General features: G+C 38.1%; 55 protein-coding genes (1 of these 55 running past the window's edge). 43 read left to right on the plus strand and 12 right to left on the minus strand.

Annotated features, from left to right (window positions below; genetic code table 11):
- Positions 1-251 precede the first annotated feature (251 nt).
- The 3 genes from GMD78_RS14675 to GMD78_RS14685 form a co-directional block, all read right to left on the minus strand.
- Positions 252-1,016 carry a DUF817 domain-containing protein gene (locus GMD78_RS14675; protein ID WP_155669799.1) on the minus strand — a complete coding sequence of 255 codons (765 nt, stop codon included), beginning with the start codon at positions 1,014-1,016 and terminating at the stop codon, positions 252-254.
- 109 nt (positions 1,017-1,125) lie between these two features.
- A complete protein-coding gene (locus tag GMD78_RS14680) occupies positions 1,126-1,347 on the minus strand; it encodes a helix-turn-helix domain-containing protein (protein WP_155669593.1) in 222 nt (73 codons plus the stop codon).
- A 10-nt stretch (positions 1,348-1,357) separates the two neighbouring features.
- Positions 1,358-1,840, minus strand: coding sequence for a DUF2975 domain-containing protein (locus tag GMD78_RS14685; protein WP_155669595.1), 483 nt, complete (start codon positions 1,838-1,840; stop codon positions 1,358-1,360).
- Positions 1,841-2,213: 373 nt separating this feature from the next.
- On the opposite strand from GMD78_RS14685, the gene GMD78_RS14690 reads away from it, so the two are divergent.
- Positions 2,214-3,611 (plus strand): L-cystine transporter, encoded by a 1,398-nt coding sequence (locus tag GMD78_RS14690; protein ID WP_155669596.1) that lies wholly within the window; start codon positions 2,214-2,216, stop codon positions 3,609-3,611.
- A gap of 54 nt (positions 3,612-3,665) precedes the next feature.
- Here the strand turns inward: GMD78_RS14690 and GMD78_RS14695 are convergent, their stop codons facing one another.
- Positions 3,666-3,914, minus strand: coding sequence for a hypothetical protein (locus tag GMD78_RS14695; protein ID WP_155669598.1), 249 nt, complete (start codon positions 3,912-3,914; stop codon positions 3,666-3,668).
- A 146-nt stretch (positions 3,915-4,060) separates the two neighbouring features.
- Entirely contained in the window at positions 4,061-5,860 is a 1,800-nt protein-coding gene (locus tag GMD78_RS14700) for a DNA ligase D (protein WP_155669600.1), read from the minus strand.
- Between the two features lie 105 nt (positions 5,861-5,965).
- Between GMD78_RS14700 and ku the strand changes: the two genes are divergently transcribed.
- Together ku and GMD78_RS14710 are read left to right on the plus strand one after the other, a co-directional pair.
- Complete coding sequence (gene ku / locus GMD78_RS14705) at positions 5,966-6,808, plus strand: non-homologous end joining protein Ku (RefSeq protein WP_155669602.1); 843 nt, start codon at positions 5,966-5,968, stop codon at positions 6,806-6,808.
- 293 nt (positions 6,809-7,101) lie between these two features.
- Positions 7,102-8,097, plus strand: a complete 996-nt coding sequence (locus GMD78_RS14710; protein ID WP_155669604.1) for an acyltransferase family protein — start codon at positions 7,102-7,104, stop codon at positions 8,095-8,097.
- 368 nt (positions 8,098-8,465) lie between these two features.
- Here GMD78_RS14710 and GMD78_RS14715 read toward each other — a convergent pair whose 3' ends face one another.
- On the minus strand, positions 8,466-9,815 hold the full coding sequence (locus GMD78_RS14715; RefSeq protein WP_155669606.1) for a YjiH family protein: 1,350 nt from the start codon (positions 9,813-9,815) through the stop codon (positions 8,466-8,468).
- Between the two features lie 318 nt (positions 9,816-10,133).
- Between GMD78_RS14715 and GMD78_RS21415 the strand changes: the two genes are divergently transcribed.
- From GMD78_RS21415 to GMD78_RS14725, 3 genes are all read left to right on the plus strand, one after another.
- Positions 10,134-10,271, plus strand: a complete 138-nt coding sequence (locus tag GMD78_RS21415; RefSeq protein WP_196493836.1) for a hypothetical protein — start codon at positions 10,134-10,136, stop codon at positions 10,269-10,271.
- Positions 10,272-10,504: 233 nt separating this feature from the next.
- Positions 10,505-10,792 (plus strand): YwdI family protein, encoded by a 288-nt coding sequence (locus tag GMD78_RS14720; protein WP_155669608.1) that lies wholly within the window; start codon positions 10,505-10,507, stop codon positions 10,790-10,792.
- A gap of 16 nt (positions 10,793-10,808) precedes the next feature.
- The gene (locus tag GMD78_RS14725) at positions 10,809-11,177 is read left to right on the plus strand and encodes a DUF423 domain-containing protein (protein ID WP_155669610.1); all 369 of its coding nucleotides are present in this window, start codon (positions 10,809-10,811) and stop codon (positions 11,175-11,177) included.
- On the opposite strand, the gene GMD78_RS14730 is transcribed toward GMD78_RS14725, so the two are convergent.
- The 4 genes from GMD78_RS14730 to hemQ form a co-directional block, all read right to left on the minus strand.
- Positions 11,172-11,423: a hypothetical protein gene (locus GMD78_RS14730; RefSeq protein ID WP_155669612.1), complete on the minus strand. Its 252-nt coding sequence runs from the start codon at positions 11,421-11,423 to the stop codon at positions 11,172-11,174. The genes GMD78_RS14725 and GMD78_RS14730 overlap by 6 nt on opposite strands.
- A 136-nt stretch (positions 11,424-11,559) precedes the next feature.
- On the minus strand, positions 11,560-12,066 hold the full coding sequence (gerQ, locus tag GMD78_RS14735; protein WP_155669614.1) for a spore coat protein GerQ: 507 nt from the start codon (positions 12,064-12,066) through the stop codon (positions 11,560-11,562).
- A 76-nt stretch (positions 12,067-12,142) separates the two neighbouring features.
- A complete protein-coding gene (locus tag GMD78_RS14740; RefSeq protein WP_343042346.1) occupies positions 12,143-12,565 on the minus strand; it encodes a cell wall hydrolase in 423 nt (140 codons plus the stop codon).
- A 902-nt stretch (positions 12,566-13,467) separates the two neighbouring features.
- Complete coding sequence (gene hemQ, locus GMD78_RS14745) at positions 13,468-14,217, minus strand: hydrogen peroxide-dependent heme synthase (protein ID WP_155669618.1); 750 nt, start codon at positions 14,215-14,217, stop codon at positions 13,468-13,470.
- Positions 14,218-14,495: 278 nt separating this feature from the next.
- On the opposite strand from hemQ, the gene pta reads away from it, so the two are divergent.
- From pta to GMD78_RS14760, 3 genes are all read left to right on the plus strand, one after another.
- Entirely contained in the window at positions 14,496-15,467 is a 972-nt protein-coding gene (gene pta / locus GMD78_RS14750) for a phosphate acetyltransferase (RefSeq protein ID WP_155669620.1), read from the plus strand.
- Positions 15,468-15,678: 211 nt separating this feature from the next.
- Positions 15,679-16,203, plus strand: a complete 525-nt coding sequence (locus GMD78_RS14755; RefSeq protein ID WP_155669622.1) for an RNA polymerase sigma factor — start codon at positions 15,679-15,681, stop codon at positions 16,201-16,203.
- Entirely contained in the window at positions 16,190-16,837 is a 648-nt protein-coding gene (locus GMD78_RS14760) for a hypothetical protein (RefSeq protein ID WP_155669624.1), read from the plus strand. Before GMD78_RS14755 ends, GMD78_RS14760 begins: the two co-directional genes overlap by 14 nt.
- A gap of 68 nt (positions 16,838-16,905) precedes the next feature.
- Here GMD78_RS14760 and GMD78_RS14765 read toward each other — a convergent pair whose 3' ends face one another.
- On the minus strand, positions 16,906-17,769 hold the full coding sequence (locus GMD78_RS14765; protein WP_155669626.1) for a lipoate--protein ligase family protein: 864 nt from the start codon (positions 17,767-17,769) through the stop codon (positions 16,906-16,908).
- Between the two features lie 99 nt (positions 17,770-17,868).
- On the opposite strand from GMD78_RS14765, the gene GMD78_RS14770 reads away from it, so the two are divergent.
- The 4 genes from GMD78_RS14770 (at position 17,869) to GMD78_RS14785 (ending at position 20,950) form a co-directional block, all read left to right on the plus strand.
- Positions 17,869-19,185 carry an HD domain-containing protein gene (locus GMD78_RS14770; RefSeq protein WP_155669628.1) on the plus strand — a complete coding sequence of 439 codons (1,317 nt, stop codon included), beginning with the start codon at positions 17,869-17,871 and terminating at the stop codon, positions 19,183-19,185.
- Positions 19,175-19,681, plus strand: a complete 507-nt coding sequence (locus GMD78_RS14775) for a YwgA family protein (protein WP_155669630.1) — start codon at positions 19,175-19,177, stop codon at positions 19,679-19,681. Before GMD78_RS14770 ends, GMD78_RS14775 begins: the two co-directional genes overlap by 11 nt.
- A 144-nt stretch (positions 19,682-19,825) precedes the next feature.
- Entirely contained in the window at positions 19,826-20,350 is a 525-nt protein-coding gene (locus GMD78_RS14780; RefSeq protein WP_155669631.1) for a YwhD family protein, read from the plus strand.
- 282 nt (positions 20,351-20,632) lie between these two features.
- Entirely contained in the window at positions 20,633-20,950 is a 318-nt protein-coding gene (locus tag GMD78_RS14785; RefSeq protein ID WP_196493837.1) for a hypothetical protein, read from the plus strand.
- A gap of 5 nt (positions 20,951-20,955) precedes the next feature.
- Here GMD78_RS14785 and GMD78_RS14790 read toward each other — a convergent pair whose 3' ends face one another.
- A complete protein-coding gene (locus tag GMD78_RS14790; protein WP_155669635.1) occupies positions 20,956-23,016 on the minus strand; it encodes a transglycosylase domain-containing protein in 2,061 nt (686 codons plus the stop codon).
- A gap of 201 nt (positions 23,017-23,217) precedes the next feature.
- Here GMD78_RS14790 and GMD78_RS14795 point away from each other — a divergent pair, with 201 nt between their 5' ends.
- From GMD78_RS14795 to rpiB, 30 genes are all read left to right on the plus strand, one after another.
- Positions 23,218-23,649, plus strand: a complete 432-nt coding sequence (locus GMD78_RS14795) for a YwiB family protein (protein WP_155669637.1) — start codon at positions 23,218-23,220, stop codon at positions 23,647-23,649.
- A complete protein-coding gene (gene argS / locus GMD78_RS14800) occupies positions 23,646-25,316 on the plus strand; it encodes an arginine--tRNA ligase (RefSeq protein ID WP_155669639.1) in 1,671 nt (556 codons plus the stop codon). Before GMD78_RS14795 ends, argS begins: the two co-directional genes overlap by 4 nt.
- A 284-nt stretch (positions 25,317-25,600) precedes the next feature.
- Complete coding sequence (locus GMD78_RS14805) at positions 25,601-27,706, plus strand: (Fe-S)-binding protein (RefSeq protein WP_155669641.1); 2,106 nt, start codon at positions 25,601-25,603, stop codon at positions 27,704-27,706.
- A gap of 278 nt (positions 27,707-27,984) precedes the next feature.
- Positions 27,985-29,169, plus strand: coding sequence for an acetyl-CoA C-acetyltransferase (locus tag GMD78_RS14810; protein ID WP_155669644.1), 1,185 nt, complete (start codon positions 27,985-27,987; stop codon positions 29,167-29,169).
- Positions 29,170-29,308: 139 nt separating this feature from the next.
- A complete protein-coding gene (locus tag GMD78_RS14815; RefSeq protein ID WP_155669646.1) occupies positions 29,309-30,160 on the plus strand; it encodes a 3-hydroxybutyryl-CoA dehydrogenase in 852 nt (283 codons plus the stop codon).
- Positions 30,161-30,370: 210 nt separating this feature from the next.
- Entirely contained in the window at positions 30,371-31,507 is a 1,137-nt protein-coding gene (locus GMD78_RS14820; protein ID WP_155669648.1) for an acyl-CoA dehydrogenase, read from the plus strand.
- A gap of 15 nt (positions 31,508-31,522) precedes the next feature.
- The gene (locus tag GMD78_RS14825) at positions 31,523-32,662 is read left to right on the plus strand and encodes an acyl-CoA dehydrogenase (protein WP_155669650.1); all 1,140 of its coding nucleotides are present in this window, start codon (positions 31,523-31,525) and stop codon (positions 32,660-32,662) included.
- An 18-nt stretch (positions 32,663-32,680) separates the two neighbouring features.
- Complete coding sequence (gene meaB / locus GMD78_RS14830; RefSeq protein ID WP_155669652.1) at positions 32,681-33,628, plus strand: methylmalonyl Co-A mutase-associated GTPase MeaB; 948 nt, start codon at positions 32,681-32,683, stop codon at positions 33,626-33,628.
- Positions 33,618-34,235 carry a TetR/AcrR family transcriptional regulator gene (locus GMD78_RS14835; RefSeq protein WP_155669654.1) on the plus strand — a complete coding sequence of 206 codons (618 nt, stop codon included), beginning with the start codon at positions 33,618-33,620 and terminating at the stop codon, positions 34,233-34,235. Before meaB ends, GMD78_RS14835 begins: the two co-directional genes overlap by 11 nt.
- Before the next feature lie 30 nt (positions 34,236-34,265).
- Positions 34,266-37,508: a fused isobutyryl-CoA mutase/GTPase IcmF gene (gene icmF, locus GMD78_RS14840; RefSeq protein ID WP_155669656.1), complete on the plus strand. Its 3,243-nt coding sequence runs from the start codon at positions 34,266-34,268 to the stop codon at positions 37,506-37,508.
- A 588-nt stretch (positions 37,509-38,096) separates the two neighbouring features.
- Positions 38,097-38,636 carry a DNA-directed RNA polymerase subunit delta gene (gene rpoE, locus GMD78_RS14845; protein WP_343042347.1) on the plus strand — a complete coding sequence of 180 codons (540 nt, stop codon included), beginning with the start codon at positions 38,097-38,099 and terminating at the stop codon, positions 38,634-38,636.
- Between the two features lie 246 nt (positions 38,637-38,882).
- Positions 38,883-40,490 (plus strand): CTP synthase, encoded by a 1,608-nt coding sequence (pyrG, locus tag GMD78_RS14850; protein ID WP_343042349.1) that lies wholly within the window; start codon positions 38,883-38,885, stop codon positions 40,488-40,490.
- A gap of 265 nt (positions 40,491-40,755) precedes the next feature.
- Complete coding sequence (locus tag GMD78_RS14855; RefSeq protein ID WP_155669660.1) at positions 40,756-41,115, plus strand: response regulator; 360 nt, start codon at positions 40,756-40,758, stop codon at positions 41,113-41,115.
- Positions 41,116-41,254: 139 nt separating this feature from the next.
- Positions 41,255-42,109, plus strand: coding sequence for a class II fructose-1,6-bisphosphate aldolase (gene fba, locus GMD78_RS14860; protein ID WP_155669662.1), 855 nt, complete (start codon positions 41,255-41,257; stop codon positions 42,107-42,109).
- Between the two features lie 28 nt (positions 42,110-42,137).
- Positions 42,138-42,782 (plus strand): fructose-6-phosphate aldolase, encoded by a 645-nt coding sequence (fsa, locus tag GMD78_RS14865; RefSeq protein ID WP_155669664.1) that lies wholly within the window; start codon positions 42,138-42,140, stop codon positions 42,780-42,782.
- 470 nt (positions 42,783-43,252) lie between these two features.
- Positions 43,253-44,542, plus strand: a complete 1,290-nt coding sequence (locus GMD78_RS14870; RefSeq protein ID WP_155669666.1) for a UDP-N-acetylglucosamine 1-carboxyvinyltransferase — start codon at positions 43,253-43,255, stop codon at positions 44,540-44,542.
- A gap of 80 nt (positions 44,543-44,622) precedes the next feature.
- Positions 44,623-45,591, plus strand: coding sequence for a class II fructose-bisphosphatase (glpX, locus tag GMD78_RS14875; protein WP_155669668.1), 969 nt, complete (start codon positions 44,623-44,625; stop codon positions 45,589-45,591).
- A gap of 389 nt (positions 45,592-45,980) precedes the next feature.
- Positions 45,981-47,261: a transcription termination factor Rho gene (rho, locus tag GMD78_RS14880; RefSeq protein ID WP_155669670.1), complete on the plus strand. Its 1,281-nt coding sequence runs from the start codon at positions 45,981-45,983 to the stop codon at positions 47,259-47,261.
- A gap of 159 nt (positions 47,262-47,420) precedes the next feature.
- Positions 47,421-47,666: a type B 50S ribosomal protein L31 gene (locus GMD78_RS14885; RefSeq protein WP_155669672.1), complete on the plus strand. Its 246-nt coding sequence runs from the start codon at positions 47,421-47,423 to the stop codon at positions 47,664-47,666.
- Between the two features lie 288 nt (positions 47,667-47,954).
- The gene (locus tag GMD78_RS14890; RefSeq protein WP_155669675.1) at positions 47,955-48,581 is read left to right on the plus strand and encodes a thymidine kinase; all 627 of its coding nucleotides are present in this window, start codon (positions 47,955-47,957) and stop codon (positions 48,579-48,581) included.
- 286 nt (positions 48,582-48,867) lie between these two features.
- Positions 48,868-49,851 carry a nuclease-related domain-containing protein gene (locus GMD78_RS14895; protein WP_155669677.1) on the plus strand — a complete coding sequence of 328 codons (984 nt, stop codon included), beginning with the start codon at positions 48,868-48,870 and terminating at the stop codon, positions 49,849-49,851.
- 240 nt (positions 49,852-50,091) lie between these two features.
- Entirely contained in the window at positions 50,092-51,162 is a 1,071-nt protein-coding gene (prfA, locus tag GMD78_RS14905; protein ID WP_155669681.1) for a peptide chain release factor 1, read from the plus strand.
- 13 nt (positions 51,163-51,175) lie between these two features.
- Positions 51,176-52,036: a peptide chain release factor N(5)-glutamine methyltransferase gene (gene prmC / locus GMD78_RS14910; RefSeq protein WP_246187670.1), complete on the plus strand. Its 861-nt coding sequence runs from the start codon at positions 51,176-51,178 to the stop codon at positions 52,034-52,036.
- A 124-nt stretch (positions 52,037-52,160) separates the two neighbouring features.
- Positions 52,161-52,763, plus strand: a complete 603-nt coding sequence (gene spoIIR / locus GMD78_RS14915; protein WP_155669803.1) for a stage II sporulation protein R — start codon at positions 52,161-52,163, stop codon at positions 52,761-52,763.
- 81 nt (positions 52,764-52,844) lie between these two features.
- A complete protein-coding gene (locus GMD78_RS14920; protein WP_155669685.1) occupies positions 52,845-53,249 on the plus strand; it encodes a GNAT family N-acetyltransferase in 405 nt (134 codons plus the stop codon).
- A 260-nt stretch (positions 53,250-53,509) separates the two neighbouring features.
- The gene (locus tag GMD78_RS14925; protein ID WP_155669687.1) at positions 53,510-54,538 is read left to right on the plus strand and encodes an L-threonylcarbamoyladenylate synthase; all 1,029 of its coding nucleotides are present in this window, start codon (positions 53,510-53,512) and stop codon (positions 54,536-54,538) included.
- A gap of 69 nt (positions 54,539-54,607) precedes the next feature.
- Positions 54,608-55,162 (plus strand): manganese efflux pump MntP, encoded by a 555-nt coding sequence (locus GMD78_RS14930; protein ID WP_155669689.1) that lies wholly within the window; start codon positions 54,608-54,610, stop codon positions 55,160-55,162.
- A 349-nt stretch (positions 55,163-55,511) separates the two neighbouring features.
- On the plus strand, positions 55,512-56,114 hold the full coding sequence (locus GMD78_RS14935; protein WP_155669691.1) for a low molecular weight protein arginine phosphatase: 603 nt from the start codon (positions 55,512-55,514) through the stop codon (positions 56,112-56,114).
- A 21-nt stretch (positions 56,115-56,135) separates the two neighbouring features.
- Positions 56,136-57,431, plus strand: coding sequence for a methyl-accepting chemotaxis protein (locus GMD78_RS14940; RefSeq protein ID WP_155669693.1), 1,296 nt, complete (start codon positions 56,136-56,138; stop codon positions 57,429-57,431).
- Between the two features lie 44 nt (positions 57,432-57,475).
- Positions 57,476-57,671: the start of a ribose 5-phosphate isomerase B gene (gene rpiB, locus GMD78_RS14945; protein ID WP_155669695.1), read on the plus strand. 245 nt of this gene lie beyond the right edge of the window; 196 of the gene's 441 nt are visible here — the first part of the coding sequence; it begins with the start codon at positions 57,476-57,478; the stop codon falls past the right edge of the window.

Genomic DNA, 57,671 nt, shown 5'->3' on the forward strand with positions numbered 1-57,671 from the left:
GAGTCTCCGCCTTCGTTAGTATTAAGAAATCGCTTTACTGCTTCAATTTTTTCTCTTGAAGAAAATTTAGCCATAAAAAACTACACCTCCAATTGTTATTTGTGTCTAACAATTGGGGTGCAGTTCATAAGGAATTCGACTTTTTTGGGTTGGAATTTTCCTATCGTGTAGTGTTGAATAAGATATATTGGAAAAAAACTCTCAAAATTTCACATATAAGGTCTTTATATATAAAAAAATTTACTAGTAATCTACTGGTATTTACCCTTAACCTGCTTTAACGTCGCTACGATAAGGAAGCTAACAATCACTAATAACAGCCATGAACTCACCTTTCCTAAATGAACGAGACTCCATGCATCGGTTTGGTTTGGATACTCCCAAGCACCAAAGAACGTTGCGATATTTTCTGCTATCCATATAAAAAATCCAATGAGCACAAAAGAAAGTGCGAGAGGCATACGGTAATGAGTTCCATCAACCTCGTATCTGACCCATGCTTTCCAAAAGACGATTATGACAAGTCCGGATAAGCCCCAACGAACGTCAATCCAATAATGGTGGGTAAAAAAATTCAAATAAATCGCCGCTGCTAAAGGTACAACGATCCAAAAAGGCGGCCACTTAATCAGTTCAACCTTCAATCTCCTCCACGCCTGACAAAGATAACTTGCTACACTTGCATACATAAATCCGCTATACAAAGGCACTCCAAATATTTTGAGATATCCTTCTTCTGGATAAGACCAGGAGCCCATATGTACCTTGAAAATTTCAAGCGCGAGTCCAATAATATGGAATAATGTGATCACCTTTAATTCGTCCCGTGTTTCAAGTCCTGCACGCACCATCCACCACTGCATCAGAAGGCAAATGATAAGCAGCCAGTCATACCGTGGTAGGAAGGGAAGGGGGATGATTTGAGTTAAAGCCAGTGAGGCAAAAATAACGACAGGAAACAAACATGATAGAGCCTGCTCCCAACCAAAACGAACGAGTTGTTTCAGTGCTCTCATGATTTGTGCCTCGATCTTCTGAATGGTTAAATGCATGAGTAGCTCCCCTTTTGGAATTTGATTCATTGAAAAGGAAAAAGAAATCCTGCTTTTGTAAAAATCCTACTTATTAAACCTGGGTGTCTTCATCACTTCGGTATTCTAAAATATCTCCGGGTTGACACTCTAAAGCCTTACAAATCGACTCTAAAGTTGATAATCGAATGGCTTTTGCCTTTCCATTTTTCAATATAGAAAGGTTAGCCATTGTTATTCCGACCCTCTCCGAAAGTTCTGTTACGCTCATTTTCCGTTTAGCTAGCATTACATCAATATTTATTATAATTGCCATGTTATTCACCTCAGACCGTTAAATCATTTTCTGATTTTATATCAATTGCTTCTTTTAACAGTTTTTGAAGAACAGCAGCAAAGACTGCAATTACCAATGAGGCAAACATAACTACTAATCCAATTAATATGATACCTGGGGCATCGTCTACCTCTGCGACAAAATAAAAGAGTGGCATACCTACCACATACAAACTACTGATCGTAATTGCACTGTGTTTTATCTTTTTTAAAGCTGTTACAGATAATTCTGAGAAAGCTTTGTTCTTGTCGATATAGCTTAAAAGTTTAAAAGCTTGATAGAGAGCAAAGTAAAAAGGTATCGCTGTTACATAAAAATAGATAAAAACGAGATATTTTATATAAGCAATAGCTGGGAAAAGTTCTGCTACAAAATTCGCTATCTCAGGCACCAAAAAGATGCACAAAGCAAGAATTGGAATTCCAATAAGGATCACAGCTATCTTTAAGAAGAGTGTTGATACTTGATTCATAAAAAGCACCTCACATAATTATTGTCAAATTGAATGTAACACATAATTTATCGTTTTACAATAAATTTTTATTCATTTTCAATATTAAATGCAGTAGAAAAACGCTCTGTACAAAGAAAAGCAATTGAAATAATATACGATTAATTTGTAAAGAACTGCCGTGTGAATTTATATGCGAAATATAATATGTGCCTCCTAATCTATAAGGTTTATCATTTATCTAGTTATCTACAAATCTAACTGCTTGACAGTTCGTTACATGAATTGTATCTTATTAAAGTCATACTATTTATATCGGAATTATACACATAAAGTAGTGAGCGATAAAATACTAGTTGCATATACTAAAAAAAATCAATAGGAGGTACACAAAATGGATATCATTTATATTTTACTTAATATTGCTGCTATGCTAGCAATTATTGGACTATTAATCTACATGCAAAGAAAGCATGTTTCTTTTTCTAAACGTGTATTTACAGGTTTAGGATTAGGGGTATTACTTGGTGGAATCTTGCAGTGGATTTACGGTAGTGGTTCTGAAGTGTTAGCAACTACAACCGACTGGTACAGTATTGTCGGTCGAGGCTATATTAATTTTCTAATGATGATTGTAATTCCACTTGTTCTAGTTTCGATTATTCAATCGATTATTAATCTAGAAAAGTCTGCTGAACTTGGGAAAATGTCAGCATGGATCATAGGAATTCTTATTTCAACAACGATGGTCGCAGCATTAATTGGAATTGGTGTTGCATCTGTATTTGATTTAAGTGCAGAACAAATTGAAGCGGGGCAAGCAGAAACAGACCGTGGAACGATGCTTGAATCTACATTGGATGATGTAGTAGAAGGGCAATCTACACCACAGAAAATTCTTAACTTCATTCCATCAAATATATTCTTTGACATGACGGGGCAACGTTCTACTTCTGTTATTGCAGTAGTAATCTTCTCCATCATTGTGGGGATAGCTGTATTAGGATTACGTAGAAAAAATCCAGAACAAGCAGAAATGTTCACGAAAATGATCAATGCGATTTATGCCGTTGTAATGCGTATCGTAACATTAATTCTACGCTTAACTCCATACGGTATTTTAGCGTTAATGGCAACAACCGTGGCAAATACGAACTTTGCTGGTATTATTGAGCTTGGTAAATTTGTAATAGCATCCTATGTCGCACTAATTATCATGTTCATTCTTCACTTGGTTCTAGTCGGTGTATTTGGTTTGAACCCAATGAGATACTTGAGAAAAGTAATCCCTGTCCTAGGATTTGCTTTCACATCACGCTCAAGTGCTGGAACAATACCATTAAATATTTCAGCACAGAAAAATGCTCTTGGAGTTGATCAAGGAATTGCTAATATGTCAGCATCATTTGGTGCGACCATGGGACAAAACGGATGTGCTGGAATTTACCCAGCAATGCTTGCGGTAATGATCGCACCTACAGTTGGCATGAACCCACTAGATCCGTGGTTTATCCTTCAATTAGTGCTAATAATTGGTATTAGTTCATTTGGAATTGCTGGTGTTGGTGGTGGAGCAACATTCGCTGCCCTTATCGTACTTTCATCAATGAACATGCCTGTAGCATTAGCTGGTCTATTAATCTCAATCGAAGCATTTATCGATATGGGACGTACGGCACTAAACGTAAATGGTGCAATGGTGTCTGGTACACTAACCTCACGTATTTTAGGAAAACTAAACCTAAAAACATTTAACGATAAAACTGCAATTGATGACAGCAACTCACTATAATAAAAGAGCAGCTGCCCCTGATAGGGGTGGCTGTTTTTGGTTATTGGCTTTTTATCAGCAGGAGTAGCGATTCGAGAATAAAATGAAATATTCGCGTACAACAACATCGGACATATGTGCGCAAACATTGGACACAAGTGAGCGAACATCGGACACAAGTGGGCAAACATCGGACACAAGCGCGCAAACATCGGACACAAGTGAGCGAACATCGGACACAAGTGAGCGAACATCGGACACAAGTGAGCGAACATCGGACACAAGTGAGCAAATATCGGACACAAGTGAGCGAACATCGGACACAAGTGAGGAACATCGGACACAAGTGAGCGAACATCGAACGCATCCACCCAAACATCAGACACACGCACCCAAACATCGGACACACCCATAAACTGTACTAACGACAGCTGTTTCGTGAGGAAGCTCAACTCTGGATCCTGACAACCCTACTTCACCAACCCCAACACTTTACTCAAATCCTGTTTCTCAGCAACCTCAAAATAATCACGAAAAGGACAACCGAGTGATTGCACACGCTCCAGTCCATTTTTTATAGTAAACTGCTCTGGTCGTAAATCCTCTGTTACCTCTTCCCAAAACAGTGGCATAGAAATAGTTCCTTCCGCTGTTTTTCGCGGGGAGTAGGGAGCAATAATTGTTTTATCCTTTCCATGCTGAACATAATCAATGTACAATCGTCCGTTTCGTTTATTTTTCATCCGTTCTGTGGTAAACCATTCTGGACCCTGTTGTTCAACTGTCCATGCAATGGCTTGGGTAAATACCGCTGTTTCATCATAAGACATGCTTCCCTCGGGTATTGGTATATGAACTTGTAACCCTTTATTACCTGAGGTTTTAACAAAAGAAATTAGACCCAAATCATCAAGCAAATGTTTGATTAATTTTGCAGCATGGATTGCCCATTCAAATTTGCTTCGGTCGGGTGGATCTAAGTCAAAGACAATCTCATTTGGCATAGTACTACCGACACGCTGGAATGGGATGTGATACTCAATTGCCCCATGATTAGCAAACCAAACAAGCGTATCTAGAGAATCGCAAACAATTAATTTTTCCTCTCCTTCACCAACTCCTTTTATAAAACTTGGTGCATAGCTGGGTAAATGTTTTTGGAAAAATGATTCTTCCTTTACACCATCAGGACAGCGAATTAATGTTAGGGAGCGTTCTTTTAAAAATGGAAGCATGTACGGAGAGATTTCTCGCATGTAAACAAGTAGATCTCCTTTGGTTAATCCATAATCAGGCCAATATATTTTGTCTATTTTGCTAACCTCAAAAGTAGTTGGAAGCATAGCCATATCTACTTCAAATTGTTGCAGCGTGCATTCTTGTGGAGAAAGCTGCGGGAGAATCGAACCGAATTCAGGCTCCCGTAGTTCTCCGCGATAAATATCAAGGGTATGAATGGCTGCACAGACTGCTGGAGGTAAATGGTAACTTTCTCCACGCTTTTCACCGTTTGTTAAAAATAACTGTTTTACGGTTTGAAAGTCCTCTGAGTCTAACCCGTGCTTACATTTTCCAACCTCAATCAGATCATTTCCGCGAAATACGTGGATAGTGAAATACTCATTTTTACTGTCGTATTCCGTTAGAATTCCTTTAAACGTTCGCCAGTTTTTAATTTTGTACCAGTCACGATGTGTTTTTCCAGATTCATACGTTCCCTTTTTCCTCTTTGCGATTATTCCTTCCCCTTTATAAGTAAATACCATGTTCCATAATTCATTTGGATCTTGATACGCATGTATGTATCGAATCCGTTCTTTTATTCCAGTATGATGGAATAGCTCTACTAACTGTTTTTTCCTATTTTCAAAGTTGTCTTTTTCCAAACTCAATCCCTTAAGTTGTAACATATCAAAAGCTAAAAACGTTGCAGGTCGCTTTTCCGATGTTGATTGAATTGCTTCAGTATTTTTTAATCGTCCACGTTTTTGAATTTGTGAAAAATTAGCTTGAAATTTATTGTTTAAGACAACTAGCTCACCATCAAGTATTAATGGTAGTTGCTCACGTAGTTCAGGTGTTATTTCTCTACAGTAATGAACGATTTCGGGGAAATTTGGTGTTAAATTCTTTTTGTTTTTGCTGATCAACTGAACATTGCCATCTGGATTCCAGGTTAATATACACCGGAAACCATCATACTTTACCTCGTATAACCAATCATCTCCAGTTGGGATATCCGTGCTAGCAATGGGCTTCATTACATCCATAGGTAAAACTCCCTTCTCTCTTATGTTGGCTATTAGGAAAGAAAAATAATCAAACAGGATAATAATATTCATTTACGACAAACTAGAAAAAAGGAGGGATTTTTCATGCATACGATGTGGAAAGGAACCATTAGCTTTGGCCTTGTAAATATCCCGGTGAAGCTGCATGCTGCTACAGAAAACAAAGATGTTTCATTAAGGCAGCTACATAAAGAATGCCAATCACCGATTAAATATGAAAAAGTTTGTCCTGTTTGTGACCGTGAAATTGAAAAGGATGAGATCGTTAAGGCATATGAATATGCAAAAAATAAGTTTGTTGTTTTAGATGATGAGGACCTCGCAGAATTAAAAAAAGAACAGGAAGATCGCTCAGTTGAAATTGTCGACTTTGTAAAATTAGAAGAAATTGACCCTATATATTTTGAAAAAAGCTATTATTTATCTCCAAATGAAGGTGGAGGTAAAGCATATGGGTTACTCCGTGCAGCATTAAAGGATACTGGAAAAATAGGGGTAGCTAAAATGATGATTCGTTCCAAGGAACAGCTTGCTATCATTCGTATTTACGAAAATACATTAGTGGTGGAGACCATTCATTATCCAGACGAAGTCCGTAATGTACAAGATGTACCTAATGTGCCAGAGGAAATGGAAATTGCAGATAAAGAATTAGACACAGCTAAAATGCTTATTGATCAATTAACGACGGAGTTTGACCCAGAAAAATATAAAGACGAGTATCGAACAGCCCTACTGGACTTAATTGAAGAGAAAAAAGGAAAAGATCAAACAACAACTGCAAAAGAAAAGCCAAAACCAGATAATGTAACCGACTTAATGGACGCGCTACAAGCGTCATTAGATCGTGCCAAAAAGGACAAACCAAAACCAACGCAACCGAAACGAAAAACAAAAACAACAGCGAAAAAGAAGAAGGCTCAATAACTAAAAATCCTGATAGGGTAACCCTTATTAGGATTTTTAGTTTGAAAAAGGTGGTTATTTCCATTCTACGATTGAGAATTCCCCATGAATTTTCCTTATATGAAGAAGATTTACCAAATGTATAACCACAATTTTCAATATCTTTTCTTAAATTACATGTAAATATCGATTTTTGCAGTCTACTTACAATGCATTTACAAGCTCTTTAAATCACTCTAAATAGTGATTATTCCTGATAAAATACGGGTAAAACTCATTATCAGCATAACTTTGACTACAAAAGGGTGAAGAATATGGAGAGAAGTGCTTATTTCGATAACGCCAAATTAATGTTAATTTTTCTAGTTGTATTCGGGCATGTTATTCAACCGTTTACCATTGATTCAACTGGTGTAAACACGCTGTATATGTGGATCTATACGTTCCATATGCCAGCATTTATTTTCTTAGCTGGTTTTTTTGCTAAGGGTGCTGGAAATAAAGATTATTTATTTAAATTGACGAGGAAATTGTTGCTACCGTATCTCATTTTTCAGCTGATTTATTCATCCTATTATTATTATATTGGAAAACCAGGCTGGTTAACGGATTTATCTCATCCGCATTGGTCACTATGGTTTTTATTTAGTCTTTTCTGTTGGCATATCCTTCTTTATTGGTTCAAAAAAATACCAGCAGTAGCTAGCGTTGTGTTAGCTATTACTATAGGGTTAGTAGTGGGGTACTTTCCTGAGATTGGTCATCAATTTAGCTTATCTCGGACCTTTGTCTTCTTCCCATTTTTCTTGCTTGGATATTTAGTAACTAGTGATCATGTGATGTGGCTGAAACATAGAAGTGTAAAAGTCGCATCTGTAATTATAATGGCAATTGTGGCAGTAGCAATATATGTTGCGCCAGAGTTCAATTCGGGATGGCTACTTGCTTCGAAATCATATGGAGATTTAGGTATGCCTGAATACGGGGGCTTAGCTCGTTTACTAGTATATGCCACATCAGCAATCATGGCAGTTAGTGTCTTAACATGGGTACCAACGCAACACTACAGATTTACCAAACTAGGTACTCGTACATTGTATGTCTATTTACTGCATGGATTTTTCATTCAATACTTCCGCCAAGCAGAGTTGTTCTATGTAAATAATGTATTAGATCTATTTGGTCTTGCGGTTATTTCAGCAGTAATAGTGCTTGTACTATCAAGTCGACCTATTCAAGGAATTAGCCAACCATTCATCGAGGGGAAAGCATCCATTCTTAAAAAATATGTTGCTAGTAGGGAAGGGTAAAAAGTTATAAAAAATCCCTTTAAAATGAAACTATTACACGTTTAATTCGTATACTTTATAGTACCCCCCTTAATTAATATAGAAGAATGTAAAAGCAAATCACCTATGGGAAGGTGGTTTGTTTTTTCATGCCTGCGTGATGCAGCTAATATTTTGTAAAAGTTTTCTATGGTGATAATCACAAAAGGGTATCCTGGTTGGATACCCTCGTGTAGCATTTTTTGACTTTATAGAATTGTTTAACGACCTCTAGGATGGAATATCAACCTTCAGTCCAGGGAATCGGCTTTCAAATCGAAATATAAGACCTCAGCTCCATACACAGCCTAGATCGAATATTACAATCCTTAGCTCAACTCAATAATTCATCAAAACAACAAATGTGCAATAAACACGATAATTGGCAATGTAATTAACGTCCGTAGTAAAAAGATAATTAATAAATCTTTAAATGAAACGGGAACTTTTGAACCAAGTAATAGTCCACCTACTTCTGACATGTAAATGAGCTGTGTAACTGAAAGTGCTGCAATAATAAAGCGTGTAATTTCCGCTTCAATTGGTGCAGCAAGTATTGCTGGTAAGAACATATCAGCAAATCCAATTAGAATGGTTTGTGAAGCTTCTTCAGCAAATGGAACTTGCATTAGTTCAAGTAGTGGAATAAACGGCATACCTAACCATTGGAACACAGGTGTATTCTCTGCGATCATTAGGGCGATTAAACCAAATGCCATTACGACTGGTGCAACTCCCATCCACATATCTAATACATTTTGTCCGCCTTCTTTAACGAATTTATAAATACTAGTTTCTTTTCTGCTTCGCTTAATTGCTTTTGCATAACCAAAGGTAAATGTATTATGACCTTCTGGAATTTCCTCTTCGATTCCTGTTGCTTTTTCATTTACATAGGTGTCTGCTTTCCGAGATAACGGTGGGATCCTCGGCATGATTAGCGCAGCGATCAATCCGGCTATCAGCACTGTTAAGTAGAATGGAAGAAACATGTGCTCTAGTTCAACTTCGGAAATAACAACTAATGTAAATGTGATGGAAACGACAGAAAAGGTAGTCCCAATTACCGCAGCTTCTCTTTTTGTGTAGTAACCTTCTTCATATTGCTTACTTGTCAGTAAAACCCCAATTGTTCCATCTCCAATCCAAGATGCTAAGGAATCAATTGATGAACGACCGGGTAGTTTAAATAATGGGCGCATAATTTTCGTCATTAATGTGCCAAATAACTCTAGTAACCCAAAGTTCATTAACAACGGTAAAAATAATCCTGCAAATAAAAATACAGCAAATAGTACATGCAATAAATCATCAAGTAGTAATTGTCCAGTGTCTTCACCATGAACTGCTTCAGGTCCTAATTGAAAATAAACCATAATAGCAAATATTGCTGCTAGAATTCTAGTTCCTGTCCAAAACCAGCTAGTGTAGAACAGTTTTTGGAAAAAAGGTGTCTTATCAAATAAATTTGGTCCGATTAATTTTGTCATAACCGTTAACACCGCAGTAATTGTAATAATTACCATCATAATGAGGGATAATTGATTTGCTAATAATTCCTCAATCCAGTTTGCAAGAATTGCAATTGGAATCGTGTATCCATCCTCTGTTTGTACAGGTGTAATAAATAGTAATATTCCAAGTAAAGATGGAAGAATAAACTTTAAATGATCTCCTAAAGAATAACTTTCCTTTTCCATGTAATCCCACCTTAAATCTTAATTAAGTACCTTAGATATAAACTGTTAATAATTATAGTCTAATCCAACTTTAAATTATAAAACAGTGTATATATATGTGTCAAAGTTTATAAATATGTAAATACCATCACCAGGTATTTTATATATTATCAGAAAATAAGAAAAAAACAATACGAAAGTTGTCGAAAGCATAAATATAAAGAAAGAAATTTGTTATTTTTAAATATTTTAAGTTTATTGTATTGATTACATAGATAAATGTATGTACAATATGGAACATAGGGGATAGTATTTGGGTGTAGGGGAGGAATATAGCGTATGAAGAACTTTTTGCAATTTTGTAGAGAGACAGAAATAAAACTTGGACGGAAGCTGCAAGAAGATGAAATAAAATTTATGCAATGGGTTTTTGAACGCTATATAGAAGAAGAGAAAAACAACAAATGCATAAGCTAGCATACAATACTATTAAAGGATAGCTTATTTGTTGTGTCTAGATTTGCGTACATAAAACCACTGCTTTATGTCCTACTATCATTAAATGGGAACGGAATACGAGAAAAGTAACTAGAAGCCTAGGCAATCGCCTATTTGGCTTTTTTTAGTATGCGAGTAATTCGTATTAGATTTCTTTCATTTGAAAAAATGATATACTAATACAAGTTAATTTTTATAAGGGAGTTGTCAGCATGGCAATAGCTGATGAAACAATCATCCAAAAAATGATCGATGAATTACAGAAAGCAAAACAAGAGAAGAGTCATACGAAGATGCTAAATCATATCGAGCATGTTCGTTTGCTATCTGATCTATTTGTAACAACAGACTATGAACCAACTAAAAAGGTACAAAAAGAAGAGATTAGTGAAGCGGAAATGAAAGCAATGCTTGGGGAATCAAAAAAGCAGCCGTCTTATCGTAAAACAACTGATTTAGATGAAGATGACGCAAACGGAAATTCAATTTTTGATTTTTAAATAAGGAGAGGTAAGTATGAAGCTATTTCTAATACTTGGAGCAATCAATGGATTTTTAGCAGTTGCTCTAGGTGCATTTGGTGCACATGGCTTAGAAGGTAGAATATCTGAAAAGGCTTTGAATACATGGGAAAAAGCAGTAAACTATCAAATGTTCCACACGATGGCATTATTAGTAACAGGGCTATTAATTTCTAAGATTGAAAATGTTAGCGTAATGTGGGCAGGCTGGATCTTTTTCATTGGGATTATCTTGTTCTCCGGTAGCCTTTATATTTATTCCGTATCCGGGATAAAAACATTTGCCATGATTACGCCATTAGGTGGAGTGGCTTTTCTAATTGGTTGGGTATTAGTTGGGTATGCTGTCGTTAAATACTTATAAATAGATCATAAAAAAGGTTGCTAATAAAAATACAGCAACAGCTCGAACGAATTGTTTGGTTGCATGTGTTTGTTTAAAGGTATTTAGTGCAATTAGTCCATCACATACTAAACTAACAGCGATTAAATACAAACTTAATACAATTAAAATGAGTAAACCTTGAATAAAAGCTATTATCGCTAAAATAATGGCAAGCCCGATGGTTGCTAATTCGGCAATAATGAATTTTTCATAAGGATGTCGCATATAATCGCCCCACATTATAGGAAAATAGATGATGAGGATGGTACAAGATGTACCATCCTCTTTTTAAGATAAGATTTCTTAAACTGCATAAGTACAAGCCATAAAAGTCTTGGTGAAAGCTATAGTAACGTACTACTTATCTAGGTGAATAGGTAGCAAATTGATTTGTTGTGGCACCATAAGGGTATTCATAATTGATCTCTTCATCGAACGTGATGTAATCAAGATAAACCATTAATAGCAAGTAACGTCTTTCTGTTTGTGGATCGCTGAGTATAATATGATCTCTACCTGCTGCCTCAATAACACCTCTAAATTTCTTCGCATTCCATTCCTTGTTTTGTTCAAATGTCATATAGACTGTAGCTGTTTTTCCACGGTTTAACCGTAAGATGTTTTCAATATACGATTGTTCAATAGGCAACATTCCAGGTACCTCTGGTAGCTGTTGTTGCTGTGGGACTTGCTGTGGGACTTGCTGTGGCTGTTGAAATTGCTGTTGTTGGGGCTGCTGTTGCTGTGGATATTGAAACTGTCTGTAATTATATGCTGGATAGAAAGCTGGAGATGATTGTGGAAAATAATAGTATGGATATGGAGTGTTGGTATGTTGTTGTTGATTCTTTTCTTGACTTTCACTCATATATAAAACCTCCTAAAAAATTTTTGAATAGGTATGGTTCACAGGTACTTATTCAAATTAGTAACCTGTTGAACGGTTAATAAACACTTGGGCAATCAGATGAAGTAGGTGAGTAGAAGCAATGTAATTTGTATTTTCCAACATTCCACTGGTTAAACCATTGTGCTGGACAGCTTCCTTCTGGCCTGAAAAACCATAATGAATTTTCGGCTGGACTAAAACGCTCACCTTTGATAACTTTTCTAGCTAATTGTTTCTCCGTTTCACGTGCACCTTGATAAAAGTAGCCTTTCTGAGTTGCTTCAAATCCACCTGGACTTTGGAAAACCATGTCATTCATGTTTCGGATATCCTTAAAATCTAAGCAATCTGCTCGGACTCGATTTACGCCAACATTACCAACCAATAGCATCCCTTGCTTCCCTTCGCCTTCAGCTTCTGCTCGAAGAAGGCGTGCTAGTAAATCAACGTCTTTTTCTGTATATGGAATAACACCCACGTATGACACCTCAATTCTGTATATCTTGATGCAAAGTTTACTCAGGTTATATGTATGCAAACATGGGCAAATAGATGACAGGTTTTTGGGAATTAGTATAGAGGATGTTTTTACTAGTTTGATAACATTATATTGTATGAGGTAGAAGGGTGGAATATGAAGAAAATCTTATTCGTTATCACAATAATAGTTAGGAAATAGGAGAGGGGGCTATAGGATGATGATTCCATGCTCGAAAAACAAGAAACGGTAATTTCTCAGGGTTATGAGAGCCCAAATGCATCCCGAAAAGTGAAAAACGGTAACTCATCGAGCTAATGAGAGCCCAAATGCATCTCGAAAGATGACAAACGGTAACTCATCGATCTAATGAGAGCCCAAATGCATCCCGAAAAGCGAAAAACGGTAACTCATCGGGCTAATGAGAGCCCAAATGCATCCCGAAAAGCGAAAAACGGTAACTCATCGCCGCTATGAGAGCCCAAATGCATCCCGAAAAGAGAGAAACGGTAACTCATCGGGCTAATGAGAGCCCAAATGCATCCCTAAAAGCGAAAAACGGTAACTCATCGGGTTAATGAGAGCCCAAATGCATCCCGAAAGATGACAAATGGTAACTCATCGGGTTAATGAGAGCCCAAATGCATCCCGAAAGATGACAAACGGTAACTCATCGGGCTAATGAGAGCCCAAATGCATCCCGAAAAGTGACAAACGGTAACTCATCGGGCTAATGAGAGCCCAAATTCATCCCGAAAGATGACAAATGGTAACTCATCGCCGATTCTTACTTTAACAATGAGAGAATAAAAAACAGGCTGTCGAAGGTTTTTCGACAACCTGAGACCAAATCAGTATAAAGTCTAATTTATCATACATTAAAAGAGGTATTGCAGTTTCAATTAAGCGTGTAAGAAAGAAGCGATATCCTCTTTCTTAAGAAGGTTTCCGACAAAGAAATCTCCAAATTCGCCGTATTTAGAGCTTACTTCATCAAAACGCATTTCGTAAACAATTTTTTTGAATTGTAGTGGGTCATGAGCGAATAAGGTAACTCCCCATTCCCAATTATCAAGACCAATCGAACCTGTAATAAACTGCTTCACTTTACCTGCATATTTACGACCTGTCATACTGTGTTCATACAATAGCTTTCCTCGTACATCCTTTTCTAGAGTATACCAGTTTTCCTCTCCTTGGCGACGTCTGTCCATTGGGTAAAAACAAATATGTTCCCATTTCGGTAGGATAGGCTTTAAGCGTGCTTGTGTTTCTGGTAAAGTTTCTGGATCAACCCCATCTTTTGCAGGGCGGTATTTAGATAGTTCGATAATGGACACGTAAGAATGAGCTGGAATTAAGAACTCAGCGAATTTTGATTTGTTGAATTCTGTCTCTAATTCATTAAGCTCGTCCATAGTTGGGCGTAAGAACATGAACATTAAGTCTGCTTTTTGACCAACAACTTTATACATTGCATGACTACCATTTTTAGCCTCTTCAACTGCATCCCATTTTGTAACAAGCTTTTCAAAACTCTTGATTGCCTCTTCTCGCTCTGCTTCAGGGGCTAATTTCCAAGAAGTCCAATCAATTGTACGTAAATCATGGAGGCTATACCAACCATCCATTGTTTCGACAGCTTCTACCATTATGTATCTCTCCTTCATTAATTAATACGATTATGCTTTTACTATATCACAATAAGGGAAACTTAATCACGGAGGAGGTCTTGTACGTGATTTTGCTAAAACGCTGATATATCAATGTTTTACCGCAAGCATGAATGACAATGTCATCAATTTGTCAAAATATGTGAAGGGTCATTTCTTTGATTGTTGTTAAAAATATACTATTATCAGTAATGGACATGGCTAAATTTCCATAAGTTGATACATATTATGGACATGGAATAATTGGAGGTATTAAAATGAGTAACTTATTTGACGAATTAACAGCTAAGATTAAAGGTTCGGATAAAACCATTGTTTTTCCAGAGGGATTAGACGAGCGTATTTTAACAGCAGCGAGTAAGTTAAGTGCAGCAGGAATTCTAACACCGATTTTAGTTGGTGATCAGCAAAAAATTGAAAATAAGGCAAATGAATTAAATGTCGACATATCTAATTGTAAGGTGATAGAAACTAATCAATATGAGAAAATGGATGAGATGGTGGCGGCATTTGTAGAACGTCGTAAAGGAAAAGCAACGGAAGAGGATGCACGGAAAATCCTATTAGATGAAAACTATTTCGGAACCATGCTTGTTTATATGAATGAGGCGGAAGGTTTGGTAAGTGGGGCGGCTCACTCTACCGCTGATACGGTTCGCCCAGCACTGCAAATTATTAAAACAAAAGAAGGTATCAAAAAAACATCAGGTGTATTCATTATGGTGCGCGAAGATGAAAAGTATGTATTTGCAGACTGTGCAATCAACATTGCACCAGATAGCAATGATTTAGCAGAAATTGCTGTAGAATCTGCTGTAACAGGGAAATTATTTGGAGTAGATCCACGAGTTGCGATGCTGAGCTTTTCTACAAAAGGATCAGCGAAGTCAGAGGAAACGGAAAAGGTTGAACAAGCACTACAAATTGCGAAAGAAAAGAATCCTTCACTTGTCATTGACGGAGAATTTCAATTCGATGCAGCGTTTGTTCCAAGTGTTGCAGAGAAAAAAGCACCTGATTCTGTAATTAAAGGGGATGCGAATGTGTTTATTTTCCCTAGCTTAGAAGCAGGAAACATTGGCTATAAAATTGCTCAACGTCTTGGTGGCTTTGAAGCAGTTGGCCCAATTTTACAAGGCTTAAATAAACCAGTAAATGATTTATCTCGTGGCTGTAGCTCAGAAGATGTTTATAATTTAGCATTGATTACAGCTGCACAGGCAGAATAGAAATCTTACCTGAAAAAAGCTTGCGGTGAAATAAACTGCAAGCTTTTTTTCGTCTGCGGATAGGAAAGTATAATCGTTTGGCAGTAGTCAATTCACTTATTATTTTATGTACCTAACTAACAGAGTGTTTTTAAGAAAAATTAAGTGTAACTTTTTCTCCATTCATCCGTTGGTAAAGTACAAAAAAACAAATATGAAATGAGGTGCTGTATTGTATCGATACGATATACAACAACAAATTAATGATTGGTATCATTCTTATAGTAATGATATATACAAATATATTTTTTTAATGATTGGTGATCATGATCAATCGTTGGATATTGTCCAGGATACCTTCCTGCGTGCTTACAACCGGTATAACTCCTTTCAGGGTGGGAATCCGAAAAGCTGGTTATTCCGGATAGCGAGAAATTTAACAATTGATTATATCAGAAAGAAAAAACCTATAGCTTATTTTTTGGATTCACCTCTATCTATTACAGCAGCAGATGAAACTCCAGAACAATTAATGGTGTTAAATGAAACGGAACAGGAGCTATACATAGCACTTAGTAACATCAAGCGTACATATCGAGATGTTATTATCCTAAGAAAGATTAAGGAATTTTCAATAGCTGAAACCGCAGTTGTACTTAATTGGACAGAGAATAAAGTGAAAGTCAATCTCTTTAGAGGGATGAAAGCTTTGAAAAAGGAATTGCAAAAGGAGGGATATGTTCATGAATCGATTTGATGATAATAACAATCTTGACGTTAGATTTAAATCTATGAATCAAAAGCTAAGCATGACGAAAGAGGAACAGAACGATATGTTACATGAAATTAATCAGAAAATAAGAATATCAAAATCAACTACTAAAAAAAGGTCAATTCCATGGAAGTTTTATGTTACTTCAGCGGTTATGGCAGTTATATTCATGATATTTATTACTCCGCTGTTTAATGATACAGTAAAAAATCCAGGAAGTGGCGAGAATCTAAATGAAACACATTCTTCATTACAAAACTCGCCCCAGGATCGTGTAACGATCGAAGTAATAAACGATACAGAAATTGATATTTATGGCCTTGAACTAGAGATCTATCAAAGTGAAGTTTTGAAAGTAACACAAGGAGCTTCAAATGCAGATGGATCGACAGTAGAAAAAGGGGAATCAATTGCGTTTGAGTTTCTCGAAACAGATTTTCACTTAGTTGGGGAAATCGATGTAGAGGTTGTTATCGTAGAACCGATAGAAATGGGTGGTGAAAGAATACCAATAGATAAATTTACACTTAATCTATCTAATGAAAGGGAATATTTGTTTGAAATTAATGGTGAATCAGCCTCGAACTTGGATGTAACGATTGTCGACGAAAATCAGTGATTAATGAACATTTTTTGTATGTTTAAACGCATGGATGATTATGTTCCATGCGTTTTAACTTTATAGATTTAGTTAGAACTCTTAACAATACGTTCAATCTGCTCATTTCGTTTTACCATTTGTTCATACCGCTTTTCAAAGACTGCAATCTCTTGCTCAGTGAAAGGTTGTTGATTGATTTGTTCGCTTAGGTCACTAATTGCTGCATATGCTCTTTCTTTCATTTTGTTAACTGTCATTTTTCTTCCCAATAACTCAGATAATGATCCCATCACATTTGGATTCACATTTGGGTACGTGAACTTTGTCTCTTCTCCTTTTTTGCTGATATCATAAAATTTCCGAATAAGACTTGCTCGTTCGAAGCTATTTCCTTCTACATCTAAGTAGATTTGAATGGCTGCTCCATCTTTAATCCGTCTCTGAGAAATACCAGCAAATTTTTTCCCATGAATGCTTAAGTCATAATCTCCAGGACAGTAGGATTCGACAATTTCATAAGCTTTGATATCATTCGTCAGATCACGTAACATATATTGAATGAAGTTTACCATTGCTTCATAGCATTCATGGATGGAAAGGTCCTTTACGCCGGGAAGTATTAATGAAAGGTTTAATACACCGTCGTCCAATGCAACAGCAAGTCCACCAGAATTGCGTACGACAACATGGTAACCTGCATTAGATAATAGCTCTACCCCGTCCTCAATATAAGGAAGGCGGGCATCCGGGATTCCTAACACAATGGTTTTGGGGTGAACCCATAATCTAACAGTGGGAGGAGAATCTCCGTTGCTGACAGAAGTTGCCAGGGAATCATCGATCGCAAATGATGTTAATGCAGTATTCGACACATCCTGAAAAAAATTTTCTTCTGAATGGTCAATGTATCTAAATGTCGTATGGTGTATGATTTCTTGCCAGTTCTTCATGACAACTCCTCCTGAAAAGTTCCGAATTACGTCTTTTTTCCCTAATGTATCTATTATATAATATAACAAAATCGTCGAAAAGAAACGGGATGAAAATGAATGGCATACAAAGATGAACAACTGAATGAAGAGAAAGTGTTTAAAGACCCAGTTCACCGCTATATTCATGTTCGAGATCGAGTGATATGGGATTTAATTGCAACACCAGAATTTCAACGGCTACGCAGAATTAAACAACTTGGAACAACGAACTTAACGTTCCATGGTGCCGAGCATAGCCGCTTTAATCATTCCCTAGGCGTCTATGAAATTGTACGCCGTATCATTTATAACTTTAAAGATCGTAAACATTGGAATAATGACCAACGCTTACTATGTATGTGTGCTGCATTATTACACGATTTAGGACATGGTCCATTTTCTCATTCCTTTGAAAAGGTATTTAAACTAGACCATGAGCATTATACCCAGCAAATCATTTTAGGAGATACATATGTTCATAAAATATTAGAACGTGTACGTCCCGGTTTTGCTCAAGATGTTGCCGATGTTATTGGGAAAACTTACTCAGATAAGTTGGTAGTTAGCTTGATCTCTAGCCAAATTGATGCCGACCGTATGGATTATTTGCAACGAGATGCCTATTTTACAGGTGTAAGCTATGGACATTTTGATATGGAAAGAATTCTACGTGTGATGCGCCCAACGGAGGATCAGGTTGTTATTAAGTCCTCTGGAATGCATGCAGTAGAAGATTATATTATGAGTCGTTATCAAATGTACTGGCAAGTATACTTCCACCCAGTAACACGCAGTGCAGAGGTTATTTTATCAAAAATTTTACACCGTGCTAAGGAATTATATGAGAATAACTATGAATTTAAATTGAAGCCAACACATTTCCTTTCCTTTTTCTCAGGGGAAGTGTCTTTGGAGGAATATTTAAAATTAGATGAGGGTATTGTCCACTACTATTTCCAATTGTGGCAGGAAGAAGATGACGAGATAATTAGTGACCTTTGTGAACGATTTATTAACCGACGTCTCTTTAAATATGTTGAATTTAATCCGAATAAACAAATGAACGAGTGGATGAAGCTTCATAAATTATTTTTAGAAATAGGTATCGATCCGGAGTACTATTTAGTTGTTGATTCATCCTCAGATTTGCCATATGATTTTTATCGTCCAGGAGAAGAGGAAGAAAGATTACCGATTCATTTATTAATGCCAGATGGAAGCTTAAAGGAACTTTCTAGACATTCAGATATTGTGGAATCTATTTCGGGCAAAAAGCGTACCGATCATAAATTATATTTTCCCAAAGACATCCTAGATAAAATCGCAGATCAAGACAAAGCAAAAGAGATAAAAGAAATACTCTATGGTCAAGGAGATGTATTTGATGTTAAATAATCATGCCAAATTAATGCAATTCTTTTTAGAGGCAAAAGAAGTGACTGGAAGAAAAAAATTGCAAAAAATGATTTATATTTTACAGTCTTTAGGGATGCCATTTGAAGAAAAATATCAGTTTCACTTTTATGGTCCATATTCAGAGGAGCTTTCTCTTAGAATTGAGGAGCTTTGCAATTTAGGTTTCGTCCAAGAGAAAAAGGAAGAGAAAAGCAATTATTATCAATATCATTATCAAATTACCAATGATGGACTTGAATTCCTAAATCAATTTGCCTTGGACATGCCTAACTATAAAGCACAAGTAACGAAGCTAAATGGAAAAAGTGCTCGCTTTTTGGAGCTAGTATCTACCATGCTATATTTCCATGATCTATCTCGAGCGGAAGTAGAGGAAAAAATTCAAACGGTTAAACCGAAGCAAAACTATAGCGAAGAAGAAATTGCTGAAGCATGGACATTTATAGATGAGCTAAAGCAAGGGTTATTACAGTAAATCATCTACGGATAGTGAAAACGTGAAATTGCCTTTCGAACTATGCTACAATGGATAGCAGTAGTAAAAGCATAAGCGTCTATATGTGATGGTGCACTAGTTGCTGGACGCTAAAGTTGGAGTATAAGAGAAGGAGGATCACGTATGAGTTCAGATCAATCTTCAGAAAAAAAGAAGAATAATTCATTTACAATTATAAAAGACGATTCCAATGATGGACATGGTGGTTATGGAGTTGGAGCGATTAGCTTGGAGAACATGTCATCTGTAATCGTCGACCCGAACGAAAATAAAGCTTATGTTGATATGGGTGCGATGCATGCAAGAAGTGATGTAGAACGCCGTGTGAAATTTTTACCGGATAAGGACGCTGTTCCTAATGGAAAGCTATACTGGATCGTTTGGGTTAATGTAAACCGCAATAAAAATGGTCAGCCATACTATGCTGGGGTTGCAGGAAGCGAAATTCGTGTAGACCGCGAAATTAAACGTGCCTACAAATCAATGCCAGAGCATGTAACACATATGGAAAAATCGCTAAAAGGTAAAATTATTGTAGATCACATGGATGATCATTCAAAGCGATTGCTTCGTGATTTTCTAGTCGATTTTAATCCAGAGTTTTGGGAAAACTCAACAGATGAATTAAAAAATGCGCTTCCTGAATAAACACGATAGTGTAGGTTGTCCGCGGAGTTTACAGGCTGGTAAACAATGGTAATGTTGGGATTAAAAACTTTGAACATTTTGTGACTGAATGATGAATATTTAGCAGAAATGTTGTACTTTTGTTTGGAAGTTTGTAAAATATGTATACATGGGCTTACTCATGTATTACTAGGACAAAAAAGCAGCCGACTCAAACGTAAGACGGACCTTACGAGTGAGTTGGCTGCTTTTGTTTTTGGTAAATTTTGTTGGGGGAGGCGCGTAAACCTAGGGATCGAACGTGTGAGTTGTAACATCAGACACATGAGGGAAACTATCGGACACTGGCGTGACAACATCGGACACAAACGCGCGAACATCGGACACAAACGCGCGAACATCGGACACAAGAGCGCAAACATCGGACACAAGAGCGCGAACATCGGACCCAAGCGCGAGAACATCGGACACAAGCGCGCAAACATCGGACACAAGCGCGCGAATATCGGACACAAATCCCCAATCATCGGACACTCCCGAACATCGGACACACAAACCCAAGCATCAGCCACAAACGCCCAAACATCCCCCCGCAGCTTCCCAACTTCAACTCCCTATTAACTCAACTAATCAAAAAACACCTCAAACCACTTCTCAAAGACACCTTTATCATCACTTTCTTCAACCTCTTCTTCACCCAGTCCGTCATCACCTTCATGGAAATGCTCTAGACAGTGGTTTTCAGGCTCGGTTCCTTTTTCAAAAAACATGACTGTACTAGCATCACAGTAGGGGGTTGCACGTAAGCCGGTTTCAGGATCTACTGGTACGGCAACGAGTCCTGCAGGTGCATCAAAGTGTTCCTCGGGCATTTCCTTGTGCACTTCTTCCATAAATCCTGCCCAAACTTTTTTGGAATAGGCTCTTTCCTGGGGATTGTCAATGGAACGATTGTCATCATAGCCTGTCCAAACTCCGGCAACGAGGTTTGGGCTGTATCCAATCATCCAGCTATCTGGATTAGTAGATCCTGTTTTTCCGGCATATGTTCTTGTCAGATGATCCGATATAGATGAACCAGTCACGGCGGTATACCCATTTAGTTCTTGATCAAAGGTCCCTGTTAACAATTGGGTTAGGATAAATGCTTTTTTGGGATCAAGAACGAGTTTGTTGTTTGAATGATCTCGTTCATAAATCGTATTTCCTTCCCGGTCAACAATTTTTTCTATTGTATAACTATTAATTTGTTTACCACCATTTGCTAGCATGCCATAGCCGGTAATCATTTCTTTCATTGTGACAGCACCCGTGCCAAGAGCTAACGAAGGCACATTTGGTAAATCACTATGGATACCGAATTGTTTTGCTGTATCTATCAATGTATTTGTGCCAATATACATATTTGTTCTTACGGCATAGACATTATCCGATAATGCAATAGCTTGTGCTAGTGTAATTGGTTCATAGGCATAATAGTCATTAAAGTTACTTGGTTGATAGACGTTTCCATCTTCGAGTTCAAATGCTGTTGGTTTACTCATGAGCATGGTGCTAGCTGTGTAGCCATGCTGGAGGGCAGCGTAGTATAAAAAAGGTTTAAAGGTAGACCCGGGCATTCGCCTTGCTTGAATCGTTCGATTAAAAGGACTTTTCTCATAGTCACGTCCACCAACCATAGCCCGAATTGCACCAGTCGTTGGATCAATGGCTAGCGATCCAACCTCGATGTCACTACTATCTGGAATTGCTGTTGCAATACTTTCTTCTAATGCTTGCTGTGCATCTATATGTAAGGTCGTATGAATTTGATATCCACCAGAGCGGATCGACTCCATGTCAATCTGCAATAGATTTGCCGCCTCATTTAATACTGTGTCCTGAAAATATGGTCCAATATTATTTTGGTTTGCTAAGCGAGTCTTTGTGTACTCTAAATTTTCACGTTTTGCTAAATAATATTCTTCTTCCGAAATTATATTTTCATGAAACATTGCTGATAGTATTTGCTGTTGTCTATTCGTTGCTCTTTCTTCATCGTTTAAAGGGGAATAATATGTTGGACCTTTTGGAACTCCAACAAGCATGGCAATTTCTGCAAGTGTTAATGAATCAGCAGATTTATTGAAAAAGTATTTACTAGCAGTTTCAATCCCGTAGGCACCATGACCGTAATAGACAGTGTTTAAGTAGCCTTCTAAAATCTCCTCCTTTGAATAAAATAACTCTAGTCGGATGGCATAAAAGGCTTCTTTTAGTTTTCGATTCCATGTTTTTTCATGGGATAGAAATAAATTTCTTGCGTATTGCTGCGTGAGGGTGCTTGCCCCTTCTTTTAAGGAGAATGTTTTTATATCTGAAATAATTGCACCAAAAATTCGTTTTATATCAAATCCATGATGCTTGAAAAAGCGTTGGTCTTCTGTAAGTAGAGTAGCATCGATTAATTCGGCTGGGATTTTTTCTAAACCCACCCAGTAGCGATTTTCTAATCCATGCTCCTCTCCAATAACGTCACCAGAATCACTGTAATAGATGGTATTTTGCTCATTTGTTAAATTTGGCGGTCCCATTAGATAGGCAACCACATATATTCCTGCTACAAAAATGATACCAATTGCTACTATACTTAAAGCGAGTTTTACTAATAATGCTGATACCTTTTTTGAAAGAAATGATTTTCCCATCGCGAAGTCTCCAATTTTGTAGAAATTTGTAGGATATTATATATATCCATTATGGGAAAACTGATAGGAAATTAAACTTATTCTAGCTGTCTTCTATATCGTAAATTCGAAAAAAATAAAGAAACTGACATGCAATGATTGATAAATGCCCTTATTTATCGCTATAATAGTAAATTATATAAGAATTAAAGAGGCGATATCATGGGTCGACAAGTAATGGTAGAACTAAGGACTACCATTGATGATAATGGACATAAAGAGCACAATACCTCAAAGCAAAAAGGAATGCTGCATCAAAAGCAAAACATGGATGTGCTCACGTTTGAAGAGAAAACCGAAGATCAGCAAATGATTAAAAATTTGATTACGATTCAACAAGAGAAGGTTAGTATCAAACGGTCTGGAGCGGTTTCTATGCATCAACAATTTCATGCCAATCAAACAACAGAAAATGTTTTTAAGCATCCGCATGGAAATATTCATATGGAAACTTTTACGGACAATATTAGTTACCACTCAACAGATAATGCAAGATCTGGTCAATTAACAATTGATTATAAAGTAAAATTAAATGGACAAGCTGAACGGAAACATGAATTAATGTTGACGTTCAATGAGGAGGATACACAATGAACGTTTTGGCACAAACCGAAAGCACATTAAAAGAACAGATAGGTGCCGCAGTTTTACATGCAGAATTAGCAACACAAGAAGAATTACCTGAAATTATTTTAGAAAAGCCAAAGGATAAAGCGCACGGCGATTTTGCAACAAATATAGCGATGCAATTAGCTCGAATTGCAAAAAAAGCACCTAGACAAATTGCTGAGGATATTGTTGCAAATCTTGATCAATCAAAAGCTTCCATTGAAAAAGTAGAAATTGCAGGTCCTGGATTCATAAACTTTTTCATGAAAAATGACTTCCTAACAGATTTGATCCCAACGATCCTTAAGGCAGATAAAAACTATGGGAAAACGGACTTCGGTAAAGGGGAAAAAGTCCAAGTAGAGTTTGTATCCGTAAACCCAACTGGAGACCTACACCTAGGGCATGCGCGTGGTGCGGCATTTGGGGACGTTTTATGTAATGTGCTTGCCACAGCTGGTTATGAGGTGGAGCGAGAGTATTACATAAATGATGCTGGAAACCAAATTGATAATTTGGCATTGTCGGTAAACGCTCGTTATTTACAAGCACTTGGAAAAGATGCTGAGATGCCAGAAGATGGTTACCATGGAGAAGACATCGTTGAGATTGGGAAATCATTAGCTGAAGAACACGGAGATACATGGGCAACTAGGGATGAAGAGGAACGTCTTTCTTTCTTTAAGGAATATGGATTGAAGTATGAATTAGGTAAAATTGAAGCTGATTTAAAAGATTTCCGCGTAGAATTCGATAATTGGTTCTCTGAAAGAAGTCTATATAAACATGACGAAATTACCGACGTACTAGAAAAATTAAAAGCTGGTAAGTATGTTTATGAGCAAGACGGCGCTACTTGGTTCCGTTCAACAGATTTTGGTGACGATAAAGACCGCGTCTTAGTGAAAAACGATGGTGCTTATACGTATTTAACGCCAGATATTGCTTACCACCAAAATAAATTAAACCGTGGCTTCAATAAATTAATTAATGTATGGGGAGCAGACCATCATGGTTATATCCCACGTATGAAAGCTGCGATCCAAGCACTAGGATATGATGCGGATACATTAGAAGTGAAGATTATTCAGATGGTAAATCTGTTTGATAAAGGTGAAAAATTACGGATGAGTAAACGGACAGGGAATGCTGTATCACTAAGAGAGTTAATGGACGAGGTTGGCATTGATGCAGTTCGTTATTTCTTTGTAGCCCGTTCCAATGATTCACAACTTGATTTTGATGTGGAGCTTGCTCGTTCCGAATCTAATGACAATCCTGTTTATTATGTGCAATATGCACATGCGCGCATTTGCACGATGCTAAAACAGGCTGAAGCAAAGGGAATAGATATTAATCAAACATTTGATCAACGTCTATTAACAGCAGAAAAAGAGCTAGATCTATTGAAGAAACTAGGCGAATTCCCGCAAATGATTGCAGAAGCAGCAGAAAAACATACACCACATAAGGTGACACAATATGTATTTGATTTAGCATCATTATTACACAGCTTCTACAATGCAGAGAAAGTGTTAGATGTGGATAACCAAGAATTAACCAGTGCACGTATTGCATTAATGAAAGCTGTTCGCATCACATTAGCAAATGGACTTAACTTAATGGGTGTTACCGCACCAGAGAAAATGTAATCAACAACCCTCACTTTTATGAAAGTGGGGGTTTTTTCTATTATTTGGCTGTGATGGTAATAGGATTACCATCACAACAAAAAACAGGTTGACTGAATGATCATTCATAATTTATAGTAGTATATAATAACATCAATAAGAAGGGGGACAACTAGGGTGGTAGGAAAGCATAATACTTTTCTATCTTTAATGGGGCAAACAACATAAAAAAATTTCGAAAAAATTTTTCTGAAAAGTGAAATCGTTATCATTATTCGTTATAATACACATGAGGGGGATGGCTGATGGATAATCTTTTGGTAATAAATGCAGTGGCCTTTGTTGCGATAACTGTATATGCATTATATTTATTTGCCAAAGTTGTAGCAACTAGAGTAGCTTATATTAAGCTTGGAAAAAAGTCCGAATTTGATAAGGATATAAAAGAACGGATTAATCGAATTATAACGATTGTATTTGGACAGTCGAAGCTTTTAAAGGATAAGAAATCTGGAACAATCCACGTCATGATGTTCTATGGCTTTATATTAGTTCAGTTTGGTGCCATTGATATGATTGTGAAAGGATTATCTCCAGGTAGCCACTTACCGTTTGGAATTTTCTACCCTGGATTTACATTCTTCCAGGAAATTGTTACGTTAACGATATTAGTAGCTGTAATTTGGGCATTCTACCGTCGTTATATTGAGAAATTAGTCCGCCTCAAGCGTGGATTTAAAGCAGGATTAGTACTGATCTTTATCGGCACATTGATGCTATCTGTGTTATTTGGAAATGGTATGGCATTAATCTGGCACGGAGAAGATTTCACATGGACAGAACCAGTTGCTAGTTTAATAGCTAGTGCATTTGCTTGGTTGCCAGAAACTGCAGCAATTACACTATTTTATATTGCATGGTGGGTACATACAATTACCTTACTAACGTTCCTAGTTTATGTACCGCAATCCAAACATGCCCACTTAATTGCAGCACCAATCAATGTTTTTTTTAGTAAACGTGTACCAGGAAAACTGAAAAAAATAGAATTTGAGATCGATGAAGAAGAAAATGAAGAAGAAATTTCATTTGGTGTCGGAAAAGTAGAAGACTTTGAGCAGATCCAAATGATAGATTTCTACGCATGTGTAGAATGTGGTCGTTGTACCGATGTTTGCCCAGCATCAGGAACAGGTAAGATGCTTTCACCAATGGATTTAATGGTAAAAATCCGTGACCACTTAACTGAAAAGGGTGCAGCTGTAACTGGTAAATCAGCATGGGTTCCAGCGTATGCCTTTTCAAATACGCAAGGGAATCTAGCAAGCTCCGGACAAAATGAAGCTGCAGCTACTGTGCAAAGTATGAGCCTAATTGGTGATGTCATCACAGAAGAAGAAATTAATGCATGTACAACGTGTCGTAATTGTGAAGATGCTTGTCCAGTTATGAACGAGCATGTTGATAAAATCATTGACCTTCGTCGTTATCTTGTAATGACGGAAGGGAAAATGGATTCCGACATTCAACGCGCAGTAATGAATATTGAACGTCAAGGTAACCCTTGGGGATTATCGAAAAAAGATCGTATCAAATGGCGCGAGTTGGATGAAACAGCATATATACCAACTGTTAAAGAGCTGAAAAAAGAAGGAAAAGATTTTGAATATCTATTCTGGGTAAGCTCTATGGGTTCATTCGATAGCCGTAGTCAAAAAATTGCTCTTGCATTTGCTAAATTAATGAACCAAGCAGGAATTAGCTTTGCAATCCTAGGAAATAAAGAAGCGAACTCAGGTGACACAGCGCGCCGTATCGGGAATGAATTTTTATTCCAAGAAATCGCTGAGAAGAATATTAAAGAATTTACGAAAAATGATGTGAAGAAAATCGTTACGATTGATCCACATGCCTATAATATATTCAAAAATGAATATCCTGATTTTGGCTTTGAAGCAGAGGTTTATCACCATACACAAATGCTGTACGATCTCGTAATGAATGGTAAACTGAAAGCTCAACGTGCAATTAATGAAAAATTAACCTATCATGATTCTTGTTATCTAGGAAGGTATAACGGAGTTTATGATCCACCGAGAGAGATTTTACGTTCTATTCCAGGACTAGAGCTCGTAGAAATGGATCGTAACCGTGAAAATGGCATGTGCTGTGGTGCCGGTGGTGGTCTGATGTGGACGGAGGAAACAACAGGTAACCGCATTAACGTTGCTCGTACAGAACAGGCACTTGCTGTTGAACCTACGATGATTTCAAGTGCATGTCCATATTGCTTAACCATGTTAAGTGATGGAACAAAAGCGAAAGAAGTAGAGGAAGACATTAGTACATTGGATGTTGCTGAAATTCTAGCATTATCCGTATTAGTGGAAGAGGAAGAAAAAACGGCTTAATGTTAACGAGGGGTTCTACAAAAGAAAGAACCCCTTTTATCTCGCATATAACGGGCAGTAAGACCCCCACTTCAAGACTTTGAAGTGAAGAAGGATAAGTGGGGGATCAACTGCTCGTAAATGTCCGATTGGTTCAACTAACATTCAGTGGGGGATGAAGAAAACCCCCGCTGAATGAAGTTTCACTTTATTAAACATATAGATTGAGCGAGCGTTCAATCGAAAAAAGAAAGCGTCATCATGACTTTGCATAAAAAATAGGAGAGGAGAATTTTTTTATGAGAAAAACAGTTATTATTTCTGGAGCAAGAACCCCTTTTGGCAAATTTGGCGGAGCATTAGCATCCTTTACGGCTTCCCAGCTAGGAGGAAAAGCTATTCGTGAAGCTCTTGAACGTGCTGGTTTAGAGAGCTCTGAGATTGACGAAGTAATTATGGGAACTGTTCTGCAAGGTGGTCAAGGTCAACTCCCTTCACGTCAAGCAGCTCGTGAAGCAGGAATTCCATGGGAAGTTAAAACAGAAACCATTAACAAAGTATGTGCGTCTGGTCTCCGAAGCGTCACTCTAGCAGACCAGCTGATTCGTCTTGGAGAAGAAGACGTAATTGTTGCTGGCGGGATGGAAAGCATGTCGAATGCACCATATATTTTACCAGATGCCCGTTGGGGAAATCGTATGGGCGATAAAAGTGTGAAAGACCTTATGATTCACGACGGCTTAACTTGTTCATTCACTGGTGTTCATATGGGTAACTATGGAAACTCAACAGCAGAAGAGTTTGGACTAACACGACAAGCACAAGATGAATGGTCCTATCGCAGTCATCAACGTGCAGTCGAAGCTATTGAGGCTGGCAAATTTACCGAAGAAATTGTACCAGTAGAAGTACCACAGCGTAAGGGGGATCCAGTAGTGGTGGATTCTGATGAAGCTCCACGTAAAGATACAAGTGTGGAACGCTTAGCGAAATTGCGTCCAGCCTTTGATCCAAATGGAACAATCACAGCAGGAAATGCACCTGGCGTAAACGATGGGGCATGCGCATTTGTTGTGATGTCAGATGAAAAAGCAGAAGCACTTGGTAAAACGCCAATGGCTACAGTGTTAGGGCATGCAGAAGTTGCTGTGGAAGCAAAAAACTTCCCGCAAACACCTGGTCTAGTTATTAATAAGTTACTAGAAAAAACAGGCTATACAAAAGAAGACATCGACCTCTATGAAATTAACGAGGCATTCGCAGCAGTTTCCCTTGCAAGTGGAAAAATTGCAGATATTGATCCAGAAAAAATTAATGTTAATGGTGGAGCAGTAGCGCTTGGACATCCAATCGGAGCAAGTGGTGCTCGCATTATTTTAACCCTAATCCATGAATTAAAACGCCGTGGCGGTGGACTAGGAATTGCTGCTATCTGTAGTGGTGGAGGTCAAGGAGACGCAATTTTAATTGAAGTCCCTAAATAAGGATGTGGATATGGCGTTGAGGTGAGGATTTTGTGGAAGGTGAATGGGTTGAAGGTCGATAACGCTCGAAACAAAGATTGATAATCTAACATCTCAAGCGCATCGACACCAACTAACTACAATACGAGGAGGCTACCTAATGTCAATTAAAAAAGTAATGGTAATAGGCGCTGGCCAAATGGGGTCAGGAATTGCGCAAGTTTGTGCGCAGGCAGGATTTGATGTTCTATTAAATGATATGAATGAAGTAGCGATTGATAAAGGTTTAGCAAACATAGAAAAACTTTTGACCCGTGCAGTGGATAAAGAACGAATCACAGCAGAAGAAAAGGAAAATACATTAAATAATTTAACAAAATCCACTCAGTTACAAGATGCCAAATCTTGTGATCTAGTAATTGAAGCGGTAATAGAGAACATGGATGTAAAAACAAAGGTATTCCAACAGTTAGATGAGATTACACCTAAGCATGCCATCCTAGCATCCAATACATCTTCCCTACCAATAACGGAAATTGCCGCGGTTACAAAACGCCCGGACCAAGTTATTGGTATGCACTTTATGAACCCTGTTCCGGTTATGAAACTAGTGGAAATTATTCGCGGATTACAGACTAGTGATGAAACCTATCAAGCTATTGAAAATATGACAAACGAATTACGTAAAACTCCAGTAGAAGTGAATGATTTTCCAGGGTTTGTTTCCAACCGAATTCTTATGCCAATGATAAATGAAGCAATCTACACCGTATATGAAGGTGTTGCCACACCAGAGGATGTTGATACCGTAATGAAACTCGGCATGAACCACCCGATGGGACCATTAACATTAGCTGATTTTATCGGACTAGACACATGTCTATATATTATGGAAGTACTATACGAAGGATTTGGTGACAGCAAATATCGCCCATGCCCATTACTACGTAAATACGTAAAAGCAGGCTGGCTAGGTAAGAAATCAGGTCGAGGTTTTTACGAATATAACTAAGTCTCGTGAATAAAACCTTGAGCAACAGGTGCAGAAAGTTGATCGACAAGCACAAAAACTTGATCCATAAAGCAGAAACTTGATCGACAAGCGCCAAAACTTGAGCGACACACACCAGCAACAAGCACACTAACCAAAAACAAGCGCACCAACCCAAGCAACAAACGCACCAACCAAAACCTACATACCAACAAGAAAGGGGGTTCTCCTATGAACCTACATTTCTCAGAGGAACAAGAGATGATGCGTAAAATGGTTCGCGATTTTGCTCAAAATGAGGTTGCGAAGGAAATTCCGCGGATGGAAGCGGAGGACCGTTTTCCAACAGAAATCATTAAAAAAATGGGTGAGCTGGGACTAATGGGAATTCCGATCTCAGAAGAGTATGGTGGAGCGGGTATGGATTACTCCTCCTACATTATTGCGATCCATGAGCTAGCCAAAGTAAGCGCAACATTAGGTGTTATTTTATCTGTGCATACATCTGTTGGTACCAATCCAATTTTGTATTTTGGAACAGAAGAACAAAAGAAGCATTATCTACCGAAGCTAGCAACTGGTGAATATTTAGGGGCGTTTGCTTTAACAGAGTCTAATGCTGGTTCTGATGCAAAAAGTATGAAAACAACAGCGAAAAAAGATGGGGATCATTATATTTTAAATGGCTCCAAAATCTTCATTACAAATGGTGGCTATGCGGATACGTATGTTACGTTTGCTCGTACAGGTAAGAACCCGAATGATATTAGTGCTTTCATCATTGAAAAAGATACACCAGGATTTGTCATTGGTAAGAAAGAAAAGAAAATGGGCCTTCATGGTTCCAGTACGGTTCAAATAAACTTTGATCAGTGTAAAGTACCGAAAGAGCAGCTCCTCGGCAAGGAAGGCGATGGTTTTAGAATTGCCATGGCTAACCTTAATGTTGGGCGCATTGGTATTGCGGCACAGTCATTAGGGATAGCTGAAGCGGCACTAGAAGCTGCAGCCTCCTATGCGAAGGAACGGGAGCAGTTTGGTAAGCCAATTGCACATAATCAAGGAATTTCTTTTAAGCTTGCAGATATGGCAACAGAAGTTGAGGCTGCCAAACTATTAGTCTATCAATCTGCATCAATGGTTCAACGAAACATCCCATGTGGCAAGGAAGCTTCGATGGCGAAAATGTATGCTTCGAGAACGGCCATGAGGACAGCTATTGAGGCTGTTCAAGTATATGGCGGTTATGGGTATACCGAGGATTATCCAGTTGAGCGATATTTCCGTGATGCTAAGATAACAGAAATCTATGAGGGAACAAATGAAATTCAACATATTGTAATAGCCAAACACTTACTTAGGGACTAAAAGGAGGAGCTAATAATGAATTTTCAATTAACAGAAGAACAAGAAATGCTACGTAAAATGGTTCGCGATTTTGCAACGAAGGAAGTAGAACCAACAGCCTCAGAGCGTGATGAAGAGGAGCGATTTGATCGTGCGATTTTTGATAAAATGGCGGAACTTGGTTTAACAGGTATTCCATGGCCAGAGGAATATGGTGGGATTGGATCTGATTATGTCAGCTATGTCATTGCAGTAGAGGAGCTATCGCGCGTTTGTGCTTCGACAGGGGTTACTTTATCCGCACATTTATCCTTAGCGAGCTGGCCTATCTATAAATACGGAAATGAAGAACAGAAGAAGAACTTCCTTTATCGTTTGGCAACAGGAGAAGCATTAGGTGCATATGCATTATCTGAACCTGGTGCAGGTAGTGATGTTGCTTCGATGAGAACAACTGCTAAGTTAGATGGTGACCATTACGTATTAAATGGGAACAAGGTTTGGATCACTAACGGCGGTGTCGCTGATATCTACGTTGTTTTTGCAAAAACCGACATGGCTGCGAAACATAAAGGGATCAGTGCATTTATTGTAGAAAAAGGTACAGAAGGATTTACGTTTGGCAAAAAAGAGAAAAAATTGGGGATTCGTTCATCGCCAACAACCGAGTTGATTTTCGAAAATTGTCGAGTGCCGAAAGAGAACTTACTAGGTGCTGAAGGAGAAGGCTTTAAAATTGCCATGACGACACTTGACGGTGGTCGTAACGGGATCGCTGCCCAAGCACTAGGGATTGCACAAGGGGCACTAGATGCTGCCACAGGGTATGCAAAAGAGCGTGAGCAGTTTGGTAAGCCAATTGCACATAATCAAGGGATCTCTTTTAAGTTAGCTGATATGGCAACCGAAGTAGAAGCTGCTCGTCTATTAACCTACCAAGCAGCTTGGCTTGAGTCAGAGGGGCTCCCATATGGGAAAGCTTCTGCCATGTCGAAGCTTTTTGCTGGGGATGCTGCGATGCGTATCACAGTAGAGGCGGTTCAAGTATTTGGTGGTTATGGCTATACGAAAGATTACCCGGTAGAACGCTATATGCGTGATGCGAAAATTACTCAAATATATGAAGGAACTCAAGAAGTACAACGACTTGTGATTGGAAGAATGGTAACCAAATAGAAAGGAAGTTTATAAGCAATGCACCCACTAGTTGAACGGATCAAGAAAAAGGACATACGGGCTTTAGCGAAAGCAATTACATTGGTAGAAAATGATCATGAGGAAAAACTCGAACTGCTCAGCGATATTTTTGCAATGAAAAAGCAGGCGATTTATGTCGGGTTAACAGGTTCACCTGGTGCTGGAAAGAGCTCACTAGTCAATCGGTTAATATCTCATGTACGTGCAGAAGGAAAAAGCGTTGCTGTGATTGCGGTTGATCCAACCAGTCCGTTCAGTGGTGGGGCATTACTAGGTGATCGTGTTCGAATGAATGAACACTTTACCGATGATGGAGTGTATATCCGAAGTATGGCTACGCGGGGTAGTCTCGGTGGGCTGGCGAGAACGACAAAGGATGCGGTAAGAATTTGTGATGCCTATGGCTTTGATGTCGTTATTGTTGAAACAGTTGGTGTAGGTCAGTCAGAGCTCGATATTATGAAAATCGTAGACACAACAGCCGTCGTGCTTACACCAAATAGTGGGGATGTACTGCAGATATTTAAAGCAGGCATTATGGAAATTGCCGATTTGTTTGTGATCAATAAAGCGGATTTACATGGTGTTGGAAAACTGAAAGCACTGTTACGAGAGCTTGTCATGATGACCATGACAGAGCATCATGAGACAGCAATTGTGAAAACCATTTCTACAGAAAATAAGGGGATTGATGAGCTATGGGAGAAAATCCAAGCACATCAACAATTTTTATATCATACGGAAGCAGGAAAGGTTCGCCGTACACAGCAGCAGCAACTAGAAGTGTATGAATTAATTCGCGAAGAAATTTGGCGGGATGTGAAGCAATTCATTGAAGCACGTAATGACCTACCAGTTATCGACCCAAATGATGATCCGTACATGCTCGCTAAAACATGTTTTGAAAAGTGGAAACGAGAAGGGGGGACCAAACATGGCGGATAATGAAGTCCTTTCTTCCGTAAAAGATCGGGAGTTAGTGGAAAAACGACGCAGTCAAATGATTAAAGGGGCAATCACCCTGTTTAAAGAAAAAGGATTTCACCGAACAACAACGAGAGAAATCGCCAAAGAATCTGGTTTCAGTATCGGCACACTGTATGAATATATTCGAACGAAAGAAGATGTATTGTTTTTAGTATGTGATTCGATTTATGAACAGGTACGTGAACGATTAGAGGCAACAATTGATTTGGAGAAACCGTCCGTGGATACTTTAGTGACGATTCTTCGTTCCTATTTTGTACTGATGGATGAGATGCAAGAAGAAATCCTCATCATGTATCAGGAGGTAAAATCACTGAAAAAGGACACAAAGGAATATGTATTACAAAAGGAACGTGACATGGTAGGGATGTTAGAACGAGCGATTGTAACCTGTTTACCTAACAAAATTTCCAAAAAAGACGCCGAACTTTTAGCTAACAATACGATTGTCCAAGGGCAGATGTGGGGCTTTAGAAGATGGATGCTCCAAAAACAATTTACGCTTGAAGAATATATTGATTTGCAGATTCGTTATCTTCTGCAAGCATTATCTATTGAGGAATAAAGAAAGCGCTATAAGAAGGGGGCTTTACTAATGCAACAAGTAGAAGTTTACACACCGAAACATCATGTTCGATTTGTAACGGCATCAAGTCTTTTTGATGGTCATGATGCTTCTATAAATATTATGCGAAGAATATTACAAGCTAGCGGGTCAGAGGTGATCCACTTAGGCCATAACCGCTCAGTAGAGGAAGTTGTTCATGCTGCTATTCAGGAGGATGTGCAAGGGATCGCTATTTCCTCTTACCAGGGTGGGCATGTCGAATATTTTAAGTACATGATTGATCTGTTAAAAGAACTAGGAGCAGATCACATTAGGGTGTACGGTGGTGGTGGTGGAGTTATCATCCCACGTGAAATCAAAGAATTACATGCCTATGGGGTATCTCGAATCTTTTCACCAGATGACGGCCGTGAGTTTGGGCTACAAGGGATGATTAACCAAATGCTTGAGGAATGTGATTTCATCCCACCATTACAGGTAACAAGGGATATGGATAAACTGAAAGAAGGAGATCGCCAAACAATTGGGCGCTTTATCACGTACATGGAAAATGATGAAGTGGATGAGGCAGAAAAGAAATCCGTATTAGATACGCTTCAAGAGAAAGGCAATACGAACATACCTGTATTAGGGATAACTGGGACTGGTGGAGCTGGGAAAAGTTCATTGACAGATGAATTGATTCGTCGCTTTATCCATGAAATTCCTGACAAAAAAATTGCCATTATCTCTATTGATCCAACGAAGCGGAAAACGGGTGGAGCTTTACTTGGAGACCGAATTCGCATGAATGCAATATTTACTGATCGAGTTTATATGCGTTCGTTAGCAACAAGGGATTCACGAAGTGAGCTATCCAAAGCCATTCAAGATGTTATTACCGTGGTTCGTGCTTCGGGCTTTGATTTTATTATTGTAGAAACAAGTGGAATTGGCCAAGGCGATGCAGCCATTACGGATGTTACCGATTTGTCAATGTATGTCATGACTGCAGAATTTGGTGCCCCAACACAGCTAGAAAAAATTGATATGATCGATTATGCTGACTTTATTGTCATTAATAAATTTGAACAAAAGGGCTCGGAGGATGCATTAAATCAAGTTCGAAAGCAATATGAGCGTAGCCACATGCTATTCCATCAGGATAAGGAAAAGTTCCCGGTATTTGGAACGATTGCAAGCCAATTTAATGATGCAGGTACGAATGCCTTATTCGCATCACTAGTTGACATACTTAATGAAAAATACAATTGGAATGAAAATGTAGATTTCGATCGCAATACAATTTCGCAAAAGCAAAATTTAATCATAACCAATGAACGTCGTCACTATTTACGTGAAATTGCAACTCATGTATGTAACTATCATAAAGAAGCGAAAAAGCAAAGTGGAATTGCTAGGAAGCTCTACCAGCTCCATGGAGCAAAAGAAGCGTTAGAAGATCATGATGTTGTACGTATTATAGATGAAAAAATAGGATCCTATGAAGAAGAGCTTGATCCAAAAGCTAAAAAGTTACTAGATTCATGGGATAAAACCAAAGAAGCATACGCACAGGAAACGATGACATTTTCGGTGCGTGATAAAGAGATTGAAATGGATATTGTAACGGAATCATTAGCAGGGTTAAAAATACCAAAAGTTGCATTTCCGAAATATACCGATTGGGGCGAGCGACTACTGTGGTTATTAAAAGAGAACGTCCCAGGTGCTTTTCCATTCACAGCTGGCGTATTCCCATTCAAACGAAAAGGCGAGGATCCAACTCGACAATTTGCTGGAGAGGGTACACCTGAGCGTACCAATCGTAGGTTCCACTACTTATCTAAAAATGAGGACGCCAAACGTTTATCGACAGCCTTTGACTCGGTGACACTTTATGGCGAAGACCCAGCATACCGACCTGACATCTACGGGAAAATTGGCGAAAGTGGTGTCAACATTTGTACGTTGGAGGATATGAAAAAGCTATATGATGGTTTTGATCTAACCGATCCGAAAACATCTGTATCGATGACAATTAATGGTCCAGCACCAATTATATTAGCGATGTTTTTCAATACTGCCATTGATCAGCAATTAACGAAGTTTAAGGAAACGGAAGGTCGCGAACCAAGCCCAGAAGAATATGAAAAAATAAAAGCTGATACATTAGGGGTTGTTCGTGGTACAGTTCAAGCTGATATTTTAAAAGAAGACCAAGGACAAAATACGTGTATCTTCTCCACAGAGTTTGCTCTACGGATGATGGGTGATATTCAGCAGTACTTTATCGATCAAAATGTACGAAATTACTATTCTGTTTCTATTTCTGGTTATCATATTGCAGAAGCGGGAGCAAACCCAATTACACAGTTAGCTTTCACTCTAGCTAATGGATTTACGTATGTGGAGTATTATTTAAGTCGAGGGATGGACATTAATAAATTTGCACCAAACCTGTCCTTCTTCTTCTCAAATGGTCTGGATCCTGAATATACCGTTATCGGTCGCGTTGCACGACGCATTTGGGCGATTACGATGCGTGATAAATATGGAGCGAATGAACGGAGTCAAAAACTGAAGTATCATATTCAGACATCTGGTCGCTCCTTACACGCTCAGGAGATCGACTTCAATGATATTCGAACAACACTACAGGCGTTAATTGCGATTCAGGATAATACCAACTCCTTGCATACGAATGCATATGATGAAGCGATCACAACACCAACAGAGGAATCCGTTCGTCGGGCTATGGCGATTCAAATGATTATTAATCGCGAGTTTGGATTAACCAAGAACGAAAATTCTCTGCAGGGATCGTTTATCATAGATGAGCTAACAGACCTTGTAGAAGAGGCTGTTTTACAAGAATTCGAGCGGATCAATGATCGTGGTGGTGTGTTAGGAGCGATGGAACGTCAATATCAGCGTGGAAAAATCCAGGAAGAGTCCTTGTATTACGAAGGGAAAAAGCATTCTGGAGAACTTCCGATCATCGGGGTGAACACGTATTTGAATCCAAATCCACCATCAGAAGAAGAGATTGACTCAATGGAGCTTGCTCGAGCAACAAAAGAAGAAAAAGAGCATCAAATTAGTGAGCTTCATAAATTCCAGCATAAAAATAAAGAACAAATTGATGAAGCGCTTCATCGTTTGAAGCGTGTCGCAGCATCCGGTGGTAATATTTTTGAAGAGCTAATGGAGACCGTAAAAGTTGCCAGCCTTGGACAAATAACCAATGCACTCTATGAGGTTGGCGGCCAATATCGTAGAAATATGTAGTATGTCATAAAAATTGAGAGGGCAACCTAGCTCTCTCAATTTTTCATGGTAGAAAAAGTACATATGTAGGCTGTGTCTTGAAAGGTTGATAAGTAATAAATGTTAGGGAGTAATTGATGTAGAATGCGCAGTAACTTACAGCTCATAACACCACTACGGAAATACACTACGCTTTCACAGTGTCTACTTTGCCGTGGGCGGCTAGTGAGCATCCTCGTACTGGCACACTGTGAGGTCTCACCGATTCCCGCAGGACAAAGGTTTTCTTTGGGTCGAGTAATCGCAGGCCAAAGGAGGCTACGACAGCCTTACATCGCACTACACCAAAAGCACGACAACCACGAGAAACAGCCAAAATATTAGAGCACACCAGTATCAAAGATATTAAAAGTTACATAAATCTATTTTTTTTAGTAGCATAATCCGTTATGATTTGTTTATAATGTATGATATGGTTTATACTGCGTTTTATAAAGGATCATTTAACTGTCTTATATTTACTTAAACAGCATTACGAACAATACTTAAATAAAAGATTACTACTTAGGCGAAAAGCCATAAAAACATTAGAAAAGGGAGTGCGGTAACGTGAGCTTAGATAACTTTAGCCGCGAGGAATTAAAAGCAATGTCAATGATTGAATTGGCACATCTCGTATTATTAGAAGAAAAAAAAGCAATGAACTTCAGAGATATTTTTGAAAAGGTAGCAGAAATGAAAGAATTTTCTGAGAAGCAAATGGAAGAAAACATTGATCAATTTTACACAGACTTAAATATTGATGGCCGCTTTATGACACCAGGCTCAAACATGTGGGGATTAAAGCGTTGGTACCCTGTTGATCAGATTGATGAAGAAATTAATTTAGCACCGAAGAAGAAAAAGAAGAAAGCGAAGAAAAAGGCAGAAGTATTTGAAGAAGAAGAACTGGATATCGAGGAAGAAGACCTTGATATTGTTGATGGTGATGTTGAAGATATAGTTGATGGTTTTGATGATGAAGACGAAGAATTTGACGATCTAGATGATGATGACGATTTTGATGAGTTTGATGAGGAAGAAGATGAAGACTTCGACGAGGTAGATGATGAGGAATTAGACGATGATTCAAAAGAGGAAGAGAAGTAAATACAGGTTAAAAAAGCACGCTTGACTTTTTTACACCTTATGAGTACAATTCTTATTGGGCTCTTTAAATTTAGTTAACAAAGCGTTTCCCTATCTGGGGAGGCGCTTTTCTTGTTTTAAAAGGAAAATAGAAAAAACACGATTCTTGTAACGTTTATTGTACACAATAACGGGTATACAAAGCAGGATGAACTTATTTTTTACTTATACTAATTAATTAACTATAAATAGAAAGAGGGATGCATGGTGACTAAGTATATTTTTGTCACAGGTGGTGTTGTATCATCACTAGGAAAAGGAATTACCGCTGCTTCATTAGGCCGCCTATTAAAAAACCGAGGATTGAAGGTAACAATTCAAAAATTCGATCCATACATCAATGTTGATCCAGGTACAATGAGTCCCTACCAACATGGTGAAGTATTTGTAACAGATGATGGTGCAGAAACAGATCTTGATTTAGGACATTATGAACGTTTTATTGATATTAACCTAAATAAATACAGTAATATTACGACTGGTAAAGTGTATTCCAGTGTGATTAAAAAAGAGCGTCGTGGTGACTATCTAGGTGGCACTGTCCAAGTTATCCCCCATATTACGAATGAAATAAAGGATCAAGTATTTCGTGCTGGAGAAGCAACTGGTGCGGATGTTGTAATTACAGAAATCGGTGGTACGGTTGGAGACATTGAGTCACTACCATTCCTTGAGGCGATTCGCCAAATAAAAAGTGATATTGGGAAAGAGCATGTAATGTATATTCACTGTACATTAGTTCCATATATTAGAGCTGCAGGAGAATTAAAAACAAAACCAACTCAGCATAGTGTAAAAGAGCTGCGCTCATTAGGGATTCAACCGGATGCAATTGTACTTAGAACAGAACAAGCGATTAGTAAAGATATGAAAGAAAAAATTGCACTGTTTTGTGATATTAATGAACGAGCTGTTATTGAAATGCGTGATGCAGAAATTCTTTATGAAGTACCGATTGCATTACAAGAGCAGCATCTTGATCAGCTAACATGTGATCATTTTGGTTTGGATTGTCAGGAAGCAGACATGAGTGAATGGAAGGAATTAGTTGAAAAAGTTCGTGGACTTTCTAAAACGGTTGATATCGGGTTAGTAGGAAAATATGTAGAGCTTCCGGATGCGTATATTTCTGTCGTTGAATCATTAAAACACGCTGGCTACACATTTGATTCGGATATACGAGTTCATTGGATTAATTCAGAAAAACTAGATAAAGAATCCATTCAGGAAGAGCTTTCTCATGTTGATGGAATTTTAGTTCCCGGAGGATTTGGAGACCGTGGTATTGATGGAAAGCTAGAAGCAATCCGATATGCACGTGAAAACAGAATTCCTTTCCTAGGAATTTGCTTAGGAATGCAATTAGCTACTGTTGAATATGCACGTAATGTTTTAGGACTTGAAGGTGCTCATTCAGCAGAAATTGATCCAAATACACCACACCCAATTATCGATCTTTTACCAGAACAGAAGGATATTGAAGACTTAGGTGGTACATTAAGACTTGGGATTTACCCATGTAAACTAAAAGATGGTACCAAGACTAAAGAAGCTTATAATGGTGCTGAAATTGTCGAAGAACGTCATCGTCATCGTTATGAATTTAATAATGATTATCGAGAACAAATGGAAGCAAACGGATTTATTTTCTCTGGAACGAGTCCAGATGGAAGATTAGTTGAGACCATTGAATTGGAAGATCATCCTTGGTTTGTAGCAAGTCAATTCCATCCAGAATTTAAATCTCGTCCGACACGTGCACAGAACCTATTTTTAGGATTTGTTGGTGCCGCAGTACAAAATAACCATAAATAATGCAAAAATTTACTTTCCCAAGTAGTAACAAAGTCACGAATCGTGTCAGAAATGATACGATTCGTGATTTTTTTTGCTATATTAAAGCAAAGAGGTTTAAAGTTGCCAAAAAAAGGGAATTAGCGTTTGGTGTGGCGTTTCAGGTAAAAGAATACATCCGGTGATCTTGCTTCTAACGAATGATTTCTCAAAAATGTTCGTTAAAAAGAAGGACTATCTTACTATATGTCGAATTACATAAGATAAAGGGGGATGGAGTAAGAAAATGAATAAAGTAGTACTAGTTGTAGATGATGAACATGGAATAAGATTGTTATTAGAAGATGTTTTAACAAATGAAGGTTATCACGTAATAACAGCAAAAACTGGTAAGGAAGCTTTAGATAAGCTACAAAAACACTCCATAAGCTTAATGATATTGGATTATAAATTACCAATTGTGGATGGGATTGAAATACTGAAACAATTAGCACAAGCTCAAACTCAAATTCCTACAATTGTTATGAGCGGTATGATAGAAAAAATTGAAGATGAAACGAAGGATATAGCAAATGTAAAAGCAATACTTTCAAAGCCTTTTAACATATTAGATATAACGGAAAAAGTAAAAAATATATTGGCATAATCGAACAAATTTTTTAAAAAGTTTGCCTGTATGAAGAAACGCCCTCATTTCTTGCTACTTGTGGCCGGACTTGGTATTCTTAAGAAGAAGTAAATATATAGCAAAGATGATATTTTCATCGATGAAGGAGGATACCTAAATGCCATTAGTTTCAATGAAAGAGATGATGGAAAAAGGGAAAGAGAACGGCTATGCAATCGGACAGTTTAATTTAAACAATTTGGAATATGCACAAGCTATTCTTCAAGCAGCTGAAGAAGAGAAATCACCGGTAATCCTAGGAGTTTCTGAAGGTGCAGGAAAATATATGGGTGGCTTTAAGGTTGTAGTTGCAATGGTTAAAGCATTGATGGAAGAATACGGTACAACTGTACCAGTTGCAATCCATTTAGACCATGGTTCAAGCTTTGAAAAATGTGCACAAGCGATTCATGCAGGATTCACTTCTGTTATGATCGATGGCTCTCATCATCCAATTGAACAAAATATTGAGATGACTAAAAAAGTTGTTGAACTAGCTCATATCCATGGTGTATCTGTTGAAGCAGAAGTAGGTACTGTAGGTGGAGAAGAAGACGGTGTAATTGGTGGAATCCAATACGCAGATCTTGAAGAGTGTAAACAACTTGTTGAACAAACTGGAGTTGACTGCTTAGCGCCAGCACTTGGTTCTGTTCATGGACCTTATCAAGGTGAGCCAAACTTAGGCTTTAAAGAGATGGAAGAAATCCTAAACGTTGTTAACGTACCATTAGTACTTCACGGTGGAACAGGAATTCCACTAAAAGATATTCAGAAAGCAGTTTCACTAGGTACTGCAAAAATCAACGTAAATACAGAAAATCAAATTGCTCAAGCTAAAGCGGTTCGTAAAGCTTTAGATGAAAAGCCAGAGCTATATGATCCACGTAAATACTTAGGACCTGGTACAGAAGCGATTAAACAAACAGTAATCGGAAAAATGCGTGAATTTGGCTCTTCGAATCAAGCATAACTAATCCAAAATAGGGTGGGATGGTTTAATGAAGTTTTTCGTAGACACTGCAAATATTGACGATATCCGTTCAGCGAACGAGCTTGGGATTTTAGCTGGTGTAACAACCAATCCAAGTCTTGTTGCAAAAGAAGGTGTATCGTTTCACGATCGTCTTAGAGAGATTACAGCAGAGGTTTCAGGTTCAGTGAGTGCTGAAGTAATCGCAGAAGATGCAGAAGGTATGATTGCCGAAGGGAAAGAACTAGCAGCAATTGCACCTAACATCACGGTAAAGGTTCCGATGACCCTTGAAGGCTTAAAAGCAGTAAAAGCTTTTAGCGACTTAAACATTAAGACAAATGTAACCTTAATATTTAATGCGAACCAAGCACTGCTTGCAGCCCGTGCAGGAGCTACATATGTATCGCCATTTCTAGGACGATTGGATGATATCGGTCATGATGGAATGAACCTAATCGCAACGATATCTGAAATCTTCGATCGTCATGATATTAAAACAGAGATTATTGCAGCATCGATCAGACATCCATTACATGTCATAGACGCAGCACTGAATGGAGCACATATTGCAACAGTTCCATATAATGTACTAGGACAGCTTGTAAAACACCCATTAACAGATCAAGGAATTGAAAAATTCCTCGCTGACTGGAACAAACAAAACGGTTAGCATGAAAAGAAGCTTAACAGTCAAAGATAATAGTATAAGGCGGAAGTGCCCGGTGAGCGACGTATGGACTGCGCCTGTGCAACACAGGTGGTTCGATGTTGCCACGCAAAGTGGCGGTTTTAATCGAACATTCCCCGTATGAGATTAGATGAACATTACTTCCGCAGTCGGAAGTAATAGTGAATCTTATGCTGGAAGCGAAAAGGAAACACGGTGAGCGGATGTTTAAGGATGTTCGACTAATGTCGAACTGTTATCGTACGTAGGTGAAGGAAGTCATGTACCTGCGCAAGCTCGGTACAAAGGACAATGAAGTATCTCACTTGAAGTACCTTCACTAGTCGCTGGGCACTGTAGCTAGAATGTATAAGGCGGAAGCCATAATTTTAAATAGGCTGAATGGTTTGATTACTGTTCAGCCTAATTAACAAAGGAACAAAATTTATATCCTCAAAAAGTGGGGTTTTGAAATGCAGAAAATGATAGTAGAAGGCGGTAAATTATTAAATGGGAAGGTACGTATTAGCGGTGCAAAAAACAGTGCCGTAGCATTACTTCCTGCTGCCATTTTAGCTGATTCACAAGTAACAATCGAAGGATTACCAACGATCTCAGATGTCGATACACTGGGTGGCCTATTAGAAGAAATAGGTGGAAAAGTATCCTGGGGACCTGGACAAACCGTCCATATTGATCCAGAAAATATGATCTCTATGCCACTTCCTAATGGCAAGGTAAAAAAACTTCGTGCATCTTACTATTTCATGGGTGCCATGCTTGGGAAGTTCAACAAAGCTGTCATAGGCTTGCCTGGTGGATGTTTTTTAGGGCCACGACCGATTGATCAGCATATTAAGGGCTTTGAGGCATTAGGAGCAGAAGTTACCAATGAACAAGGTGCAATATATCTCCGTGCAAAAGAGCTAAGGGGAGCACGAATTTATCTTGACGTAGTTAGTGTTGGTGCAACCATCAATATTATGCTAGCTGCTGTTAAGGCTAAAGGAAAAACCATCATTGAAAATGCCGCAAAAGAACCAGAAATAATTGACGTAGCAACATTGTTAACGAATATGGGAGCAAATATCAAAGGTGTAGGAACAGATGTTATTCGTATTGAAGGAGTACCATCCCTACATGGTTGTAAACATACAATCATACCGGACCGAATTGAGGCAGGGACGTATGCGATTGCAGCAGCAGCGGCTGGTAATGAAGTAATTATTGACAATGTCATACCACAACATTTAGAATCACTGCTTGCAAAATTGAGAGAGATGGGTGTCACCATAGAAGACAGCGATGAACAGCTACTGATAGCACCACGAAACCCACTAAAAAGTGTGGATATCAAAACATTAGTATATCCAGGCTTTCCGACAGATCTCCAACAACCGTTTACTACTTTACTCACCAAAGCATCGAATACAGGGATCGTTACAGATACCATCTACTCCGCTCGTCTAAAACATATTGACGAACTGAGACGTATGAATGCTATAATTAAAGTTGAAGGTGGTTCGGTAATTGTTTCAGGGCCAACGCAATTAGAAGGAGCACGAGTAAAAGCAAGTGACCTACGAGCAGGTGCAGCCTTAGTAATTGCAGGATTAATGGCAAATGGCATAACTGAAATCACTGGACTCGACCATATTGACCGAGGTTATGAAAATATGACAGAGAAATTAAATAATCTTGGTGCGAAAGTATGGCGAGAAGATATGAATGAAGAAGAAATAAATCAATTTCAAAATTCATAATTGAAGTTTCTTCTGATTCCTTCGCTTTTTAAAATAATCTTTTTGGGATGAGGTTATTTTTAACAAAGGGGAGAGGAATCATGGAAAGAAGTTTAACGATGGAAATTGTTCGTGTAACAGAGGCGGCTGCTTTATCCTCCGCACGCTGGATGGGTAGAGGAAAAAAGGAAGAAGCAGATGATGCTGCAACCTCAGCGATGCGCGATGTTTTTGATACCATTCCGATGCAAGGAAAGGTCGTAATCGGTGAAGGTGAGATGGATGAAGCGCCGATGCTCTATATTGGAGAAGAACTTGGAACTGGTTCTGGACCCTTAGTTGATGTAGCCGTTGATCCATTAGAAGGAACAAATATTGTAGCTAATGGAACCTGGAATGCATTAGCGGTAATTGCCATTGCAGATCAAGGGAAATTACTACATGCACCTGATATGTATATGAAAAAAATTGCCGTTGGTCCAGAAGCGGTAGGTAAGATAGACATCAATGCACCGACAATTGACAATTTACGTGCAGTTGCGAAAGCAAAAAATAAAAACATAGAAGATGTTGTAGCAGTAGTCTTAAATCGTCCACGTCATCAACAATTAATCGATGAAATTCGTGAGTCTGGTGCAAGAATTAAATTAATTCCAGATGGTGATGTGGCGGCTGCTATTAATACAGCATTTGATGATACGGGTGTAGATATATTGCTTGGAATCGGTGGTGCACCAGAAGGAGTATTAGGTGCAGTTGCTTTAAAATGTTTAGGCGGAGAAATGCAAGGTCAGCTAGTACCTTCCAATGAAGAGGAAAGAATCCGTTGTAAAAAAATGGGCATAACCGATATCGATCAAGTATTTTACATGAATGATTTTTGTGGTGGAGATGATGCTATCTTCGCTGCGACAGGTGTAACAGATGGTGAATTACTAAAAGGTGTACAATTTAAAGGCACAAAGGCCACAACTCAAACCGTTGTCATGCGTGCCAAGAGTGGGACGGTTCGCTTCATTGATGGTGAACATAGTCTAAGAAAAAAACCAAACCTAGTAATGGAACCATAAAAGATAAGGGGAGCATATTACATGCCCCCTTAATAAATTTTTCATTAAATAGGAATGTACAAAAAGGTATTGAATATTACTATTAAAACAGTTAATATTGTATATGTTTAATATAACAATTGATTGGTTAATACTTTAATACATAGAAAAAGTGTGAGGAAACAACAAACTTGATCTAAAACTTCTATTCTATCTTCCGAAAATCTTCATTTCTTCAATGACAATACTACCAATAAAGAAGTGAAAATCTCATCGATTTTGATCAGAATTACCTTTCGGGCAAGAGAACGTAATCTGTTTTCAATTAATTTTAATAATTTAACCAATTAAATAATGATAAAAACTCTACCAAAATAGTAAATATGTAAAAAAGAATAGGCGTGGTGATTATGGCTGAATTAACAATATCGAAACTTGAAACATTAACATTAAAAGAAATCTATGCGTTAGCCCGTGAATATAAAGTTTCGTATTATGCGAAGTTAACAAAAAAAGAATTAATTTTTGCTATTTTAAAAGCACAAGCAGAAAAAGACGGCTTTTTATTTATGGATGGTATTTTAGAAATCATTCCATCGGAAGGTTTTGGTTTTTTAAGACCGATCAATTATTCTCCGAGTGCAGAGGATATTTATATTTCTGCTTCACAAATTCGTAGATTTGATTTACGTAATGGTGATAAAGTTTCTGGTAAAGTAAGACCTCCTAAAGAGAATGAGCGTTATTACGGATTACTACATGTAGATGCCGTTAATGGTGATGATCCAGAAACCTCTAAAGAACGTGTTCATTTTCCTGCCTTAACAGCATTATACCCAGATCGACTTATGAAGTTGGAGACGCAACAGAATAACCTTTCGACACGAATCATGGATTTAATGACTCCTGTAGGATTTGGTCAACGTGGCTTAATTGTAGCCCCACCTAAAGCTGGTAAAACAATGCTTTTAAAGCAAATCGCAAATAGTATTTCAGTAAACCATCCTGATGCGAAGCTAATTATTCTATTAGTTGACGAACGTCCTGAGGAAGTTACCGATATTGAACGTTCGGTGCATCCAGATGTTGATGTTGTAAGTTCTACATTTGATGAAGTGCCTGAAAGCCATATCAAAGTGTCCGAATTAGTATTGGAACGTGCGATGCGTTTAGTTGAGCATAAGCGCGATGTAATCGTTCTGATGGATAGTATTACACGATTGGCGCGTGCGTATAACCTTGTTATTCCACCAAGTGGTCGAACATTATCAGGTGGTATTGATCCAGCGGCATTCCACCGTCCGAAGCGATTCTTTGGTGCTGCAAGAAACATTGAAGAAGGTGGTAGCTTTACCATCCTTGCAACAGCACTTGTGGAAACAGGTTCACGAATGGATGACGTGATTTATGAGGAATTTAAAGGTACAGGAAATATGGAGCTGCACTTAGACCGTAATCTAGCACAGCGCCGAATTTTCCCTGCCATTGATATCCTACGCTCAAGCACACGAAAAGAAGAATTGCTTGTAGATAAAGCTCATTTAGATAAAATGTGGATGATCCGCAAAACGATGCAAGATTCACATGATTTCCTAGAGCGCTTCTTAAGAAAATTAAAAGCATCAAGCTCAAACGAAGAATTCCTTCAAAAAATGGATGATGAAATGAAGCGAAAAGGAATAAGTAAATAATTTCAGGACGAAAATAATTGTATCCTATTGCAAACGGGAGCCGACACTGTTATAATTTTTAAAGTGAGTTTAGAAAAGGTGTAATTATTGTACACCTATGACGGCTCTTACAATAAACTCTGTTTCCAAAGGATTCAGGGCAAAAAGGAGTGGAAAGTAATGAAAAAGGACATTCATCCAGAATACAAAAAAGTTGTATTTCTTGATACAAGCTCTGATTACAAATTCTTGAGCGGTTCAACATTGAACTCTGATGAAACAATCGAATGGGAAGATGGTAATACTTACCCATTGATCCGTGTTGAGATTAGTTCTGAATCTCATCCATTCTACACTGGTAAGCAAAAAGCTGATAAAGTTGGCGGACGTGTAGACCGATTCAAGAAGAAATATAATATGCAATAAATGGCTAAGACGACTATTTTTAGGAGTCGAAGCTAGATTAATATGCAGTTTATTAAACGGAAAAACAGGCAAATTGTCTATACTTTGCCTGTTTTTTTACTTTTAACAGCTAGGAAATTATATTTTCCTAGCTATCCTGCATTAGTGTAACGAAGGCATTCACCATAAGGTTTGGAGGATGCCAAGTTTTCTAAAATTACGAAATAAAACATGCAAAAAGCGCATTTTTATATATCAAAATTAGTGGTAAACTTAATTTATACATAAGTAGAAGGGAGATCCCAGTTTATGTACGTAATGAAACAAAGCGGTTGGGTTGAGGTTATCTGTGGCAGTATGTTTTCTGGTAAATCAGAAGAGTTGATTCGCAGAGTTCGACGCGCAACCTATGGAAATTTAACAGTACGTGTATTTAAACCAGCTATCGATAATCGTTATGATGAAGAAGCGGTTGTTTCACATAATGGAACATCCACCATGGCTCGTCCGGTAAAAAGTTCTGATGAAATACTTGATCACATCACAGGCAACATGGACATCGATATCGTTGGCATCGATGAAGTTCAATTCTTCGATGAAAACATTGTAGAGGTAGCCGACGAACTAGCAAATCAAGGAATTCGAGTAATTGTTGCTGGCCTAGATACCGATTTTCGTGGTGAACCATTTGGCCCAATGCCAAAGCTAATGGCACTATCTGAATCAGTAACCAAGCTAAACGCAATCTGCCCTGTATGCGGATCTCCCGCAAGTCGCACACAACGCCTGATTAATGGACAACCTGCAAGCTACGATGACCCAATCATCCAAGTTGGCGCATCCGAATCCTACGAACCGAGATGCCGCCATCACCACGAAGTACCAAACAAACCAGTCAACCAAATTGTTAAAAGTCTAATAAATGCTACGAAGTAATTTGGGAAAAGCACCTGCTGAGGGTGCTTTTTTTGTTGGTGGTGTTAAGGGGCGGATGAGGTGTTTTTGGTGAAATGCTGAATTAATTGGTCAATGTACTGAATTATGACTGAAAAATACCGAATAAATTAAATAAGTACTGAATTATGCAATGTAAATGCTGAATAAATGAATAAAAAGCTGAATAAAATATTTACCCTCCAAAAAAAGAGGATAAGTACACAACACTGTTGAATCTATTAAGATAGCAATAATAAATACAATAAAGAAAGGGTCTGGTAAGCCAATGGCAATGAAAGAAAGAGACATACCCTGGGCTTTATTCAAGCTTGAGGCTCTAGAAAAGCGTTTAATTCCTTCACATGATGCGAAAGAATTGCTAGAAATTGATTTTAGAAAAAAGCGGAGACAAATCAGAGGGGAGAAACGAGTAGAGTTTCCATTAAGCTTTTTGGATGAGGACAAGTTTGAAGTCCTCCATAACGTTAGGGTAGAAGATGAACAAGGATTTTTTCAAATTGATACACTCGTTTTAAGTAGAAAATTTGGTTTAATTTTAGAAATTAAAAACTGGTATGGAATGATCATTTTTGGTGAAAATGGACAAGTAACTCGAATTGGTGATGATAAAAAAGAAGAAGGTTTTCCAAATCCTATTCCTCAAGCCAAACTTCAGCAATATCGCCTTCAGAAATGGCTTCGTAAACAAGGATATCCTACACTTCCCATTGCGTATCTAATAGTAATCAGCTTCCCAAGTACCGTGATAAGACCACACCCCCCTGCAACGATTCCACAAGAAGTTATTCATAACAGTCAATTAACTTTTTCAATCCGCGAATTAGAAAATACCTACACTAATCAATATTTATCCAAAAAACAACTAATAAAGCTATTACGCACTATTATGGATGCTCACACTCCCGAACCAATTCTTACGCTCAGAAAGTATAACGTTCATTTGAATGAGCTGGTGAGAGGGGTTTTTTGTCCAAGCTGTAAACGAACTATTATGCAATGGAGGCGACAAAAATGGTTTTGTAGCGGTTGTTATCACATATCTACTGATGCCCATCTATCTGCATTGAATGAGTACAAACTGTTAATTAATGATTACATTACGAATAAAGAGGCAATAGAATTTTTACGAATTGATTCACCAAACGTGGTAAAAAATATCTTACAGAAACTCCAACTTCAATCTACTGGAAACACGAAATCTAGAAAATACGAATTAGAATTTTATCATACTCATCTGAGTAAATACTGAATTAATCGGAGAAATGTTGAATTATCGCTAGAAATGCTGAATTATCCGCAACAAATGCTGAATTAATCCACCGATCTGCCGAATAAATGAATAAAATGCTGAATCCACCCAGCACCCCTAGCAACACAGTACCCGCCAAAGAACACCCACAGCCCCAGCACCACCCTATCACCCCAAACTTTGACCTCTTCGGCTGAGTATACTATAATTATACTGTTAATCGAGAAAGAGGTGGCCGTGATGTTAGATCGTTTACAATCATTGGAAGAACGTTATAATAAATTGAATGAACTACTTAGTGATCCTGAAGTAATTAGTGATACCAATAAACTACGCGAGTACTCTAAGGAACAATCTGGCTTAGAGGATGTTGTTCAAGCGTACCGTGAATATAAAGAAGTAACCGAACAATTAAATGATGCGAAGGAGATGCTGGAGGACGATCTTGACAGTGAAATGTATGAGATGGTTAAGTCTGAAATCACCGAGCTTTCCGCAACGAAAACAGAGTTAGAAGAAAAAATGAAGATTCTGCTTCTACCAAAAGACCCAAATGATGATAAAGACGTATTTATGGAGATTCGTGGTGCTGCTGGTGGAGACGAAGCTGCATTATTTGCCGGTGACTTGTACCGCATGTACTCTCGTTATGCAGAAAGCCAAGGCTGGAAAACGGAAATAATGGAAGCAAACACAACTGGTGTTGGAGGATATAAAGAGATCATTTTCATGATTAAAGGAAATGGTGCTTATTCCAAACTGAAATACGAAAATGGTGCCCACCGTGTACAACGTGTTCCTGAAACAGAATCGGGTGGCCGTATTCATACGTCCACAGCAACTGTTGCGGTTCTACCGGAAGCAGAGGAAGTAGAAATTGATATTCATGAAAAAGATATTCGTGTAGACACATTTGCATCTAGTGGACCTGGGGGACAAAGTGTTAATACAACCATGTCTGCTGTTCGACTAACGCACGAACCGACTGGAATTGTTGTATCGATTCAGGATGAAAAATCACAGATTAAAAACAAGGAAAAAGCGATGAAAGTGCTTCGTGCACGTATATATGATAAGTTCCAACAAGAAGCACAGGCAGAGTATGACGAAACGCGCAAATCTGCTGTTGGTACAGGGGATCGTTCAGAGCGTATTCGTACCTATAACTTCCCACAAAACCGTGTTACGGATCACCGTATTGGTTTAACTATTCAAAAGCTGGATCAAATTTTGGAAGGTAAATTAGGCGAAATTATTGACGCCTTAGTGATGGAAGAGCAAGCGAAAAAACTAGAGCAAATTGGTGAATAAGATGGATAACGAAATGAAACAATATGAAGTCCTTCAGTGGGCTTCTCTTTTTTTAGAAAAAAATAATCGGGAACCGCGTGTTGCTGAGTTACTATTACAACACCATCTAGGCATGTCTAGGAATGAATTTTACATGCATATGCGAGAAACAGTCCCCGCTCTGATCCGGTCAAAATTTGAAGCAGATATAAAAGAGCATGCGGAAACGGGAGTTCCTCTTCAGCATATTATTGGTTACGAAACCTTCTATGGTCGTGATTTTCACGTGAATGAACATGTACTCGTTCCGCGACCTGAAACAGAGGAGCTTGTCCAACACGTTATTCAAATCGCTAAGTCAAACTCCAAATCCGATCATCCAATTACGATTGTTGATGTTGGAACAGGCAGTGGAATTATTGCGATCACTTTAGCGCTTGAACTGCCTAATGCGACCGTATATGCAACGGATATTTCTGAAGAGGCACTAGCAGTAGCTCAAAGGAATGCAGCACAACTACAAGCAAACGTAACCTTTCTACAAGGTGATTTTTTGCAACCAGTAATCGTTCAAAACATAAAGACTGATATTGTTGTATCCAATCCTCCGTATATTCCAAGATCGGATGAGGAATCCTTATCAGATACAGTTAAACATTTTGATCCGGAATTGGCACTCTTTGCTGATGAGAATGGATTGGCAGCCTACAAAAAAATCATCTCGCAACTACCGAGTGTGATAAATGCAGAAGGGGCAGCAGTTGCATTTGAAATCGGTCATGATCAAGGAGAGATAGTTACATTATTATTAAATAAGCAATTTCCCAAAAGCAAGGTAGACGTACTCCAAGACATAAATGGTAAGGATAGAATGGTTGTAGCGACTGACATGTAAGGGTTGGTTAGCGCTACAGGTTTTTCTATCAAATAAAATAATATAAAAATAATAGATTACTAGTTTAAAATCTTTCACCCCTGTACATACTGTGAGTAAACCAAATGAAAGCGGGGCAATGGAGATGAAGAAACTAGTATTTTTTGTATTCATATTTTTTATTATATTTTTATCGATGCCAGCTAAAGGACAGGGAAATGGGTCAGAAATGGATTATCAAGTTATTCCAGATGATGCCATTCGACTTAGAATATTAGCAAATAGCGATCAAGATGAAGACCAAAAACTGAAGCACCAAGTTCGTGATAATGTAAACGCAGAGATTACGAAATGGGTTGAACATATGACTGATATTAACGAAGCAAGAGAATTAATTGCAAGCAAAGTACCAGAAATTGAAGAGATCGTAGACCAAACATTAGAAGATGCTGGGGAAAAAAGAGATTTTGATGTAGAGTATGGAAAAAACGTCTCCTTCCCAACGAAGCTGTACGGAAATTATTTATATCCAGCAGGCGAATATGAGGCTGTGTTAATCACATTAGGTGAAGGGCAAGGAGCAAACTGGTGGTGTGTTTTGTTTCCGCCGTTATGCTTTTTAGATTTTGGTGACGGAATTAGCGTAGCCGAAGCTAGTGCAGAAGAATTAGATGAGCCTGAGGAAGAAGAGGAAGAAGAACCAGTAAAAGTAAAATTTTTTCTATTTGAATGGCTAGGATGGTCATAGATTCATACTTACGTGCATAAAATGATAGAAACAAACAGGTTAAAACTAAAGTTTCTATTAAAAAAAGTAGAGGTGATATGTATGAACGTCATAGCTGCAAAAGATACATCGATCATGAAGTTAGAGGAGTTTTTAAAAACAACACCACATAATATTCACAAAGATAGCTTACTGGAGCACGGTTATGTGGTGGAAATGAATGAGAATATTAAAGGTTGTTTTGTATTATCACCGGTAAATGATGGTGTTTATTGGTTAAAACAGCTATATGTATCTCAAGAAGAAGCTAAAAATTTACCAGTGTTATTGGAAACAATTATTACAATGGCCAAAGGGTTACAGGCAAAAAAACTGTATGTACATAGTCATCAGCCAGTTGTGGATATTTTGCTAGACGCATTACAATTCCATCCACAGGAAAGGGCCTTATTAGTGGATAATCCTCCAAGGACAAGAGGAAACTGGTGGGCATATGATGTCTCATAATTAAATTTTCTTGTATCTAACTTACGTGTTATTCACATTATCCACATTCGAATGTGAATAACTTGTGTAAAAACTGTGTACGAAATCACATTTCTGTGTATATTAATAAATAATAGAAGATGAAATCGTTTCATTTCACCTTTATCAACAAGAACCTGTGGATAATATCCATAGGTTTTTTTAATTCTGTGGACAAGCTAACATTTTTGCGAAACAGGAATGGATCGCTTAAAATGTAGGGTAGAAAAGAGGTAGGCTTCATGAACGAAACTAAACGTTGGTATATAACAAATGATCAAAGTGTGAATAAAAATATAATTGAAGAGGCAGCAGATGTTTTAAGAACGGGATCTACAGTAGCTTTTCCGACAGAAACAGTGTACGGATTAGGGGCGGATGCGACAAGTGAGAAGGCAGTTGCCAAAATTTTCGAAGCTAAGGGTCGCCCACAGGATAATCCGCTAATTGCACATGTTGCTACAAAAGAACAGCTTCAAAGGTTGGTAAAGGATGTGCCAGAATATGTGGATAAATTAATAGAAGCATTTGCTCCTGGGCCGATTACGTTTGTCCTTCCAAGTAATGGTACGTGTGCAGATAATGTGACAGCAGGTCTATCCACAGTTGGTGTGCGTATACCGGATCACCCGATTGCACAGCAATTATTAAAAGCTTGTGATATTCCGGTGGCTGCTCCAAGTGCAAATTTATCCGGGAAACCAAGCCCAACAACAGCTGAACATGTATGGGAGGATCTTCAGGGGAAAATTGCTGGTCTTGTAGATGGGGGTGCAACTGGCGTTGGTGTGGAATCTACAGTTATTGACTGTACACAGGAAATGCCAATTATATTACGTCCTGGTGGAATTACCAAAGAACAATTAGAGGATGTTGTAGACCGTGTTATGGTGGATCCGGCGCTTGCTAATGACCAGGAAAAACCAAAAGCACCTGGAATGAAATATACGCATTACTCCCCAGAAGTTCCATTATGGGTTGTAAAAGGTTCTGTGGATCATATAAAAAGCATTATTGGAAAAGAAATCAAAGCTGGAAAACGAGTTGGTGTACTTGCTAGTACAAAAATAGCAGATCAACTAGATATAAACCCTACTATTTCGCTTGGTGAAAATTTGCAAGAGGTTGCAGCGAACTTATATGATGGGCTACGGAAATTTAAACAAAGTGATGTGGATTTGATAATTTGCCAGGCCTTCTCTGAAGAGGGAATTGGACAAGCGATAATGAATCGTTTGCGAAAGGCAGCAACCCTGTATATAGATGAATAGTAGCTTCCCTTATCATATTCCCCCTCGGTTGTGCATATAGTTTAGAAGCATGTCCGAGGAGGATGTTGAATGTCAACTAGTACAATAGGCGAACTAATTTCTTTACTATTTATGGCAATTGCATTAGGAATGGATGCATTTTCTGTTAGTCTAGGTGCAGGAATGCAAAAAATAAGGCTAAAGCGCATAGCTATAGTTGGAATCGTGATTGGACTATTCCATATGATCATGCCTTTTTTAGGGATCGTTGTAGGACAAGCAATATCCACTCGAATAGGAGATTTCACAACTCTGGTTGGTGGGCTCGTATTAGTTGGTATTGGTACCCAAATGCTCTTGTCTGCATTTAACCATGAATCAAGGCAGGTTATTCATACCGCGGGATTCGGACTACTTATTTTTGCATTAAGTGTTAGCATTGACAGCTTCTCAGTGGGGTTAAGCTTAGGTATATCAGGAGTGAAGACTGCACTAGCGTTATTGATGTTTGGAGCTGCAAGTATGGTTCTTACCTGGGCGGGTATGCTGCTCGGAAGAAAGGTCCACGGATTACTAGGTGTTTATAGTGAAATACTTGGAGGAAGCATCCTTTTTGGGTTTGGACTTCATATTATTTTTGGATAAGAGAAGGCAGAGTGAATCTGTCTTTTTTTGGAGATAAGATGGTATTCTTGAAATACTGAATAAATCTTGGAAAAGCTGAATTAATTGCTTAAAATGCTGAATAAATTTTGGAAATGCTGAATTAATCGCTTGAAATGCTGAATAATCGAAGATCATGCTGAATCTAGAGAGAATGAATAATCGCAGATCAAAGGAATGTTTTGGCGGCATTCCTTTCCTGCAGGCATCTACTAAAAACATAAAGTGATGCCTGTTTTTTGATTGTAAAAAGCTTGTCGACTTTTCTCTGACAACGTTTCCCTTCTATGTTATATTCTATATAGGAATGAGTATTTCGGAGGTAACCTGCATGAAAATTTTGTTTATCTGTACAGGAAATACATGTCGAAGTCCGATGGCTGAGGCATTGTTAAAACATAAACTACCGAATGCTGAAGTAAAATCAGCAGGAATTTTTGCTGCCGAAAATCAGCAAGCAAATAATAACGCGATGGAAGCACTAAAACAGAAGAATATAAGCTTTGAGCATCGTTCCCAAGCCGTAAGTGATAAATTACTAAACTGGGCGGATATCATTTTAACGATGACAACACAATATAAGCAATCATTAATCATGCAATATCCCAACTACCAGAACAAGTACTATACTCTAAAGGAATTTGTTTCAGAAGCCGATAAAGAAGTATGGGAAGAGCTAAAAAAACGATATGCTGATTTTGAAGAAAAACGTTCAACATTTATTCAAGAAAATCAGCACAAACTCGATAATATCGTGCTCGACCAAAAGCTTCGAGACTATTTACAAGAAGATATGGAAAAAATCCAGCAATTGGAAAGAAGTTTGATCAATTATGATATTTCTGATCCATTTGGCGGTAACTTACAAACCTATCAAAATACGTTGAAGGAGCTTGACCAACATATCGATTTATTAATAAAAAAAATTAAATAACAAATTTTTGGGGGAAGACAGATGGGAAACAAGAGATACCGCTTTAGCTTACGAGTAAAACTGATGCTTTTTACAACAATTTTGGCAATCATAACGTATTCCACAAGTGCATTATTCATGTATGTGCTTTATGACTATGTAAATGATTTTTGGGAAGTGTCATTTGAAGTTTACTCGATTATTACCTTAGTGTTGGGAATCATTTGGTCTGGTTTACTTGCATATTTTGCTGCTAGCTTTATTACGAAACGATTAAATCTGTTAGAAAAAGCAGCTTCACAAGCAGCAAGTGGAAATTTGGATCAACAAATTGAAATTGGAAAGTCTGATGATGAAATACGTGCATTAAGTATTTCCTTTGACACCATGCTTAAAAATTTAAAAGAAATGGTACATAATATTGATGTCCATTTTGAAAACACGAATCAATCTGTGATTCAGATGAAAAATGCTTCTGGTGAAGTTTCAAAGCATTCCGATCAAATAAGTTCATCCATTGAAGATATTTCCAAAGGTGCAGAAACCTCTTCAGAAGCTATTCAAAATACGGTGGAAGCAGTTGAAGAGGCAACAGAACTTGCTATGAAGGTGCAAGAAAAAGCAGGACAATCAACTGAAAAATCGAATACAATGTTAGAGACGCTAAATAATAGTAAAAGCGTTGTAAATCAATTAGTTGTTGGGATTCAAAAATTGGCAAGTGATCAAGAGGTATCTCTTCAGGATGTAGATCATTTAAAAGAAAATGCCTTACAAGTTGAATCTATTATTACAATGGTTGGGGAAATCGCTGAACAAACGAATTTACTTGCATTAAATGCATCTATTGAAGCGGCGAGAGCTGGAGAACATGGAAGGGGTTTTGCTGTTGTAGCTGAGGAAGTTCGCAAATTAGCGGACCAAAGTGCCCAAGCTGTTCAGGGAATTTCAGAATTGATTACAGCAATTCAACATGATATTAATCAAGTAGTAACTAAAATTAATGATAATGTTCAATATGCGAAAAAAGAAGCCAAAAACGGTGAAAAAACGAATCAAGCAATTGAGCAAATGTCTGGCTCTGTTGAAGATGTGGCAAATGAAATTAATATGATTTCCTCATTAGTCGATAAACAATTACAATCGATTCAAGCAACAGCAACACAATCACAGGAAGTTGCGGCCATTGCAGAAGAAACCTCTGCTGGTGCCCAAGAAGTAAACGCATCTATTCATGAACAAGCTACAACGATTGAAATGGTAGAGAAACTAGCGCATGATTTAGAAGAACAAGCAAATAGTTTAAATAAGCAAATTCAAAAATTTAAAGTGCAATAAGGGGTCAGACCCCTAATACACCTAAGAGAAGGAGCGATTGAAAGATGAAAGTAATTATTTCTGGTGATCACGCGGGTATGACAATCCGTAATGAAGTTAAAAGCTTACTTGAGGAAATGGGTATTGAATATGAAGATACTGGTTGCAGCTGTGAAACATCAGTTGACTATCCAGACTATGCATTACCAGCAGCACAACGTGTAGCCGACGGGGAATTTGACCGTGGAATCTTAATTTGTG

It is taken from the genome of Ornithinibacillus caprae, from assembly GCF_009728145.1.
In the GTDB taxonomy this organism is placed as follows: domain Bacteria; phylum Bacillota; class Bacilli; order Bacillales; family Amphibacillaceae; genus Ornithinibacillus; species Ornithinibacillus caprae.

Coding starts and splice junctions, on each gene's coding strand:
- GMD78_RS14675 (WP_155669799.1), bottom strand. CDS start 1,016: ATGAGAGCACTGAAACAACTCGTTCGTTTTGGTTGGGAGCAGGCTCTA.
- GMD78_RS14680 (WP_155669593.1), bottom strand. CDS start 1,347: ATGGCAATTATAATAAATATTGATGTAATGCTAGCTAAACGGAAAATG.
- GMD78_RS14685 (WP_155669595.1), bottom strand. CDS start 1,840: ATGAATCAAGTATCAACACTCTTCTTAAAGATAGCTGTGATCCTTATT.
- GMD78_RS14690 (WP_155669596.1), top strand. CDS start 2,214: ATGGATATCATTTATATTTTACTTAATATTGCTGCTATGCTAGCAATT.
- GMD78_RS14700 (WP_155669600.1), bottom strand. CDS start 5,860: ATGGATGTAATGAAGCCCATTGCTAGCACGGATATCCCAACTGGAGAT.
- ku (WP_155669602.1), top strand. CDS start 5,966: ATGCATACGATGTGGAAAGGAACCATTAGCTTTGGCCTTGTAAATATC.
- GMD78_RS14710 (WP_155669604.1), top strand. CDS start 7,102: ATGGAGAGAAGTGCTTATTTCGATAACGCCAAATTAATGTTAATTTTT.
- GMD78_RS14715 (WP_155669606.1), bottom strand. CDS start 9,815: ATGGAAAAGGAAAGTTATTCTTTAGGAGATCATTTAAAGTTTATTCTT.
- GMD78_RS21415 (WP_196493836.1), top strand. CDS start 10,134: ATGAAGAACTTTTTGCAATTTTGTAGAGAGACAGAAATAAAACTTGGA.
- GMD78_RS14720 (WP_155669608.1), top strand. CDS start 10,505: ATGGCAATAGCTGATGAAACAATCATCCAAAAAATGATCGATGAATTA.
- GMD78_RS14725 (WP_155669610.1), top strand. CDS start 10,809: ATGAAGCTATTTCTAATACTTGGAGCAATCAATGGATTTTTAGCAGTT.
- GMD78_RS14730 (WP_155669612.1), bottom strand. CDS start 11,423: ATGCGACATCCTTATGAAAAATTCATTATTGCCGAATTAGCAACCATC.
- gerQ (WP_155669614.1), bottom strand. CDS start 12,066: ATGAGTGAAAGTCAAGAAAAGAATCAACAACAACATACCAACACTCCA.
- hemQ (WP_155669618.1), bottom strand. CDS start 14,217: ATGGTAGAAGCTGTCGAAACAATGGATGGTTGGTATAGCCTCCATGAT.
- pta (WP_155669620.1), top strand. CDS start 14,496: ATGAGTAACTTATTTGACGAATTAACAGCTAAGATTAAAGGTTCGGAT.
- GMD78_RS14760 (WP_155669624.1), top strand. CDS start 16,190: ATGAATCGATTTGATGATAATAACAATCTTGACGTTAGATTTAAATCT.
- GMD78_RS14765 (WP_155669626.1), bottom strand. CDS start 17,769: ATGAAGAACTGGCAAGAAATCATACACCATACGACATTTAGATACATT.
- GMD78_RS14770 (WP_155669628.1), top strand. CDS start 17,869: ATGGCATACAAAGATGAACAACTGAATGAAGAGAAAGTGTTTAAAGAC.
- GMD78_RS14775 (WP_155669630.1), top strand. CDS start 19,175: ATGTTAAATAATCATGCCAAATTAATGCAATTCTTTTTAGAGGCAAAA.
- GMD78_RS14780 (WP_155669631.1), top strand. CDS start 19,826: ATGAGTTCAGATCAATCTTCAGAAAAAAAGAAGAATAATTCATTTACA.
- GMD78_RS14790 (WP_155669635.1), bottom strand. CDS start 23,016: ATGGGAAAATCATTTCTTTCAAAAAAGGTATCAGCATTATTAGTAAAA.
- GMD78_RS14795 (WP_155669637.1), top strand. CDS start 23,218: ATGGGTCGACAAGTAATGGTAGAACTAAGGACTACCATTGATGATAAT.
- argS (WP_155669639.1), top strand. CDS start 23,646: ATGAACGTTTTGGCACAAACCGAAAGCACATTAAAAGAACAGATAGGT.
- GMD78_RS14805 (WP_155669641.1), top strand. CDS start 25,601: ATGGATAATCTTTTGGTAATAAATGCAGTGGCCTTTGTTGCGATAACT.
- GMD78_RS14810 (WP_155669644.1), top strand. CDS start 27,985: ATGAGAAAAACAGTTATTATTTCTGGAGCAAGAACCCCTTTTGGCAAA.
- GMD78_RS14815 (WP_155669646.1), top strand. CDS start 29,309: ATGTCAATTAAAAAAGTAATGGTAATAGGCGCTGGCCAAATGGGGTCA.
- GMD78_RS14820 (WP_155669648.1), top strand. CDS start 30,371: ATGAACCTACATTTCTCAGAGGAACAAGAGATGATGCGTAAAATGGTT.
- GMD78_RS14825 (WP_155669650.1), top strand. CDS start 31,523: ATGAATTTTCAATTAACAGAAGAACAAGAAATGCTACGTAAAATGGTT.
- meaB (WP_155669652.1), top strand. CDS start 32,681: ATGCACCCACTAGTTGAACGGATCAAGAAAAAGGACATACGGGCTTTA.
- GMD78_RS14835 (WP_155669654.1), top strand. CDS start 33,618: ATGGCGGATAATGAAGTCCTTTCTTCCGTAAAAGATCGGGAGTTAGTG.
- icmF (WP_155669656.1), top strand. CDS start 34,266: ATGCAACAAGTAGAAGTTTACACACCGAAACATCATGTTCGATTTGTA.
- GMD78_RS14855 (WP_155669660.1), top strand. CDS start 40,756: ATGAATAAAGTAGTACTAGTTGTAGATGATGAACATGGAATAAGATTG.
- fba (WP_155669662.1), top strand. CDS start 41,255: ATGCCATTAGTTTCAATGAAAGAGATGATGGAAAAAGGGAAAGAGAAC.
- fsa (WP_155669664.1), top strand. CDS start 42,138: ATGAAGTTTTTCGTAGACACTGCAAATATTGACGATATCCGTTCAGCG.
- GMD78_RS14870 (WP_155669666.1), top strand. CDS start 43,253: ATGCAGAAAATGATAGTAGAAGGCGGTAAATTATTAAATGGGAAGGTA.
- glpX (WP_155669668.1), top strand. CDS start 44,623: ATGGAAAGAAGTTTAACGATGGAAATTGTTCGTGTAACAGAGGCGGCT.
- rho (WP_155669670.1), top strand. CDS start 45,981: ATGGCTGAATTAACAATATCGAAACTTGAAACATTAACATTAAAAGAA.
- GMD78_RS14885 (WP_155669672.1), top strand. CDS start 47,421: ATGAAAAAGGACATTCATCCAGAATACAAAAAAGTTGTATTTCTTGAT.
- GMD78_RS14890 (WP_155669675.1), top strand. CDS start 47,955: ATGTACGTAATGAAACAAAGCGGTTGGGTTGAGGTTATCTGTGGCAGT.
- GMD78_RS14895 (WP_155669677.1), top strand. CDS start 48,868: ATGGCAATGAAAGAAAGAGACATACCCTGGGCTTTATTCAAGCTTGAG.
- prfA (WP_155669681.1), top strand. CDS start 50,092: ATGTTAGATCGTTTACAATCATTGGAAGAACGTTATAATAAATTGAAT.
- prmC (WP_246187670.1), top strand. CDS start 51,176: ATGAAACAATATGAAGTCCTTCAGTGGGCTTCTCTTTTTTTAGAAAAA.
- spoIIR (WP_155669803.1), top strand. CDS start 52,161: ATGAAGAAACTAGTATTTTTTGTATTCATATTTTTTATTATATTTTTA.
- GMD78_RS14920 (WP_155669685.1), top strand. CDS start 52,845: ATGAACGTCATAGCTGCAAAAGATACATCGATCATGAAGTTAGAGGAG.
- GMD78_RS14925 (WP_155669687.1), top strand. CDS start 53,510: ATGAACGAAACTAAACGTTGGTATATAACAAATGATCAAAGTGTGAAT.
- GMD78_RS14930 (WP_155669689.1), top strand. CDS start 54,608: ATGTCAACTAGTACAATAGGCGAACTAATTTCTTTACTATTTATGGCA.
- GMD78_RS14935 (WP_155669691.1), top strand. CDS start 55,512: ATGAAAATTTTGTTTATCTGTACAGGAAATACATGTCGAAGTCCGATG.
- GMD78_RS14940 (WP_155669693.1), top strand. CDS start 56,136: ATGGGAAACAAGAGATACCGCTTTAGCTTACGAGTAAAACTGATGCTT.